The sequence below is a fragment of the Enterococcus sp. GC34 genome, assembly GCF_040886645.1.
GTDB classification, from domain to species: Bacteria; Bacillota; Bacilli; order Lactobacillales; family Enterococcaceae; genus Enterococcus; species Enterococcus faecalis.
The window spans coordinates 1-57,671 of the sequence record NZ_JBFOEF010000010.1 but is presented as its reverse complement, the minus strand read 5'-3'; the positions used below and the strand labels follow the sequence as shown (position 1 = coordinate 57,671).

The 57,671-nt window shown below is 37.5% G+C and carries 60 protein-coding genes and 1 other RNA gene (1 of these 61 running past the window's edge); 9 read left to right on the top strand and 52 right to left on the bottom strand.

The features are described from left to right. Positions 1 to 1,194, bottom strand: the 5' portion of a protein-coding gene (locus AB3I72_RS10970; RefSeq protein ID WP_061101006.1) for a sensor histidine kinase. Its footprint begins 357 nt before the window's first position; only the first 1,194 of its 1,551 coding nucleotides appear in the window; its start codon is at positions 1,192 to 1,194; the stop codon falls past the left edge of the window. Positions 1,195 to 1,341: 147 nt separating this feature from the next. Between AB3I72_RS10970 and AB3I72_RS10965 the strand changes: the two genes are divergently transcribed. Next, entirely contained in the window at positions 1,342 to 2,667 is a 1,326-nt protein-coding gene (locus AB3I72_RS10965) for a 2-hydroxycarboxylate transporter family protein (RefSeq protein ID WP_002357930.1), read from the top strand. A gap of 31 nt (positions 2,668 to 2,698) precedes the next feature. Then, positions 2,699 to 3,868 carry an NADP-dependent malic enzyme gene (locus AB3I72_RS10960; RefSeq protein ID WP_002361648.1) on the top strand — a complete coding sequence of 390 codons (1,170 nt, stop codon included), beginning with the start codon at positions 2,699 to 2,701 and terminating at the stop codon, positions 3,866 to 3,868. 72 nt (positions 3,869 to 3,940) lie between these two features. Here AB3I72_RS10960 and AB3I72_RS10955 read toward each other — a convergent pair whose 3' ends face one another. From AB3I72_RS10955 to ireB, 4 genes are all read right to left on the bottom strand, one after another. Continuing rightward, on the bottom strand, positions 3,941 to 4,789 hold the full coding sequence (locus AB3I72_RS10955; protein ID WP_002382173.1) for a helix-turn-helix domain-containing protein: 849 nt from the start codon (positions 4,787 to 4,789) through the stop codon (positions 3,941 to 3,943). A gap of 500 nt (positions 4,790 to 5,289) precedes the next feature. Continuing rightward, positions 5,290 to 5,595 carry a DUF1292 domain-containing protein gene (locus AB3I72_RS10950; protein WP_002357933.1) on the bottom strand — a complete coding sequence of 102 codons (306 nt, stop codon included), beginning with the start codon at positions 5,593 to 5,595 and terminating at the stop codon, positions 5,290 to 5,292. Positions 5,596 to 5,632: 37 nt separating this feature from the next. Next, the gene (gene ruvX / locus AB3I72_RS10945; RefSeq protein ID WP_002357936.1) at positions 5,633 to 6,055 is read right to left on the bottom strand and encodes a Holliday junction resolvase RuvX; all 423 of its coding nucleotides are present in this window, start codon (positions 6,053 to 6,055) and stop codon (positions 5,633 to 5,635) included. After that, positions 6,052 to 6,321 carry a regulatory phosphoprotein IreB gene (ireB, locus tag AB3I72_RS10940; protein ID WP_002357937.1) on the bottom strand — a complete coding sequence of 90 codons (270 nt, stop codon included), beginning with the start codon at positions 6,319 to 6,321 and terminating at the stop codon, positions 6,052 to 6,054. The genes ruvX and ireB overlap by 4 nt, the downstream gene beginning before the upstream one ends. Positions 6,322 to 6,756: 435 nt before the next feature. Here ireB and AB3I72_RS10935 point away from each other — a divergent pair, with 435 nt between their 5' ends. Continuing rightward, complete coding sequence (locus AB3I72_RS10935) at positions 6,757 to 7,509, top strand: threonine/serine exporter family protein (protein WP_002357938.1); 753 nt, start codon at positions 6,757 to 6,759, stop codon at positions 7,507 to 7,509. A 5-nt stretch (positions 7,510 to 7,514) separates the two neighbouring features. Further along, positions 7,515 to 8,015 carry a threonine/serine exporter family protein gene (locus AB3I72_RS10930; RefSeq protein ID WP_368023916.1) on the top strand — a complete coding sequence of 167 codons (501 nt, stop codon included), beginning with the start codon at positions 7,515 to 7,517 and terminating at the stop codon, positions 8,013 to 8,015. Between the two features lie 51 nt (positions 8,016 to 8,066). On the opposite strand, the gene AB3I72_RS10925 is transcribed toward AB3I72_RS10930, so the two are convergent. The 18 genes from AB3I72_RS10925 to AB3I72_RS10840 form a co-directional block, all read right to left on the bottom strand. Next, positions 8,067 to 8,933, bottom strand: a complete 867-nt coding sequence (locus AB3I72_RS10925) for a TIGR03943 family protein (RefSeq protein ID WP_002382171.1) — start codon at positions 8,931 to 8,933, stop codon at positions 8,067 to 8,069. Between the two features lie 18 nt (positions 8,934 to 8,951). After that, positions 8,952 to 9,866: a permease gene (locus tag AB3I72_RS10920; protein ID WP_002357942.1), complete on the bottom strand. Its 915-nt coding sequence runs from the start codon at positions 9,864 to 9,866 to the stop codon at positions 8,952 to 8,954. A gap of 32 nt (positions 9,867 to 9,898) precedes the next feature. Then, a complete protein-coding gene (locus AB3I72_RS10915; protein ID WP_104806579.1) occupies positions 9,899 to 10,120 on the bottom strand; it encodes a hypothetical protein in 222 nt (73 codons plus the stop codon). After that, positions 10,077 to 10,883, bottom strand: coding sequence for an MBL fold metallo-hydrolase (locus tag AB3I72_RS10910; protein WP_002357943.1), 807 nt, complete (start codon positions 10,881 to 10,883; stop codon positions 10,077 to 10,079). The genes AB3I72_RS10915 and AB3I72_RS10910 overlap by 44 nt, the downstream gene beginning before the upstream one ends. Before the next feature lie 56 nt (positions 10,884 to 10,939). Further along, positions 10,940 to 11,794, bottom strand: coding sequence for a two-component system regulatory protein YycI (locus AB3I72_RS10905; RefSeq protein ID WP_368023915.1), 855 nt, complete (start codon positions 11,792 to 11,794; stop codon positions 10,940 to 10,942). Continuing rightward, positions 11,794 to 13,104, bottom strand: coding sequence for a YycH family regulatory protein (locus AB3I72_RS10900; RefSeq protein WP_002415183.1), 1,311 nt, complete (start codon positions 13,102 to 13,104; stop codon positions 11,794 to 11,796). Before AB3I72_RS10900 ends, AB3I72_RS10905 begins: the two co-directional genes overlap by 1 nt. Continuing rightward, entirely contained in the window at positions 13,101 to 14,930 is a 1,830-nt protein-coding gene (walK, locus tag AB3I72_RS10895) for a cell wall metabolism sensor histidine kinase WalK (RefSeq protein ID WP_002357946.1), read from the bottom strand. Before walK ends, AB3I72_RS10900 begins: the two co-directional genes overlap by 4 nt. A gap of 6 nt (positions 14,931 to 14,936) precedes the next feature. Next, positions 14,937 to 15,641 (bottom strand): response regulator YycF, encoded by a 705-nt coding sequence (gene yycF / locus AB3I72_RS10890; RefSeq protein ID WP_002357947.1) that lies wholly within the window; start codon positions 15,639 to 15,641, stop codon positions 14,937 to 14,939. Positions 15,642 to 15,814: 173 nt separating this feature from the next. After that, a complete protein-coding gene (locus tag AB3I72_RS10885) occupies positions 15,815 to 16,516 on the bottom strand; it encodes an MIP/aquaporin family protein (protein ID WP_368023914.1) in 702 nt (233 codons plus the stop codon). Positions 16,517 to 16,633: 117 nt separating this feature from the next. Beyond that, positions 16,634 to 17,494 (bottom strand): DegV family protein, encoded by an 861-nt coding sequence (locus AB3I72_RS10880; protein ID WP_002357950.1) that lies wholly within the window; start codon positions 17,492 to 17,494, stop codon positions 16,634 to 16,636. Then, on the bottom strand, positions 17,487 to 18,056 hold the full coding sequence (locus AB3I72_RS10875) for a DUF1836 domain-containing protein (protein WP_002361647.1): 570 nt from the start codon (positions 18,054 to 18,056) through the stop codon (positions 17,487 to 17,489). The genes AB3I72_RS10880 and AB3I72_RS10875 overlap by 8 nt, the downstream gene beginning before the upstream one ends. Before the next feature lie 126 nt (positions 18,057 to 18,182). Further along, on the bottom strand, positions 18,183 to 18,836 hold the full coding sequence (locus AB3I72_RS10870; protein ID WP_025191113.1) for a TIGR01906 family membrane protein: 654 nt from the start codon (positions 18,834 to 18,836) through the stop codon (positions 18,183 to 18,185). After that, positions 18,824 to 19,594 carry a TIGR01457 family HAD-type hydrolase gene (locus AB3I72_RS10865; RefSeq protein WP_002357953.1) on the bottom strand — a complete coding sequence of 257 codons (771 nt, stop codon included), beginning with the start codon at positions 19,592 to 19,594 and terminating at the stop codon, positions 18,824 to 18,826. The genes AB3I72_RS10870 and AB3I72_RS10865 overlap by 13 nt, the downstream gene beginning before the upstream one ends. A gap of 5 nt (positions 19,595 to 19,599) precedes the next feature. Beyond that, positions 19,600 to 20,229 (bottom strand): YutD family protein, encoded by a 630-nt coding sequence (locus AB3I72_RS10860; protein ID WP_002357954.1) that lies wholly within the window; start codon positions 20,227 to 20,229, stop codon positions 19,600 to 19,602. Between the two features lie 34 nt (positions 20,230 to 20,263). Continuing rightward, on the bottom strand, positions 20,264 to 21,646 hold the full coding sequence (locus AB3I72_RS10855; RefSeq protein ID WP_368023913.1) for a bifunctional UDP-sugar hydrolase/5'-nucleotidase: 1,383 nt from the start codon (positions 21,644 to 21,646) through the stop codon (positions 20,264 to 20,266). Between the two features lie 124 nt (positions 21,647 to 21,770). After that, entirely contained in the window at positions 21,771 to 23,459 is a 1,689-nt protein-coding gene (locus AB3I72_RS10850) for a ribonuclease J (RefSeq protein WP_002357956.1), read from the bottom strand. Between the two features lie 30 nt (positions 23,460 to 23,489). Then, positions 23,490 to 24,362, bottom strand: a complete 873-nt coding sequence (gene dapA / locus AB3I72_RS10845; protein WP_002382163.1) for a 4-hydroxy-tetrahydrodipicolinate synthase — start codon at positions 24,360 to 24,362, stop codon at positions 23,490 to 23,492. 33 nt (positions 24,363 to 24,395) lie between these two features. Continuing rightward, positions 24,396 to 25,463, bottom strand: coding sequence for an aspartate-semialdehyde dehydrogenase (locus AB3I72_RS10840; RefSeq protein ID WP_002382160.1), 1,068 nt, complete (start codon positions 25,461 to 25,463; stop codon positions 24,396 to 24,398). 206 nt (positions 25,464 to 25,669) lie between these two features. On the opposite strand from AB3I72_RS10840, the gene AB3I72_RS10835 reads away from it, so the two are divergent. Both AB3I72_RS10835 and nfsA read left to right on the top strand, forming a co-directional pair. Continuing rightward, positions 25,670 to 26,128 carry an S-ribosylhomocysteine lyase gene (locus AB3I72_RS10835; RefSeq protein ID WP_002357960.1) on the top strand — a complete coding sequence of 153 codons (459 nt, stop codon included), beginning with the start codon at positions 25,670 to 25,672 and terminating at the stop codon, positions 26,126 to 26,128. An 83-nt stretch (positions 26,129 to 26,211) separates the two neighbouring features. Beyond that, positions 26,212 to 26,946: an oxygen-insensitive NADPH nitroreductase gene (gene nfsA, locus AB3I72_RS10830; protein ID WP_002360554.1), complete on the top strand. Its 735-nt coding sequence runs from the start codon at positions 26,212 to 26,214 to the stop codon at positions 26,944 to 26,946. Positions 26,947 to 27,003: 57 nt separating this feature from the next. Here the strand turns inward: nfsA and AB3I72_RS10825 are convergent, their stop codons facing one another. The 13 genes from AB3I72_RS10825 to AB3I72_RS10765 all read right to left on the bottom strand — a co-directional run bounded on the left by AB3I72_RS10825 (position 27,004) and on the right by AB3I72_RS10765 (position 38,230). After that, a complete protein-coding gene (locus tag AB3I72_RS10825; protein WP_002357962.1) occupies positions 27,004 to 27,252 on the bottom strand; it encodes a YtxH domain-containing protein in 249 nt (82 codons plus the stop codon). 90 nt (positions 27,253 to 27,342) lie between these two features. Beyond that, positions 27,343 to 28,221, bottom strand: coding sequence for a fructokinase ScrK (gene scrK / locus AB3I72_RS10820; protein WP_002361643.1), 879 nt, complete (start codon positions 28,219 to 28,221; stop codon positions 27,343 to 27,345). A 226-nt stretch (positions 28,222 to 28,447) separates the two neighbouring features. Continuing rightward, positions 28,448 to 28,660, bottom strand: a complete 213-nt coding sequence (locus AB3I72_RS10815; RefSeq protein WP_002357965.1) for a hypothetical protein — start codon at positions 28,658 to 28,660, stop codon at positions 28,448 to 28,450. Then, a complete protein-coding gene (locus tag AB3I72_RS10810) occupies positions 28,653 to 29,714 on the bottom strand; it encodes a DUF916 and DUF3324 domain-containing protein (protein ID WP_061101009.1) in 1,062 nt (353 codons plus the stop codon). Before AB3I72_RS10810 ends, AB3I72_RS10815 begins: the two co-directional genes overlap by 8 nt. 141 nt (positions 29,715 to 29,855) lie before the next feature. Beyond that, the gene (tagD, locus tag AB3I72_RS10805; protein WP_002382153.1) at positions 29,856 to 30,266 is read right to left on the bottom strand and encodes a glycerol-3-phosphate cytidylyltransferase; all 411 of its coding nucleotides are present in this window, start codon (positions 30,264 to 30,266) and stop codon (positions 29,856 to 29,858) included. Positions 30,267 to 30,324: 58 nt separating this feature from the next. Then, a complete protein-coding gene (locus AB3I72_RS10800) occupies positions 30,325 to 30,912 on the bottom strand; it encodes a hypothetical protein (protein ID WP_061101010.1) in 588 nt (195 codons plus the stop codon). Next, positions 30,913 to 31,659, bottom strand: coding sequence for a WecB/TagA/CpsF family glycosyltransferase (locus tag AB3I72_RS10795; protein ID WP_002382151.1), 747 nt, complete (start codon positions 31,657 to 31,659; stop codon positions 30,913 to 30,915). It abuts the gene before it with no gap. Then, complete coding sequence (gene tagB, locus AB3I72_RS10790) at positions 31,649 to 32,761, bottom strand: teichoic acid biosynthesis protein TagB (protein ID WP_368023912.1); 1,113 nt, start codon at positions 32,759 to 32,761, stop codon at positions 31,649 to 31,651. The genes AB3I72_RS10795 and tagB overlap by 11 nt, the downstream gene beginning before the upstream one ends. 316 nt (positions 32,762 to 33,077) lie before the next feature. After that, complete coding sequence (locus AB3I72_RS10785; protein WP_002357967.1) at positions 33,078 to 33,347, bottom strand: type B 50S ribosomal protein L31; 270 nt, start codon at positions 33,345 to 33,347, stop codon at positions 33,078 to 33,080. Positions 33,348 to 33,446: 99 nt separating this feature from the next. Further along, positions 33,447 to 34,739 carry a transcription termination factor Rho gene (gene rho, locus AB3I72_RS10780; RefSeq protein ID WP_002357968.1) on the bottom strand — a complete coding sequence of 431 codons (1,293 nt, stop codon included), beginning with the start codon at positions 34,737 to 34,739 and terminating at the stop codon, positions 33,447 to 33,449. Next, positions 34,736 to 36,028: a UDP-N-acetylglucosamine 1-carboxyvinyltransferase gene (locus AB3I72_RS10775; RefSeq protein ID WP_128437613.1), complete on the bottom strand. Its 1,293-nt coding sequence runs from the start codon at positions 36,026 to 36,028 to the stop codon at positions 34,736 to 34,738. Before AB3I72_RS10775 ends, rho begins: the two co-directional genes overlap by 4 nt. Before the next feature lie 173 nt (positions 36,029 to 36,201). Beyond that, on the bottom strand, positions 36,202 to 37,071 hold the full coding sequence (locus tag AB3I72_RS10770; RefSeq protein WP_002357972.1) for a class II fructose-bisphosphate aldolase: 870 nt from the start codon (positions 37,069 to 37,071) through the stop codon (positions 36,202 to 36,204). A 202-nt stretch (positions 37,072 to 37,273) separates the two neighbouring features. After that, on the bottom strand, positions 37,274 to 38,230 hold the full coding sequence (locus AB3I72_RS10765; protein WP_002381974.1) for a YitT family protein: 957 nt from the start codon (positions 38,228 to 38,230) through the stop codon (positions 37,274 to 37,276). 232 nt (positions 38,231 to 38,462) lie between these two features. Between AB3I72_RS10765 and AB3I72_RS10760 the strand changes: the two genes are divergently transcribed. Further along, the gene (locus AB3I72_RS10760; protein WP_002357974.1) at positions 38,463 to 38,957 is read left to right on the top strand and encodes a YajQ family cyclic di-GMP-binding protein; all 495 of its coding nucleotides are present in this window, start codon (positions 38,463 to 38,465) and stop codon (positions 38,955 to 38,957) included. A 16-nt stretch (positions 38,958 to 38,973) separates the two neighbouring features. Here the strand turns inward: AB3I72_RS10760 and AB3I72_RS10755 are convergent, their stop codons facing one another. The 16 genes from AB3I72_RS10755 to AB3I72_RS10680 form a co-directional block, all read right to left on the bottom strand. Continuing rightward, complete coding sequence (locus AB3I72_RS10755; RefSeq protein ID WP_016627391.1) at positions 38,974 to 39,657, bottom strand: HD domain-containing protein; 684 nt, start codon at positions 39,655 to 39,657, stop codon at positions 38,974 to 38,976. 21 nt (positions 39,658 to 39,678) lie between these two features. Beyond that, positions 39,679 to 40,644: an asparaginase gene (locus AB3I72_RS10750; protein ID WP_002357976.1), complete on the bottom strand. Its 966-nt coding sequence runs from the start codon at positions 40,642 to 40,644 to the stop codon at positions 39,679 to 39,681. Further along, a complete protein-coding gene (locus AB3I72_RS10745) occupies positions 40,641 to 43,103 on the bottom strand; it encodes an ATP-dependent DNA helicase (protein ID WP_368023911.1) in 2,463 nt (820 codons plus the stop codon). Before AB3I72_RS10745 ends, AB3I72_RS10750 begins: the two co-directional genes overlap by 4 nt. A gap of 36 nt (positions 43,104 to 43,139) precedes the next feature. Then, positions 43,140 to 43,658 (bottom strand): GrdB-related putative oxidoreductase, encoded by a 519-nt coding sequence (locus tag AB3I72_RS10740; protein ID WP_002361637.1) that lies wholly within the window; start codon positions 43,656 to 43,658, stop codon positions 43,140 to 43,142. Positions 43,659 to 43,675: 17 nt separating this feature from the next. Next, entirely contained in the window at positions 43,676 to 45,031 is a 1,356-nt protein-coding gene (gene celB / locus AB3I72_RS10735; RefSeq protein WP_002384702.1) for a PTS cellobiose transporter subunit IIC, read from the bottom strand. A gap of 18 nt (positions 45,032 to 45,049) precedes the next feature. Next, the gene (locus AB3I72_RS10730) at positions 45,050 to 45,379 is read right to left on the bottom strand and encodes a PTS sugar transporter subunit IIB (RefSeq protein ID WP_002357981.1); all 330 of its coding nucleotides are present in this window, start codon (positions 45,377 to 45,379) and stop codon (positions 45,050 to 45,052) included. Positions 45,380 to 45,398: 19 nt separating this feature from the next. Then, positions 45,399 to 46,352, bottom strand: a complete 954-nt coding sequence (locus AB3I72_RS10725) for a N(4)-(beta-N-acetylglucosaminyl)-L-asparaginase (RefSeq protein ID WP_181033832.1) — start codon at positions 46,350 to 46,352, stop codon at positions 45,399 to 45,401. Between the two features lie 169 nt (positions 46,353 to 46,521). Continuing rightward, a complete protein-coding gene (locus tag AB3I72_RS10720; RefSeq protein ID WP_368023910.1) occupies positions 46,522 to 47,820 on the bottom strand; it encodes a Sapep family Mn(2+)-dependent dipeptidase in 1,299 nt (432 codons plus the stop codon). Further along, a complete protein-coding gene (locus AB3I72_RS10715; RefSeq protein ID WP_002361633.1) occupies positions 47,817 to 48,581 on the bottom strand; it encodes a GntR family transcriptional regulator, LSA1692 subfamily in 765 nt (254 codons plus the stop codon). Before AB3I72_RS10715 ends, AB3I72_RS10720 begins: the two co-directional genes overlap by 4 nt. Before the next feature lie 171 nt (positions 48,582 to 48,752). After that, positions 48,753 to 49,400, bottom strand: a complete 648-nt coding sequence (gene nth, locus AB3I72_RS10710; RefSeq protein WP_002357985.1) for an endonuclease III — start codon at positions 49,398 to 49,400, stop codon at positions 48,753 to 48,755. 14 nt (positions 49,401 to 49,414) lie between these two features. Continuing rightward, complete coding sequence (locus AB3I72_RS10705) at positions 49,415 to 50,131, bottom strand: DnaD domain protein (RefSeq protein ID WP_002361632.1); 717 nt, start codon at positions 50,129 to 50,131, stop codon at positions 49,415 to 49,417. A gap of 32 nt (positions 50,132 to 50,163) precedes the next feature. Continuing rightward, positions 50,164 to 51,660, bottom strand: coding sequence for a carboxypeptidase M32 (locus tag AB3I72_RS10700; RefSeq protein WP_368023909.1), 1,497 nt, complete (start codon positions 51,658 to 51,660; stop codon positions 50,164 to 50,166). Between the two features lie 17 nt (positions 51,661 to 51,677). Then, entirely contained in the window at positions 51,678 to 52,841 is a 1,164-nt protein-coding gene (locus AB3I72_RS10695; RefSeq protein ID WP_002357989.1) for a class I SAM-dependent RNA methyltransferase, read from the bottom strand. A 237-nt stretch (positions 52,842 to 53,078) separates the two neighbouring features. Further along, an RNA gene (gene rnpB, locus AB3I72_RS10690) (RNase P RNA component class B) lies at positions 53,079 to 53,447 on the bottom strand. A 107-nt stretch (positions 53,448 to 53,554) separates the two neighbouring features. Then, entirely contained in the window at positions 53,555 to 53,965 is a 411-nt protein-coding gene (gene gpsB / locus AB3I72_RS10685; RefSeq protein WP_002357990.1) for a cell division regulator GpsB, read from the bottom strand. Positions 53,966 to 54,058: 93 nt separating this feature from the next. After that, positions 54,059 to 54,601, bottom strand: coding sequence for a DUF1273 domain-containing protein (locus AB3I72_RS10680; RefSeq protein ID WP_368023908.1), 543 nt, complete (start codon positions 54,599 to 54,601; stop codon positions 54,059 to 54,061). Positions 54,602 to 54,663: 62 nt separating this feature from the next. On the opposite strand from AB3I72_RS10680, the gene recU reads away from it, so the two are divergent. Further along, the gene (gene recU / locus AB3I72_RS10675; protein ID WP_002388848.1) at positions 54,664 to 55,281 is read left to right on the top strand and encodes a Holliday junction resolvase RecU; all 618 of its coding nucleotides are present in this window, start codon (positions 54,664 to 54,666) and stop codon (positions 55,279 to 55,281) included. Between the two features lie 41 nt (positions 55,282 to 55,322). After that, complete coding sequence (locus AB3I72_RS10670; protein WP_002360569.1) at positions 55,323 to 57,659, top strand: PBP1A family penicillin-binding protein; 2,337 nt, start codon at positions 55,323 to 55,325, stop codon at positions 57,657 to 57,659. The last annotated feature ends 12 nt before the right edge of the window (positions 57,660 to 57,671 follow it).

Here is a 57,671-nt window from a genome sequence, read left to right as displayed (position 1 = left end):
TGTTTTAATTTCTGCAAACTTGATTCTTTCCCCACTTAAAAAACCTGCTAAAATAGGATTCCTAACCAAAATAGCTAAGCGCTGTGCAAATTCCTTTTCTGGTTTCAATAAATCGGCCAGATAATGTTTTAGCGCCTCATAATCTTCTAAATCGACTAAGCCATAAATAACATGCATCTTATTCATAAATTCGTGTGATTGACTTTGTAATGCCGAAGCATATGTCGTTGTGCTGACAAGCTGTTCTGCGACAATAAACGTTTCCGTCGCATTTTTCAGAAAGATAACATGCCCAATTGTTTTTTTACGGACATTAATCGGGGCGATTGAGACGAAATAATCCTGGCCATTTTGACGATAGAATTGCTCTGTTTTTGAATGTACGATTAATTTTTCAGGAGATAAAACCAATGCTGAAAGTTTCTTTCCTAGTAAATTTTCTTCACTATTTGTTATATTATGATACATTTTAGTTGCTTCAATATTTGCTAATAAAATATTTTGATCGGTATCAATCACAAGGATTGCGTCTTTCGTTTCCTCAAGCATGGCGTTTCGCTCTTCTAATAGACGAGCAATTTCTCTTGGCTCTAAATCGTGAAGTTGTTTTTTTAAATAATAAGAAACTACGATGGCTAATATAAAGCCAAAACCAACACTTAAAAGGACACTCACTGTGTAATCATTTTTTGTTCGTTCAATCAATTGTGAAAGCGAGGTCATTTTAATGCCCATTGCCACAACCCCAATTTGTTTTCCTTGATCATAGACTGGGACAAAACCTCGTAATGATTCTCCTAAACTTCCTTGACTAACAGACAAATGTTCCTCCCCTTTTAATGCTCGCACTTCATCGCCACCTTCAAAATGCTTACCTATTTTTTGGCGATCAGGATGTGTTAAACGAATCCCCTGCATATTCATAATCACGATAAAATCCAACTGATGGATTTCACCTAAACGAACCGTATACGCTTCCAATTCATCTGAATAGTGATCATTCTTTAAGGCTTCAATAACATTCGGTTCAATAGCCAACTGTTCCCCGACGGCTAAAAGTGCTTGCTCTTGGTTTTTACGAACTTCTTTAATTGTTTGGACCGTCGTTACTCCGTAAAAGAAAGTAATCATAATAATTAATGTTGCAATAAAAATCACTGATAAGAAGCACCATAATTTCCCGCCACGCTTCATTCCATCCCTCTTTTCTCTTCAAATAAAGTATAGCATAGGAAGATTTGGTTAAAAAACTTTTCTTTAGTTAAATTAATTAAATAATCTACTCTACAGAAAACGTTTACATTATGATGAATATAGATTAAAGTTATAGGAGGAAATAGCATGGAAAAGAAATTGCACGCAACAGCTGCTAATGAAACAGATTGGCGCAACAAATTAACCAAAACGAGGATTGGTTCGGTTACGTTACCTGTTTATCTTGTAACAGCTAGCATTATTCTTGTTACGGCTCTATTAGAACAACTACCAGTCAATATGTTAGGTGGTTTTGCCGTAATTTTAACAATGGGTTGGTTACTTGGAACAATTGGTGGAAATATTCCTATTTTGAAACATTTTGGCGGTCCCGCAATTTTATCTTTATTAGTACCATCAATTATGGTCTTTTTCAATTTACTCAACCAAAATGTCTTAGACTCAACAGATATTTTAATGAAACAAGCAAACTTTCTCTACTTCTATATTGCATGTTTGGTCTGTGGAAGTATCCTTGGAATGAACCGCAAAATTTTAGTCCAAGGTTTAATGCGCATGATTGTCCCGATGGCATTAGGAATGATTTTAGCAATGGGTGTTGGGACCCTTGTTGGAACGCTGTTAGGTCTCGGTTGGAAACATAGCCTTTTCTATATCGTCACTCCTGTTTTAGCTGGTGGAATTGGTGAAGGTATTCTTCCTTTATCCCTTGGTTATAGTGCCATTACTGGATTGCCAAGTGAACAATTAGTGGGGCAATTAATTCCCGCAACCATTATTGGTAATTTTTTTGCTATTATGTGTTCTGGTTTACTTAGTCGTTTAGGAGAAAAACGCCCTGAACTTTCTGGACAAGGTCAGTTGATCAAAATTACTAATTCAGATGATTTAAGTGATGCTTTAGAAGAAGACAAAGCACCAATTGATGTAAAATTAATGGGCGCTGGTGTTTTAATTGCGTGTACCTTATTTATTACAGGCGGTTTATTGCAACACTTAACAGGCTTTCCTGGTCCTGTTTTGATGATTGTTGTCGCAGCCTTTTTAAAATACTTAAACGTAGTACCGAAAGAAACCCAACGCGGATCAAAACAGCTTTATAAATTTATCTCTGGCAATTTTACGTTCCCGTTAATGGTCGGCTTAGGTATGTTATATATTCCTTTAAAAGATGTCGTAGGAATGCTTAGCTGGCAATATTTTGTTGTGGTAATTAGTGTCGTTTTCACTGTTATTGCTACAGGCTTTTTCGTTTCACGCTTCATGAATATGAATCCCGTCGAGGCTGCCATTGTCTCCGCTTGTCAGAGTGGTATGGGTGGGACTGGCGATGTGGCTATTTTAAGTACAGCCAATCGAATGAACTTAATGCCGTTTGCACAAGTTGCGACACGTTTAGGCGGTGCCATTACAGTAATAACAATGACTGCTATTTTTAGAATGCTTTTTTAACCATAAGTGAATTATTTAGGAGGAAAATGATATGTCAACAAAAGATGTAAAAGAATTAGCGATTGAGCAAGCAAAAAAATTTGGGGGAAAATTAGAAGTCTGTCCTAAAGTTCCGATTGAAACAAAAGCAGATTTAGGAATTGCCTACACACCAGGTGTTGCAGCTGTTTCTTCTGCCATACATGAAAAAAAAGAACGCGCCTACGAATTAACAACAAAGAAAAACACCGTCGCCGTTATCAGTGATGGTTCAGCAGTTTTAGGTTTAGGTAACATTGGTCCTGAAGCAGCGATGCCTGTCATGGAAGGAAAAGCTGCATTGTTTAAACGCTTTGCTGGTGTGGATTCGATTCCCCTTGTTTTAGATACACAAGATACCGAAGAAATTATTCAAACGGTGAAATTTTTGGCTCCAACCTTTGGGGGGATTAACTTGGAAGATATCAGCGCTCCTCGTTGTTTTGAAATTGAACAGCGTTTAATCGATGAACTAGATATTCCCGTTTTCCATGATGATCAACACGGGACAGCGATTGTTGTTCTAGCCGCTTTGTACAACAGCTTAAAATTAATCAACAAGAAAATAGAGGACATTCATGTGGTAATCAACGGCGGTGGCTCCGCTGGTCTTTCGATCACAAGAAAATTTTTAGCTGCTGGTGTAAAACATATTATCATTGTTGACCGTACAGGGATTCTGAGCGAAACAGATACAGCTCTGCCACCACACCACGCAGAAATTGCGAAGCTAACCAATAGGGAACACCGTACCGGTGATTTAGCTACTGCTCTTGAAGGCGCTGATGTCTTTGTTGGTGTTTCGGCACCAGGTGTTTTAAAACCCGAGTGGATTCAACAGATGAATGAGCAGCCAGTTATTTTTGCAATGGCTAACCCAGTTCCTGAAATTTTTCCTGATGAAGCTTTAGCGGCAGGCGCTTATATTGTCGGAACTGGTCGTAGTGACTTTCCGAATCAAATTAATAATGTGTTGGCCTTCCCTGGTATCTTCCGCGGTGCCTTAGATGCTCGGGCGAAAAAGATTACGATTGAAATGCAAATTGCCGCTGCCAAAGGTATTGCAAAATTGATTCCCGATAATGAACTCACGCCGACCAATATTATTCCCGATCCATTCCAAGAAGGAGTCGCAAAAGTCGTCGCCGAAAGCGTCCGTAACGCTGTCAAAGAAACAAATTAAAAAGAGAAAAAAGGAACAACCTAACTCCTCTAGAGTTAGGTTGTTCTTTTTAAAATCTGAAACAATAATTTATTATTTAAAACTGATATTAAACTCTTGCATATCTTTTTCAATATAAGCAAGTAATTTTTTATTTTCAAAGAAACGTGTAAAGTAGTACGCAATACGATAATCTTCAACAGCATCTAGTCCTAGCATTTGTTTATTAAACGCTTTTTCGTATAATAAGCAATCTAAAGAGTAAATAGAACTGTGTGTCCGATTAATTTCGATTCCTTTATCACTTAATTCAATACTCTTTGCATAGTCTTTAATTAATGAATAGAATTTTGCGGTATTATAATAAATACGGCATTGCTCTAATGGATAATCTAATTTGAATTCGCTTAGCAATTGTAAAGATTTATCGTAATAAACTTTTGCTTTTTCAATATCATCTTCTAATTCATATAAAATACCAATCGCATTCATGCTCAAAATATTATAAATATTAATATCACGACTAATTTCAGAACCACGATGTAAATAGAATAATGCTTCGCTATTATTTTTCTTACCTAATAAACTCGTAATTCCTTTATAATAGAAAAATTTTGTTTCTAAAATTCTGTTTGAACTTTCGATATCATCTGGATAGTCTTTCAACAAATCATAGGCTTCATCGTGTTTAAAGTAAAAGCATAATTCTTCTACTTTATTTAATAAGCTTTCGAGTTTTTTCTCACTAGAACCTTCGATACATTCTTCCACTTGTAAGTCTAAACGTAGACATACAGATGAGAAAATGTCTAAACTGTCACACACATTTTTGTTTTCAATGTTACTAATTGTTGCTTGTGTACAAATTCCTTTTGCCAATTCAGCTTGCGATAATTTTTTCTTTTTACGCGCTGTTTTGATTTTTTCTCCCGCTACTCTCACAGTCAAAACTCCAATCTTTCTATTTTTTTTGTATTAAACATACCATCATTTTACAGATAATGTTATAATGAAGCTATCATAATAAAGGAGGTGAAATATATGTTTGATTTACTTGCTTTATTAACTGGAATTTCAGTCCGTGGCAATGCACCACACCAATAATTACGTGTTTGTTTAACTGAATTTCTGACGGCTCTACCTATGCCAGTAGGTGGAGCCATTTTTTTATTTAATATTATAAAATTAACAGTATTTCTAAAACCTCATACTTAGTATAACACAAATTATAAATTATGCTAGATAGTTACCAAATTAACGTCATTACAAGGATGTTACGTTTTTACAACATCTTGTAAAACTAGATGTTACTGTCCTTCTTTATCCACCACACTCAACTATAGCGATAGTATCTTATGATAGAAACAACATGTACATTATAACAATTATTATTAAGAAAGCTACTTCTCAATAGGAGAAGTAGCGCTTCTCTCGTTACAGTTTTACTCTTCTTCTTCAGCCATGAATGTATTGAAAACTTCTTCAATCATATCCCATTCAGCGTCTGTTTCAATTTGCTGTAAATCGCCTTCTGTACCTTCTGCGTTTTCCACATATGAGTAAGCTTGCAATTCAACATCTTCATCCTCAGGAATTCCTGCTGGATATAATAAAACATAATTTTTACCGAATTCTTCTTGACCGTCAACAGTTAGTAAGATCTCGTATAATGTTTCATTTCCTTGTTCGTCTACTAAAGTAATGTGTTCATGTCCTTCGTGATCATGATCGTGGTTGTGTTCTGTCATTCTTCTTCTCTCCCTTGATGTATTCAAAGCTCGATAATTATCGGCTATGTGCATCTAAATAATTTTGTAGAATCATTACTGCCGCTAGTTTATCAATGACTTTTTTTCTTTTGGCTCTTGAAGCATCTGCTTGCTCCACCAAGAAACGCTCTGCTTGGACAGTTGTTAATCGTTCATCTTGATAGTCAACAGGTAATTGAAATAATTCTTGAATCTTATCACCATATGCCATAGATGCTTCAGCTCTAGGACCGATGGAATTATTCATGTTTTTCGGTAAACCTACGACAAATTTCGTGACTTCGTATTCTTTCACCAATTCACCTAATCGCTCAAAGCCGAAGTTCTCTTCCTCTTCATTGATGCGAATAATTTCGATGCCTTGCGCTGTCCAACCTAATAAATCACTAACAGCCACACCGACTGTCCGTGAACCTACATCTAGCCCCATGATCCTCATTTGATATCGATTCCGTGGTTCGCTAAGTAATATTTGGTTAATTCTTCCATGATTTCATCACGTTCATGACGACGAATTAAGTTTCGAGCATCTTGATAACGAGGAATGTAAGCCGGGTCCCCAGAAAGTAAATACCCTACTATTTGGTTAATAGGATTGTATCCCTTTTCTTCTAATGCCCGATATACGGTTTCTAACGTTTCACTGATTGCTTTTTTTCGATTATCATCAAAATCAAAGCGTACTGTTTCGTCTGTAAAACCCATTTTACTACACCTCACTTCTACTTTTATACAATTTCATTTTACTAGAAAAGAACCGAAACTACAAACAAAATTTCTTCTCCTTCTCTCTTTTTTGTTATTTCTTAGTCTTTTATTAATAAAGACTCCGCAAAAAAATGACAGCCATCGATAATTTTAAAATTATAAAAACAAATACACAACTTTATAAAACAAGAATAAAGGTCTGCTAAATCGCCAGAATATCACCTTTCCCTTCAATCCATTTTGCGAAAAAATCGACGTTTTTCTTTTGAAAACTTTTAAATATCTATGATTAAATAATATCAGCCTTTTAATGTTACAATTCGCTAACAATCTGTTTACGATGTAAATTTTCAATTGTAGCTGTTATTTATTTCCTCTTTTTGGTTCGTTTGTAGTACACTAGAAGAAAATACATAAAGTGAGGCTTGCTCAATGACTCCTGCTCATTTGGATTTACTTTTAGAAACCTGTTTGTTAGCTGGTAAAATTATGATAGAAAGCGATGCAGAAATGTACCGTGTTGAAGATACAATGAGCCGGATTGCGCTTGCTTCTGGCAACTATCGAATGGTTAGCTATGTGACACAAACTGGGCTATTTGTTGGCATAGATGGAACCTCCACGATTCGTATGGTTCAAGTAATGAAACGTGGCATTGATTTAGAAAAAATCTCTCGTGTGAATCAGCTGTCTCGTGCTTATGTGGCTGGTGATTTTTCTTTAGAGGAATTACTGAATAAACTAAAAGTGATTGATAGTGAACACCGCCATTTTCCAATTAGCGCACGCATTGTTAGTGCGGCCGTTGTCAGCGCTACAATTATGATTCTTTTTGGTGGCGTATGGTCCGATTTATTCTTGACTTTTCTGATTGGTGGTTGCGGCTATAGTCTTTATTATTTTAGTTTAAAGTTTCTCAAGATTAAATTTTTATCTGAATTTTTAGCTTCGCTGTTCATTGGTGCAGCCGCTATTCTTTCAGTCAAATTGGGACTCGGACAATCACAAGATTTAATCATCATTGGTTGTGTCATGCCTTTAGTGCCTGGTGTGCAAATTACCAATGCTCTTCGCGATTTGCTAGCTGGACACTACTTATCGGGTGTTTCTCGTGGGACTGAAGCATTAATGACTTCAGGAATGATTGGTTTTGGCATTGCTTTTGTCTTTCAACTTTTCTATTAAAAGGAGTGACTTACTTGCTAGAAATCGTTTTGGTACAATTTATCTTTAGTTTTTTAGCTTCTGCGGCGTTTGCGATTATTATTAATGTTCCTCGACGATCACTGGTGGCTTGTGGTCTAACTGGTAGTGTGAGCTGGATGCTTTATTGGGTAATCGTTGAAGTTTTTAGTGGGAATGCGGCATTAGGTTCCCTCATCGGTGCTGTCGGTGTTGCGGCAGTAAGCTACCTATTCTCAAAAATATTGAAAATGCCTGTCACGATTTTTAATATTCCTGGTATTGTTCCATTGGTACCTGGTGGCTTAGCTTATCAAGCTGTTCGGAATATCGTAATTGGCAATTATGAAAAAGGCGCCTATTTTACCGTGCAAGCTGTAATGATTGCTGGGGCAATTGCGTTAGGCTTAGTCGCTTCAGAGGTTTTCAATCAGAATATCCGCAGCTTTCGAGAAAAAAGAGAATCTTTGGGTTTTATTCGTCGTAAGCGCAACAAAATTAAAAAATAGATAGCAAAAAAGTTGGTTGCTTCCATTTGATAAGGAAGCAACCAACTTTTTTTAAAAGGAACGATAGACATATTGATTTTTTGGTGCTTGATCTGCTTTGACTTTCTCCACTTGCACAGTTGGTATTTGTCGTTTAAACGGTGGATAATAGGACAACTCAACGGTTCCGGTAATCGTTACCCAATCATTGTTTTGAAATTGCGTATGTTCAGGAAAATGAACCAACAAGCCAAAAACGCCAGAATCAGCGACACAATGAATAATCCCAAAACGGAAGACAAATTGGTCAACACTTTCTTCTCGTTTTGAATTATAGACAAAGCCTTTATAAGAAATCCTTTTCCCTGCAAATTGACTTGGATAATTATAGATTAATTCCATAATTTCCAAATAGTTTTCATCCGTAATTGAAATCACAGATTGTCCATCATATTGTTTCATGGCTTTTGCCATCTGCTTGTCATAATCCGTCTTATTGAAATACATACTTGTATCAGGTTTCAAATATTGCGTTTGCATATCAGGATCCCCTACTGATTCTTTACTTACCGGAAAGTTAAAGCCTTTTGCTTCAACAATTGTTGTATCTAAACTAACTGTCGGAAATAATAAGCCAACAATCAACGGTAAAGAAAGTAGTAAATAGGCAAGCCCTCTTTGGCTGGGTTTTTCCAAATTATGCTGATGGCCATGATGTTCATGTCCCCCATGATGGTGCATGTCTTCATGTTTTTTTTGCATTGATGGATCTGCTTGGTTCCACAAAATCAATTGAACAATCGCCATAATAAAAGCTAAAACCATTGATAAAACAGCTAAGTAATTATAATGAATATTGATATATTGGTTCAGCTCACCTGAAATTTGAAGATACATCATCAACCCCATATATCCAATTAAAATAATAAATCGTATCATCGATTGTAGGCCTCCTTTCTAAACTACTGCCGCATAAATAGTTACGACAAGCGCCACTATCAAAACAAATTGTACAATGAATGACATTTTAAAATAACGTTTCATCATCAATAAATTTTTAATATCTACCATTGGACCAAAAACTAAGAAGGCGACAATTGGTCCTGTGCCAAACAAACTCAAAAGAGAAGAACCAATAAATGCATCTGCTTCTGAACAAAGTGATAAAGTAGCAGCGATGACTAGCATGACTAGAATCGCTAAAATCTTTGAATGGCCCAGTTGCATAAGTGCACCAGTTGGAATATAGGTTTGCATGATTGCTGCCAACAAGGAACCAAAAATTAAATAACGACCCGTATCAAAAAATTCATCAATACTATGGGTTAACGCTGACCAGCCGTTTTTCCAAAATGAACGAGCTTCATCAACGTGTTCATGCGTATGAGCAACCTGCTCTTCTTTAATCTGCGCCAACTCTTTTTCTGTTAAAATTGATTCTTTTCGAAAATAAGCTAACCAAATGCCGATAACCCACGCGACAATCATACTGCCTAAAACTCGCCAAATCACAAATTTTGTTGCGCCACTAAAGGCTACGTATGTTGAGAATAGCACAATTGGATTAATGATTGGTGCCGTTAACATAAAAGCAAAAGCGGTATGTGTTGGTACATCTTTTTTAACAAATTGATGCACAATGGGTACGATCCCGCATTCACAAGAAGGGAAGAAAAAACCTAGGAAACTCCCTACACAAATTGATAAAAATTTATTTTTAGGTAACACTTTTTTTACTCGTTCTGGTGTTAAAAAAACATGTAAAGCGCCTGAAATCAAGCAACCTAACATGACAAAAGGCAATGCTTCGATAATAATCGAAAGAAAAATAGTGCTCATCTGTAAAACAGAGTTTGGTAAAAATTGAAACATCATAGACCTCCCACTAGTAAAAATCTAGTTAACTATACTCCTAACACCAGACAAACACAAGTACTTGTCAAAAAATTAACTAAGAGTTTAAAAGTATTATCACCGATGTCTCTGTCAAACCAGCTGGATAAAAGAACAAAAAATGAGCATGGGACAAAAATCACTTTGGATTTTTGCTCCACACTCAAAAACTGATAGACCACCATTATTCTAAATTTGAAATAACTCTGAGGCTGAATCGGGGTCTGTATCATATACCTTAAATGCTTCACCGACACCTAAATCCTTTTGCTTCAAAGTAGACTCCATGGCCATTCGCGCATGAAGTTTCGTATTATTTTCTTTGCTAAGATGACCTAAATAAATGCGTTTTGTTTTATCACCTAATACATCCGCCATCACAAGAGCACCATCATCATTGGATAAATGGCCTTTATCTCCTAAAATCCGTTGTTTAAGACTCCATGGATAAGGTCCTGCTCGCAAAATTTCAATTTCATGATTGCTTTCGACTAAATAAGCATCTGCATTTTCAATCGTACCACGAATATGATCGCTACAATAACCTGTATCCGTTAGAACAACAAAGGAACGATTATTGCGATGAAAACGATAAAATTGAGGCGCAATCGCATCATGTGAGACACCAAAACTTTCAATGTCCATATCTCCCAAGGTCAAAACTTTGCCCATTTCAAAAATATGTTTTTGAGCGACATCGACTTTGCCAATCATGGGATCCATCGCTTGCCACGTTTTTTCATTAGCATAGACATCTAACTTATATTTTCGCGCTAACACGCCAACGCCGTGAATGTGATCCCGATGTTCATGTGTAACTAAAATCGCATCTAAATCTTCTGGTTTGCGATTGACTTCTGCTAACAGTGAAGTGATTTTTTTGCCACTTAAACCCGCATCTACTAATACTTTCTTTTGGTTGGTTTCAATAAAAAGGGAATTGCCTGTACTGCCACTGGCAAGAACACTGATATTAAAAGCAAACTCTGAATCCATTTAAAACTCTTCCCTTCTACATTACAACATTAACGTGTTTCATTATACAACGGACCTTAATGTTTTTCCACCTTTGGCACAGTATTATTTGTGATGATGGTATTACTTACGGCATTCACCTGTTCAATTTCAACTGAATCTTCACCAGTAGAAATTCCTACAAACCAGACTGGAACGTATACATTTTTCTCACGAATTTTATAAATTCTTGAATAGGCCAATTTAATGAATGTTATTTTGGAATTACTAGGAATCCGGTTATTCATATAGAGCGTGTCTATCGCATCACGATTGGAATATAAATCCGTTTTGTCTCGTAACTCTTCAATATTTTCAATGTGCGTTTGCGAATATTTACTAATTTTCCATAATTCACCTGACGTATCTGCTAAAATACTTAATTTTGCCGTGTCGTCTCTAAAAGGAATTCCTTTATACGATTGTGCAGCCACAATTTCTGCCGTCGGCTCTTTTAAATGAGAAAATTCTGGTAAGTATTGATATTCGTCTCCGAATAATAAAGCATTTTTTTCATTTAAAAAAGTACTTAAATCTTTATCAATTTTCTTAGGATCAATAAAATAGTTTTTACTAGGCACACTCGTTAAAGTATTATCCGCAATTTGCAGCCCATTTCTCAAAAAGTTTTTATTCTTTTCACGTTGGATTTTTAAAGCAGCAGAAAAATTGGTTTGTTCGCCACTTAAATAATAGCCTTCCAATCGTTCTGAAGAAAGTGTCCCTTTATACGAGATGTTATCTTTTTCCAACCGACTTTCAATCGATTCTGTTTGGCTGGAAGAAGAGACGTTGCTCTCCTCTTGTTGACCTTCCCGATAAATTCCAAATAAAAAGATATTTAATCCTAAAAATGATAAGAAGAAAATCCACTCAATTCGTTTAAAATCCATTAGCCCACCTCCAAGCTTGGTAATTGTTTTACCAAGTCCGTTGCAGTGTACCAATTGTTGTTATAAAGGACATACCATTCCGGACTTAAATCAACGACTTGTTTGACTTCTTCAATTGTCTGCCACGTATAACCGATAACAGCCGATTGGATTTTTTCCTTTTTAGCACCAGCCGTTTCTAAACGCTTAATCAATTTTTCCGTGCTTTCCAGTGTCACTTCTTCTTCTGAAGGAATCGGTACTTGGATTGTATTCACACTTGTGTTAATGGTTACGCTTGGCGCAGCACCATCGTTGTTCGTGATGCGAATATCCACTTGGCCTTTTAAATCATTACTGAACACTGGGAAACCTTCCACAAAAGTCCGATAATTGACACTATCTTTCGTTCGATCAAAGTAACGTAAATTCCCCATATTGGTTCCTAAACGTTTTACATAAGAAAAGCTTTGATTATAGATTGAATCCCGTTTATTCTCTTCTGGCAAGGTCCCTTTAAAATCAATTTTTCCCAGTTTTTCTTCTGCAAACAATCGTTCTTCTTTACTCGTATAGGTTAAGTCTTGACTGTCTTCATTGGTTTGGATATCTTCCGTTTCATTGAAAAAAGCATTCCTAAAACGAGTAACTGGTTGCGAAGCTAAGATATAACTGTACTTTTTCAACTTCATATCATTGGTTAAATAACATTGCCCTTGTTTGGTTAGCGTATTTTCGGAAACATCTTGATATTGCAATCCCTCTTTATTGATAATTCCCATTAAGCGCGCCTTATTGACAGTCATGGGCGCTTCATAGACGTTGGCTTGGTCATAATCTAAAAAACGTATCTTATTTTCGTTAAAATCCAATTGAATTTTCGTAAAATACTGGTCCGTCAACTCATTAAAGTTAGTAAAATTAATGGATAGATTATAAATCGAAGCATAGTCCGAGATTAAAAAGGGACCTTGATAAAGAAGTTCAATACCTTGGTCCATTTGATTGTAGCGCTTAAGTTGCTCTGCATTTTTTGTCACAACTTGTGTCAATTTACCAAACGTAGCCATTTTAATATCATTTTGAACATTACTAATTAATGTTTCACGATTACTTTGCATCGCTTTTCCATCAGTTATTCGAATCAATTGCAAAGGTAAATAGACATCGCCAATGGCTTTTTCATTGACAGCTGTTGTGACTTGGCTTCCCGACTTCATTTCTGGTATTTTTTTGGCAGAATTCAGCCAGATATTGACTGAAAAATATATACTTAAAATGACCATTAAAATCAAGCCAATTCTTGTAATCCATTCTGATAATTTCATCATTCCCACCAATCCTCTTCATAAGGTTCATATGGTAGTGAAATATAGAAAGTCGATCCTTCACCTTCTGTACTTTCCACCCAAATACTCCCGTTATGGGCCCGAATTACTTCTTTAGAAATTGCTAAACCTAAACCAGTCCCACCTTGTGCTCGCGCACGGGCTTTATCCACACGATAAAAACGCTCGAAGACTTTCCCGAGATCTTTTTTAGGGATGCCCAAACCTTGGTCCGAGATACTAAAGACGACATTATTATGTGTTTCAACTAGTCGGCAGGTAATGACGCCGCCATCTGGCGAATACTTAATCGCATTGTTCAAAATGTTGTCTAAAACCTGAATTACTTTGTCTGTATCTAACTCTACCCATAAATCGCGTTTAGTAAATTCACGGCGAATTTTGTAATTTTTTTGCTCATTTTCAATCATCATATCAAAGCGATCCAAGACAAAATTAATCAATTCGTTAAAATTCACATACTCTAATTGAAGATGTGTATTCCCAGAGTCCATCCGAGATAAATTTAACAAATCATTAATCATACGAATCATCCGGTCGGTTTCTTCTAACGTGACTTTTAAGAAATTCGGCGCAATCTCAGGGTTTTCCCAAGCTCCTTCACTCAAAGCCTCTATATAACTACGCATACTTGTCAAAGGCGTTCGCAACTCATGAGAAACATTGGAAACAAATTCCCGTCTTTCCCGTTCGTTTTTTTCCTGTTCTGTGACGTCATGAAGTACGCAAACTAAGCCAGTAATAAATCCTGATTCCCGACGAATCATCGTAAAGTCTACCCGGATAATCATTTGGTCTTCTTCACGATCAGACGTTGAGCGATCAATCAGCAGTTCATCTGGCTCTTCTAACAGCTTCCGCAATGTGTAGTCTTCTTCAATATCTAACAACTCTAATAACGAGGTCCCAATCACATTTTCATTTTTTACATTTAATAATGAAAGGGCCATTTCATTAATCGTAATCACCTTTCCGCGGCGATCCGTCGCAATGACGCCATCTGTCATATGCGTTAGGACACTATCTAAACGATTTCTTTCTGCTTCCATTGTTTCTTGTGCTTCTTCAATCCGTTCTGATAATTGATTAAATGTTTCTGCTAATTGGCCTAATTCATCTTTTCCATGGACTTCTACTTTTCCAGCGTAATCACCACGAGCGATTCGAATGGCTTGCTCGCGCATTTCACCAATCGGCTTCGTGATTGATCGTGCAATCAGTAAGGTCACAATAATCGAAATTGCTGCGGCAATAATAGAAGCAGTGAAAAAGATACTTGCTGTGTTGGTAATTTCTTGGTATTTATTTTCTAAATTACTTTTCACATAAAGGACACCAATCACTGTTTCTCCAGTAGGCGATTGAATCGGCTGAACATTCACATACACGCGTTTATCATTATCTAAAGCTTGATATTTTTTACTCGTAAAGTCATTTAAATCACGATAATCATTCTTTTTCCCAATAATATTTTGTTGATTTAAATCATTGGTTGCCCGAATAATCCCTTTATCATCGACAATTCTCGCTTCAGAAATATCTGCATTTGAAAAATCAGATAACGCTTTTTTTAAATTGGCATCAACGTCACTACGTTCGAGATCTTTGTTGCTCATCTGCGTACTTAACGTGTTTGACAATTGGACAACTTGGGAATCCATATTTTTTTTAAAATCGGAAATTGTAGTGGCTTCCAATTCACGAATGAAATAGCCACCAATGATTTGAATCGCAATCAGTAACAGCAGAATAAATGATAACGCAATCTTAAAATTAACAGATTGAAAAAAGTGAACTTTTTTCTTCATACCTGATTACTCCTGTTCAGGATTTCTTAGATAATAACCAACCCCACGACGAGTAACTAAATACGTTGGATGACTTGGACTATCTTCAATTTTTTCTCTTAAACGACGTACGGTTACGTCCACTGTCCGCACATCCCCAAAATAATCATAACCCCAAACGGTTTGTAATAAATGTTCACGAGTCATCACTTGTCCGATATGTTTTGCTAAGTAATAAAGTAACTCAAATTCACGGTGGGTTAATTCAATTTTTTCACCCCGTTTTGAGACCATGTATGCATCAGGATGAATGGTTAAATCACCAATCGTTAATTCAGATTGTGTTGTCACCTCAGCTTCTTTCGCATTGGTTGCACCTCGCCGTAAATTGGCTTTTACACGAGCAACTAATTCACGATTTGAAAATGGTTTCGTTACATAGTCATCGGCTCCTAATTCCAATCCTAAAACCTTATCAATTTCAGAATCTTTGGCAGTCACCATAATGATTGGCATATCATGTGTTTTGCGCACTTCTCGCGCGACTTCTAAGCCATCCATTTTAGGGAGCATTAAGTCTAAAATAATTAAGTCTGGTTCCACTTCTTCCACTTTTTCAAGTGCTTCTTCTCCATCGTAAGCAGTAAATACTTCATATCCTTCTTTAACCAAATTATATTTAACGATCTCTGAAATTGGCTTCTCGTCATCAACTACTAAAATTTTCTTCACAAAGAGACACCTCTTTTTCCTTCTAATCTTATTTGATACTTTCCTATTATACCTTATTTTGATGATGTTTTCATCTTTGGTTAAAAATGCGCCTCCAGGTTCTCCTAGTATAACAAAAAAAGAATCTCTGACAACAATTGACGCTTGTTATCAAAGATTCTTCTTTCGCTAATCTATTCTTCCGTACCTAAGACGAATTTTGCTACAAGAGCGGCTAATAATCCACCAATTAATGGCGCAACGATAAAAATCCACAACTCAGATAACGCTGAACCACCCGCAAAAACGGCTGGCGCGATGCTACGAGCTGGGTTGACAGAAGTTCCTGTCAAAGGAATGCCGACTAAGTGAATCATTGTTAGTGTTAACCCAATTACGATTCCTGCTAATGAAGCATTGCCTTTCTTAGCACTTGTAACTGTCATGACAACTAAAACAAAAATAAATGTTAAAATAATTTCGACTGTCAATGCACCAGCAACACTTAATTCCCCTACGCCATTTTGACCTAAGTTCTCAATACTTTTACCAGCACCTTTTAGAATGCTTAATAATGCAAATGAGGCAATCAAGCCGCCAACAATTTGTCCCACTACATAGTAGATTAATTCCATTGTTGTTATTCGTTTATTAAGCCACATTCCTAGAGAAACAGCTGGATTTAGATGTGCACCTGAAATTGTGCCAATACTATAGGCAGCAGCAACGATTGTTAACCCAAATGCTAAGGCAATCCCCGTTGTTCCAATCCCTTCCATACCATTTCCTAGAACGGCTGTTCCTGTCCCAAAAAAGACAAGAATAAATGTTCCTAAACATTCTGCTATTGCTTTTTTCACAAAAAATTCCCCCTTTGTAGACAAATTGTAACACATTCGTGAAATTTTCAATATAATTTTCGTTGTTTTTTCAGCAAAATGATATTTCTATGAAAAAGAGAAATCTTAAATGAAAAATCCCCTCAAAAAAATTTGAGGGGATTTTTCATTTAATTAATCATTTAATAACTGTATACCAACACCTAAAAGTCCTGGTCCTGTATGAACAACTAATGCCGGACTAATCGTTCCAAAGTAAATTTCTTCTGCTTGTGGAAAAGCTGCTTTCAAGCGTTCCATCATTGCTTTTGCTTCTTCCTCTGCCGCACCGTGAGCGACTGCCAAACGGAAACGGGGTGCCTCACCTATAAAGTTCGTCACCAACTCAAACGTTTTATCAAGACTTTTTTTACGGCCGCGAGACTTAGCCACCGTATAGTAAATGCCTTCTTCATTACAAGAAATAATGGGGTTTAATTTTAGCGCATTCCCTAAAATAGAAGTGACTAAACCAATTCGTCCACCTTTTTGTAGATATTCTAAAGTGGCTACATTAAAAAATACTTTTGCGTTGGCTACTTCTTCTGTTAATTTTTGTTGTAATTCTTGCCATCCTAATCCTGTTTCAATTAATTCTGCTGCTCGTATCGCCTGAATGCCAGCCCCGATACCAATGTTCTTTGTATCTAAAACAAATACATCTAGTCCTTCGGTTTGTTCTCCAAGCAAGCGAACTACATTATACGTTCCACTTAAACCACTAGAAATGGTCACCGCTAAGACTTTTTCGTAACCCGCTTCTTTAATTTTGTCAAAAATAGCTTGGATTGTTGCACCATCAGGTAATGAAGTACTAGGGATTTCTTTCTCTAAACGTTGATACACTTCTTCTGGTGTAATATCTACCTTATCTGTATAGGTTTTTTCAGGATAAATAATCTGTAAGGGCAAGACATACATGCCGTATTGTTTGACTAATGCCTCTGGAACATCTGTCCCAGAATCAACCAGTAGTGCGATCTTTTCTTTATTCATGTGTCATCTCATCCATTTCTTTTAAGTATTCTTGTTCCAATTCAATCACTTTTTCACTAAACATTTTAGTAGCAAAAGACATTGTCGCTGCTTTTACAGCCAAATATTCAATCCCCATAGGTTCTTGTGATTTGGCCTGAACTTCTTTTTCTTGCGCTTGAGCAGCAATCACATAAATCGCTCGTTCCTGTTCTTGACAAAATAAATTGTACGCTTCACGAATACCAACCGTGGCTCCTTGGAATAAAATGCCTTGCTTAATTTCTGGCAATGTTAACACTTGTTTCAACAACGTAATCGCAATTAAAAACGCTAAATGCTTTTGATTGTAGCGCTTTTTCACTGGGGCCGGGATTAACCCGTGTTTGACATAATTATTAACCATTGAGGACGTTAACAAAGTATGTTTTTCCAGTGTAATCAATGGGGATAAGTATTTTTCTATCAGAGTAATCACTTGATCCATATATAATTCAATATCTGGTAACTCATGCCATCTTGGCAAATGAACGTTTTCCAATTGTTGGCCCCAATCTTGTAGTGATTTTTCTATCTCGTCCATAAAAACCCTCCTAACCATTTCTAAAAAAGAATATCATACTTTTGACAATTATTCAATCTAGTTTTTAAAACTAGATTGAATAAAAAAGAAAAGCGAGCAATTTTGGAATTGTTCACTTTTCTCTCTTTATTTTTTTAAAGAACGTTTTCCGATTAAAACACCTATCAAAAACAGGCCTTCTAATAAAACAAAAAACAAGATAAAACAATGCATAAAGTAGGATTCAGGTAAGGCATTGATAATCGGATCAGTCAGCGGATTAAATAACCAAGCATCGTTGTTAAAAAATAATCCATGAAACGCAATAAAAAATTGATCAAAGCCAATCAGCATGAAAAAGCCAAAAAGCACAGGCAAAAACATGCCCCACTGAAATGGCCGTATCAATGTCCATAACCGCTGATTTTTTACCAAATATTTTAAATAAAGGACACTAGGCATCAACGTAACTAGTAATACGCCATAGCACAATAAAAACAATTTTTTCACTTCATAAAAATGAAAAGCCGCGCTATCAGACATTGGGAAATCAGGAAATACTAATGTTTTTTCAAAAGGATTGTTTAAGTACATCATTAAATGATCGTAATTTTTAATCAAGGTCACACGATCAACCTCTACGTCTTTTAAAATATTTAAGTGTTGGATATCAAAAAGATACAATGGACGAAAATTAATCGTGATCGTGATACTTAAAGCCACAATCGTTAAAAACAAACAAATGAGTCCAAGTGTTTCCCTTAAACGCAATTTCGACCTCATCATACTCAAAAAGTCCATTCATCTAAGGAATCAACAACATAGGTTGGTGGCGTTGGCAAAGTTGGAACAGCTGACTTAGGGGTAAAACCTGATGTAACTAACAAGCTATCAATACCATTTTGAATCCCTGATTGAATATCGGTTTCATAATTATCTCCAACCATAATTACTTGCTCTTTTTCCACGCCTAAATGCGCAATCGCTCGTTCCATGATAATCGCTTTTGGTTTGCCAATATAAACTGGTTTTGTTTGAGTAGCTGTCTCCACAAACGTCACAACTGAACCTGCACCAGGTAATAAGCCTCTTTCTGTCGGAATGTTCTTATCTGGATTGGTCCCAATAAACAACGCCCCTTTTTGAATGGCTAAGGTAGCTAAAACCACTTTTTCGTAAGATAATTCTGTATCAAGTCCCACGACAACATAATCAGGATTTGTTTCATCCCATTCAAAACCTGCTTCTAAAATTAAGTCAATTAAACCAGCCTCGCCGATGACAAAGACTTTCTTGCCTCGATTGGTTTCTTTCATGTAATCAATCGTCGCTAAAGTCGCTGTATAAACAAGGGATGCTGGGACATGAATATCAAATTCATTTGCTAAACGTTGTGCCACTGTTTCAGGAGATTTAGTGGTATTATTCGTTACAAATAAAAAAGGCAAATCTTTTTCCTGTAACTGCTCGACAAAACGTTTTCCGGCTGGAATTGGTTCTTTTCCTAAATAAATCGTTCCATCTAAATCAATTAAATATCCTTGATAGTCTTTTTTCACTCTGTTTACTCCTCACGTTGACGAATCGTAAAGCCTTTGCCAGATTTTTTGGGACTAGGCTGTTTGGGTGTAGTCGTTTTTTTATTTTCTTCTTTTCGCGTACGAATCACTGGCTTGCTATTTTTATTAGCGGGCGCACTCTTTTCCTCGACAAACGCGTTAGAACGATTATTCTTTTTATGGCGACGACGACGATGCGTTGTTTTTTCTTTACGTTCCCCTGTTCGTTCAATTACAAAATAGGCACAGCCAAAATTACAATATTCATACAAATAGTCTTCTAGTGTATCAATGCGTTGATCCGGCGCTGCCCGACGATTAGAAGTATCAAAAAAGCCACGCAAGCGTAACTGTTCATAGCCCCAGTCTCCTACGATATAATCATAACGCGCTAATACTTCACTAAACCGTTCACCTAAGCGTTCAGGATCAAAGGCATCACGATGATTTTTAACAATTCGGTACTCTCTTTCACCAATTTGAATATCTGTTTCATTCACAATGGTGACAATTTCCCCTTTTTTCTTTTCTTTTACAGGTTCTTCTTTTATTTCTTCAAGAACTGCTGTTAGTTCTTCTGTAAAGGTTGCAGCAGTTTCTGTTTCTTTTTTTTCGGTTGTCTTTTTGTCTGTCATTTTTTCACCACCTAGTTTTTATTATACCTTGTTTTTATTTGATTGGATAGTGGGCATGCAGATAGTTCGCCACGACAGTTCTTAAAACGTCTGGAAATAAAAATTCGACTTCTCCAACTAACTCAATCGTTGGGAAAAACGGAACAAATTGAAAGTGATCCACTGTTGTCAGCGTATATTTCTGCTCTGGCTGAATAGGTTTCCCTTGCCAAAAAACGGTCTGGCTATTTCGCTCAAAACGAATCCCATCATAACATAATTCGCCAAAAATTTTCCCGCGGAAGCCCATCCCGCGAATCGGAAATTTCCGCAGAAATTGACGACTTTTTTCCATTTCACGAATCAAACGGCGCATGTCTGACCCTTTCAAGGTAACCTTGATTAAATGCATTGGATGAGGCAAGGCCTCATGTAATTGGTCTGCATTGATTATTCCTTCTGGTAAATCTGCTAAAAATAACCCGTTGTTCAACACAGCCGCTTCGGTCTGCCCCGCTTCTTTTAACGCCTTCAAGGCAACAGTTATAAAGGCATGCGGTTGCCGTAAGTCCGTTGACAAGGTTTCAGGGATTTGTGCAATTTGCTGCGCTTGCAATAGTCGATGACCTTCCGTTAAGTAACCCGCAATTTCCTTGGCATCCGTTGCTTGTTCTTCTAAACTTGCTGTTTCAATCGTTTTTGCATAACTTGTGACTTGCTTCGTGTCGGCATCCACAAACAGATGCACTTCACCAATATACTGTCCATATTTGCCAGCAGCTGCTAGTTGTACATGATTAATTTTTTCACCATCTTTAAATAAATGATGTGTATGGGAACCTAAGATTACTTGAATTTCAGGATAATTCGCCGCAATCATAAAATCAGTATCTATCCCCAAGTGACTAAGCAAAATGAGAACATCACATTGAGGCGCAACTTCTGTAATCAGTTGAGGAAGGACTGCTTCCACTTGTTTGATTGTCCAGCCATTAGGATTATACGTTAAAGGAAATGGTGCGGTTAAGCCAATAAACCCTAACTTTGTGCCTTCTTTAGTTGTCATAATTTTATATGCTTGACAAAAATCTGGTAACGTTTGGGTTTTTGGGTCTTCTAAATTAGCTAAGACCACTTCAAATGTTGCCTGATCATATAAATGCTCTAATTGTTTCTTTGAATTGCCGATTCCTTCATTATTTCCAATTGTAACTAGGTCATACGCTAATGTATTCATTATAGCTACATTTGCTCGACCATCTGTTGCTTCGGTCAAAGGATGACACCGATCTGAAAAGTCACCTAAATCAATGGTTACGACTGTTTTGCCCTCTTTTTGGTACAGCGAACGTTTGGCTTTAACCAGACGCCGTATTTTGGGCCAATTTTCAAAGTGAGAATGAAGATCATTGGTATGGAACAACACAATCTCTTCCACTAAAATCGCCTCCTTTATTCAGCGCTCTGATTAATAGTACCATATTTATAGAAGAAAGTTACAAAAAAGAACAGATGACTTTAGAAGAATTTCTCCTAAAATCACCTGCTTTTATCAGGACGAACTATGCGTTATTTTTGGGACGCTTGCGTTGCGTCGCTTCCATGATAACTGGTAAGATCACAGGACGACGTTTGGTTTGTTCAAATAAATAACGGCTTAAATTTTCGCGGATTTCTTGTTTCAGTTTGCTCCATTCGAAATCGTCACTTTCTAAATGCTTTTCAACAATTTCTGTAACAATATTGCTACTTTCTTTCATTAGGTCTTTACTTGTTTTAACGTAAACAAAACCTCTAGAAGTAATTTTAGCTGGGGAAACAATTCGTTTTTCTCGGCGATTAATTGTCACGACAGCCACAAAAATACCATCTTCGGAAAGAATACGACGATCCCGTAAAACGATATTACCAATATCGCCGACACCAATCCCGTCAATCATAATATTTTCGGCCGTTGTGCTGCCAGCTACCGACATTCTACCTTTTGTATACTCTAGAATGTCCCCACGACCTGTAATAAAGATATCTTTATAAGGCATGCCAATTTCGTGTGCTAAGTCCGCATGCGCAGCTAACTGGCGGTATTCACCTTGGACAGGAATGAAATATTTGGGTTTCATTAAGTTCAACATCAATTGCAAGTCATTCGGATTAGCGTGACCAGACACACGTAAATTGTCGGAAATTTGCTTCACCGTAGCACCGGCCCGATAGACAATATCCTCTGTTTTAGCAACCGTTGTTTCCATGGCCGTTGTCGGCGTTGTCGTAATATAAACTAAATCGCCTTCTTCAATTCGAACGACACCATGTGTATTATTAGCCATTTTTTGAAGTGACTTAATCGGTTCTCCCATTCGGCCTGTTTCTAAAATTAATAACTGTTCGGGTGCATATTTTTTCATTTCTTTTGGTTTCACTAATAGATCTTCGCTTGGCAATTGTAATTTTTCCAATTTCATCGCCGTCCGAATAATCCGTTCAAAATCTTGGCCTGTCAAAACGACTTTACGACCAGAACGATCCGCTGCATTCAATACTTGTTGGACCCGTTGCAAATTACTTGCCACACATGCCACGATGATTCGTCCTTCCCAATAGCGAATCGTGTCGAACACTTCATCAGCGATTTGGGCTTCGGATGCAACTTGGGCTGGGTTTTCAGCATTTGATGAATCACTAAGTAGCGCCAAGACGCCTTCTTTCCCAATTTCAGCTAAGCGGCCGTAATCGGTTTGATACATCTCAATCGCACTTTGATCAAATTTAAAATCACCAGTATAAACAATGTTGCCTTCTTTTGTTTTGATACTAACGCCAATCGAATCTGGAATGGTGTGCGTTGTTTTAAAGAAGCTCACCGTTGCTTGACCAAAATCAATTTCTGTATGCGGGTCAATCACATGGAAATCTTTAAATTTCTTCGTTTCCGCATGACTGTTGACACTTAGTTTTGCTAGTTCAATCGTTAATTCTGTCCCAAAAACAGGCACTTGAATTTTTGAAAGCAAATACGGTAAGGCTCCAATTGCATCTGCATGGCCATGTGTTAAAAAGACCCCTGCAATTCGTTCACTATTTTCTTCTAAATACGTAAAATCCGGAATGACGACGTCAATTCCTAAAAGTTCGTTCTCTGGATATTGTAATCCACAATCCAGTACAAAAATTTCATCTTCCACTTCAGCAACGTACATATTTTTTCCATTTTCACGAACGCCGCCTAATGGAACGATTTTTATTGTACTCACTCTTTTCACCTCTCTATGATTACACGTTCTTTAAATCTCTAACGTGCGAATAATTCTTTGCTCTTCTTCTGGTGTACAAGCAACTAGAGGTAACCGTAAATTTCCAACAGGAATACCTAAATGATTTAAGGCCGCTTTCACGGGTGCCGGCGAAGGCACTGAAAACAACGCGTTCATTTTTGGTAATAACTGTCGTTGAATTTTAGCCGCTTCCGGCAAGTTCCCCTGATCCAGCGCTTGATACATCTCATACATTGACGAACCGAAGACATGACTGGCTACCGAAATAACCCCTTGTCCGCCAAGTGCCTTGGTGGCAAAAGCCAACCCGTCTTCTCCAGTATACACTAGAAAGTCTTTTGGCGCTCTTTCAATCAACTCAGTAATTGCATCTAACCCTGCACATTCTTTAATCGCCACAATTTTTTCCAATTGTGCTAAGCGCAAAGTAGTTTCCACTTCTAGACATGCAGCCGTTCTACCAGGAACATTATACAAAATAATTGGCAGTTCACTTGCTTCTGCGATGGTTTTAAAATGTTGATACATACCTTCTTGATTTGGTTTATTATAATAAGGAACAACCGCCAAAACAGCATCGATACCAGCGATTGTCGCTAACTCTTTCACAAAAGCGACAGAGTCACGTGTATCATTCGTACCTACACCACAAATAATCGGAATACGTCCATCGATCAGTTCAATAATTCGCTGGAATAATTGTAATTCTTCTTCATGAGTCAACGTGGGTGATTCACCAGTTGTTCCTGCTAAAATAACGCCTTCTGTATGATTGGCCAATAAATAGTCTACCAATTGCGGTAGTTTATCAAAATCTATTTCTCCCGATTCTTGAAACGGCGTAACCATTGCCGTAATAATTGTTGCATTCGTTAAATCCATCCTATTCCCTCCCGAGTATACAATACAAACCTTCTAGTCGTTTTCAGGTACACGAAGCAAATTCATTTCGTGTAGCGTTTCAGCAATTTGGACCGAGTTCCAAGCAGCTCCTTTTAATAGGTTGTCTGACACAATCCATAAATGGAAACCGTTCTTCACGTCAACGTCTTGACGAATACGGCCGACAAATGTTTCTTTCTGGTTGACGCTATTTAGCGCTTGTGGATATAGTTGTTCACTTGGCTCATCTTGCAAAATTACACCTGGAGCTTGCGCCATTAATTCTTGGATGGCTGAAACCGATGCATCTGCTTGTTTCACTTCTATATAAACAGATTCAGAATGTCCTGAAATTACCGGAATACGGACACAGGTGGCAACGACTTTTAGCTTGTTGTCTCCCATGATTTTTTTTGTTTCATTCATCATTTTCCATTCTTCGTAGGTATACCCTGCTTCTGAAAAAACATCGATTTGAGGTAACGCATTAAAAGCAATTGGATAATGTTTTTTGTCACTGCTAGCTGGCAAAATTTCAGCTGACCATTCGCTGACAGGTTTTCCCTCTAAAAAATCTTCGGCTTGTTCTTTTAGCTCATTAATTGCACGGATACCTGCGCCACTCACAGCTTGATACGTTGAAACGATGATTCGTTCTAAGCCAAACGCTTGCCGAATCGGTTCCAAGGCCACCATCATTTGAATCGTAGAACAATTGGGATTTGCGATAATTCCCTGATGATTTTTCAAGGCTTCCGGATTCACTTCTGGAACAACTAAAGGAACATCTTTTGCCATTCTAAAATGGCTAGTGTTGTCAACAACGACAGCTCCGCGCTTAACTGCTTCTGGTGCAAACTTTTCGGAAATACCCCCACCAGCACTAAATAATGCTAAATCGATTCCTTCAAATGATTCCGGGACTAATTCTTCCACGATAAGAGGTTGTCCTTTAAACTGAATCTCTTGTCCAGCAGAACGCTTAGACGCCAATAACCTCACACTGGCAATTGGCAAACTTGTTTCTGCTAACAATTCAATCATTCTTGTCCCGACAGCACCTGTTGCTCCTACCACGGCAACATGATATTCTTTTCCCATATTTTCATACTCCCCTCTTACCTTCTTGTAAAAGCTACTTGTCCTATTTTACCATAGTATTGAAAAAACCTACATAGTCAAAAAAATGATTTTTTTATTTTCCCATGATATTTTAAAACTATTACCCATCAAAGGACTATCCATTGACTTTTGACTTAAATTTGTTATAGTTAAAACGAATTTAATTATAAAGGGAGCGAAATTTCATGGCACGCGTAGAAAGTTTTGAATTAGATCACAACACAGTAAAAGCACCATATGTTCGCCTTGCTGGCACAGAACAAAATGGTGATGCGTTAGTCGAAAAATATGACTTACGTTTCTTACAACCAAACAAAGATGCCCTACCAACAGGCGCATTACACACGTTGGAACATTTATTAGCAGTTAACATGCGCGATGAATTAAAAGGAATCATTGACATTTCGCCAATGGGTTGCCGCACTGGTTTTTATATGATTATGTGGGATCAACATTCACCACAAGAAATCCGTGATGCATTAGTCAACGTTTTAAACAAAGTAATCAATACAGAAGTTGTTCCAGCAGTCTCTGCAAAAGAGTGTGGAAACTACAAAGATCATTCTTTATTTGCAGCGAAAGAATACGCAAAAATCGTCTTAGACCAAGGAATTAGTTTAGATCCATTTGAACGTATTCTGTAATCTTTAGCAATTAACGACAGAGAAACCCACTATTAAGCTGTGGGTTTTTCTGTTCTCTTTCTTAATTTAAACGGAGGTTTTTTATGAATCAAACAATCGAACAATTACTAAGTCACCGTTCCGTTCGTCATTTTAAAAAGCAAGCGTTAACGGACAAGCAGAAACAACAGTTAATTACTGCAGCTCAAGCAGGATCAAGCTCCAATTTTTTACAAGCTTATACAATTATAGAAATCAAAGATCCTGAGCTACGCAGAGAATTGGGACGTTTAGCGAATTGCGAAGACTATGTCGTTAACACTGGTGTGTTCTATGTTTTTGTTGCTGATTTGTATCGTCATGCAACGATTTTGTCAAAAGAGGGGCAATCATTAGAACCCTTAAAGACACCAGAATCATTATTAGTAGCTGCCGTTGATACAACGATTGCTGCGCAAAACATGGCCATTGCGGCTGAATCTATGGATTTAGGGATTTGTTATATTGGCGGCATTCGAAATGACTTAGACACAGTAGCCAAACGCTTATCTTTGCCTGAATTAACTGTACCACTTTTCGGATTAACAATCGGTGTACCAGAAACGTTAAATGGTGTAAAACCACGGATGCCTTTTGAAAATATTTTAAGCGAAAATCACTACCAATCAGACAAATTGACAGATATGCACACATATGATGAATTATTAAAAGATTATTATGCCAGCCGCTCAAGTAACGCCCAAACAGCGGATTGGTCACAGAAGTCTTTGTCCTATTTTTCTTATAATCGTCGCCCAGAAGTAAAAATTTTCTTGCAAAAACAAGGATTTGATGTCTAAACAAAAGAGCGTGGGCCTACGTTGAAATAACGTAAGCCCACGCTCTTTTGTTAATTTTTATTTATCTTTACTAAATTTGTCTTTTAAGTCTTCAAAGCCTTCTTTAACTTTATCAGTTAATTTTTCAGCGCCTTCTTTAAGGTCGTCGCCGGCATCACGTGCTTTGTCTTTTACGTCAGCAAAGGTTGATTGAGCTTTTCCTTCAAGTTCTTTGCCTTTATCATCCGTAACTTTGCCTTGCGCTTCTTTTGCAGTACCTTCTACTTTATCTTTTGCATCGTCAAAACGTCCTTTTAAATCTGCCATGCTAATCCCTCCTAAATAATTAATTACATAATAAGAGTATCATTCTTAGCCATTTCCTTCAAATATAATGCATGAACTACGAATAAATGGTTATTTTTGAGCCATTAAAGCTTTTTTTGCCAAGGCAAAGCAACCAATTGTTCCTGGATTATCTTCTAAAAGAGGCGTCACCAAGTATTTTTCTAAAGGCGGTGTTTCCACATATCCATTGACTAATTCAGCAAATTTTTCACGAACTTTCGGCATCAAATGACGTTGTTTCATGACGCCGCCGCCTAAAATGATCACTTCTGGCGCTAATAATAAAGTCGTATTGTAAGCTGCTTGCGCTAAATAATAAGCTTCTAGTTCCCAAGTTTTATGATCCTCTTCCAATAAATGTCCTTTTTTACCAGAACGACCTTCAACTGCTGGTCCTGCTGCAATCCCTTCTAAACAATCTCCATGATAAGGACAATTTCCTGCATACGTATCTTCAGGATGACGACGGACTAACGCATGCCCCATTTCTGGGTGGCTAAAGCCTTCAATAAACTCACCGTTTTGAATCGCTCCAGCGCCAACACCAGTTCCAATTGTATAATATACACAACTAGATGTATGTTGCCCATTTCCAGCAACATACTCACCATATGCCGCAGCATTCACATCCGTTGTCCAAGCCATTGGCACATCAAAATGTTGTTTCATAGTCCCTAACAAGTCAAAGTTACGCCAAGCTAATTTTGGTGTAGAAGTGATATAACCATACGTAGGAGAATCAACGTGAATATCAATCGGACCAAACGAACCAATCCCAATCGCTTTTAAAGGATATTGTTGGAAAAATTCTATTACTTTTTTCATTGTTTCTTCTGGGGTTGTTGTGGGAAAACTGACACGTTCCACAATGGTCAAATCATCTGTCCCAACGCCACATACAAATTTTGTGCCACCGGCTTCGATACTTCCTAAAAGTTTTTCTGTCATTGCAATATGCTCCTTCGTTTCCATTTTATAAGTAAGCGGATACATTACTTTTGATTAAATAACTAACATACACGTTTAGTTTACCACTTTTTTGTCGTTTCGACAGAACAATTTAACAATTTCAGTCAGGTTGCCCAATGAAATCTGGCAAGTTGCTAAAGAGCATTTTTCTAAAACAAAAAAACGAGCATTCACGGTTATCTAACAATGAATGCTCGTTTTTTGTTTATTGATTCTTTAGCGAAAAATATAACAATAGTCCGATTGTAATCCACCCACCACTAAGTAAAAGCATTAACCAACTTAAAAGCGTTTCTTTTAGAATACTTCTGGGTTCTTTTGCATGCTGAATAAAACTCATACTAGTCAGCAAAGAAAAGAGGAAAAACATAAAACAAATGACCGCTAAACCGCCAGACAACCAAAACCAACTAGCCATTATTCTCACTCTCCTTTTCGCTTGTTTTTTGGTAATTGTTGCGCCAAATGACACTACAAATTGCCCCGATTGTGATTACTAACAATGTGTAGAAAGTCGGTAACCACCATGTGGGTAGGACCCATTTGATCGTAGCTTCTTGATTCAATTTTTTTGCTTCACGAGTGTTAATCGTAAATTCTTGTTGAAAAGGCCAAGACTGTTGTTCATCTTGTTGTAAAATAGCACGTCCTGTAAATATATAAGTCCCAGCATCTAGCGGTTGTTTACCCAAATCAAGATGAAAATTCATGGAACTATTTGGGGCAAAGCGAACATTTTTTAGTGTCCGTTGTGCAATTTTTTTAGAGGATCCTTTTTTTATCACTTGACCTTCTAAACGAACTTCTGGAAAAATAGCAGCATACGGATTTTGAATGACCGCCTTTAGCGATTTGGCTCCTAAAGCAATTGTAGGTGTTACTTTCGCTAATTTCAGTTGGTTCACCTCTGTTAAAGGAACATTCTCAGCACTCCTCATGGCAATCGCAACATTAAACCCGTAGCGACTAGTTAAGCCCGTTGTTTGGGTCTCTTCCTCTTTTTCATCTTTGAGATGCGCGTAAACCCCGCCTAAAACAACTCCTTTGATAGGCTGATCAAGTCCCTTCACCTTCATCTTTGCTGATACTGTTTGATGAGGCGGCACACTCACTTCCTCATTTTCTAAAGTAACTAAGTCTGTCAGCGGAACTTTTAACGATGAATCAAGTGGTTTATCAAAATCATTGTACACAATCAACCCATTATCATTTGTTGATGCATTTGCTAGAGTCAATACGATGGACAATTTTTCGTCTGTCTTATTTTTTATGTCTAAGACAATAGTGGAAGATTGCTTTGGTGCCAGAATTAAATCATAATAACTAGATGTTCCTGACACTTGATTTTCTGGTAAAACAGGCGTTACTGTAAATTTAGTCTTCATTTCTTCTGTAGCTTCTACTTTTGGAACAATAATAAAAAATGTAAAAAACAGAAATAGACAGAAAACACCGACTTTTTTTCTACTCATTTCTTCAATATCTCCTTTATAAAGCTGAATGTACTTACTAGTCTAACAAATCAGCGAAACAATGATGATCAATCTTTGACCTTTGGGAAGGATAATCTTGAAAAAAAAGTCTCCTTGAAAAATACCAAGGAGACTTTTTTATCATTCATTATAATATAATTCTTTTTTTATCTGTGTGGTTGATACTTCTGGCGTTCGTGGCAAATAAAGAACCTTTGCAGTTGTTTCAACTTCTAGAAAATCAAAAGCCCCTTGCCAATCGTCGCCCATGACTAACGTATCAATTTTAAATTCAGCAATATCGGAAACTTTTTGCTTCCAACTAGTTTCAGGAATAACTAAATCAACATAACGAATTGCCTCTAATAATTGTTTACGTTTTTCATATGAAAAATAACTTTGTTTCTTTTTTTCTAAATTAAAAGCATCTGTTGAAAGTCCAACAATCAGGTAATCCCCTTGTTGTTTCGCTTTTTTCAACAAATTAATATGACCATAGTGCAGGAGGTCAAATGTGCCGTAAGTAAGTATTTTTTTCATAAAAACCTCCATTTGTACTTTGATATTTCTTCGTTAATTATCAATTTTTGTGAATAGAAAAATGCTACTTTTAATTGACTTTGATGGTTTTTCGATCAAATTTTTTATTTTCTGTAGCAGTATAGATTAGTAATAACTTACTCAGAGATTTTATAGAAAAAGACGTTGTTGTAGCTTTTTTTAATTGTTTTAACTGCTTTTGCAATTTCAACGGATTTTTATCTTTTAATAATTTAATTTTCGTTAAACGAAAAATGTGTTCCTGATGCTCAAATGAACGTTCAGCATCTGAATGACTAAAACGAAGATATTCTGAAAGCACCTCTTGATTTACAGCAACTTTTCCTTTTGGTAAAAACCATTCTTTGCCATTTTGATCTATTAGATGCCGCTCGCTTTGATTTGAAATAACAATTTCTTTATCGTCTTCAAAAAGATACGAAAAAAGCATTGCTTTTTTTATAATTATGTACTCAGTTACTTCGTATGAAGACAATCTTCTTAATTCTTCTATCAAACTATTCCATTGATTATTTTGAACAAATTCACTTAGTTTGTGAATAGGTGGTACTCGTAAAATGAACTTCTCATCTTTCCCTATTTTTACGATATAAAAAGTTGTGTCTACGTCATTTTCCCAAATAAACAAAATAATCATTTACTGCCCCCTAGACTTGTTGTTCCGATACTTAATAGTCAAATAAATATATTTAGGAATTTGCATTAACCGATCGTATCTCTTCATTGTCAAACAACGATATAACCATTCCAAATTGTGATTTATATAAAATTCTGGCGCTCTTTTTACTGATCCAGCTAATACGTCAAAAGTACCGCCTACGTCTAAAAATACATTAGCTGTCAGGTGATCAATTGTTTGTTCCAAAAAAATCTCTTGTTTCGGTGAACCTAATGCTACAAAGACAAACCTTGGTTCAGCTTTGTTAATTTGTTCCACAATTTCTTGCTGTTTTTTCTTTGTATAGCCATGTAAAATACCGCTAATAACAATCCCTGGATATTGTTGTTGAATATTTTTAGCTGCTGCTTCAACTACTTCTTGCTTTGCACCATACAAGAAGATTCGTTCCTTATGTTGATTTGCATACTCTAAAAAATTATCCATGACATCAATTCCTGTAACTCTTTCACGAATAGACCCACCCGTTAGCTTCGATGCCTTGACCACACCTATCCCATCTGCAATCCGATGAGTTGCTCTTTTCAAATATAACTTAACTTCTGGATATTCAAATGCTAACAATGAAATCTGCGGATTAACGCTAGTTACAATCATTTTCTCTTTAGCTTTGAGATAACTTTCTAAGTCATCCATAATTTCTTGATGTGTTAATACGTCAACTGGTAATCCCCCAATATATTCAGTGCGTACCTTACTTTTCACAAAATCCCCCCAAGATTCTCTCTACCAACTCTACTATTTTATTAATGCTCTCTTTTGACTGATATTGATTCCATTCTTCGTTAATTCTAGCAATATTATCTTTATAACTATTTATTGAAAAATTTGACAATGCCACAATCAACTGTTTTTCATTTTCAACTAACGGTCCTGGTAAATATTCAAAAAAATCAGGCTCAATTCCAGGATTTAATGCATATTTTTCTAAATCTGGACAAAAAAATAAAATATTCGGTTGCTCTTTAACATGCATGTATTCAAAGACCACACTCGAATAATCAGTAATCAAGTAGCCTATTTCACTAAAGCTTTCAAAAATATGCTTTTCCCAAATAGAAACATTTCTCGGTAGTTCAATGGCATCTAACTGGATTGATGGATGTAATTTCATATAAAAATGAAACTTTGGCATAGCAGAAAAAGCCTTTATTGCTTGATTTATCACAAGCATCATTTCATTCATTCCCTCTCGGTAAGTTGGTGCATATAAAACTTTATTATTCTGATTTGTTTCTCCTACCTCTAATTTTTCAAGATAAGCAAGACGCGGCGAACCAAAATGACAAAATTGAGCATTCTCGAGACGATAATTGTTTCTAAAAATTGCTTCCATTTTTAGTGAATTAACGATAAAATAATTCATTTTATCGTAAACTTTTTGAAACCTGATTTGATCCTTGCTACTTCTATGTTTCGTGTGATAAGCACCCCAGCCAAACTGTTTTAAAGCCCCATTAGCATGCCATAATTGGATAACTACTTGCTTTTTTTTTAAAATTGCCAATTCTGGAAAATAATTATCTACAAAAATTAGCGGCGCTGACTTCAAGTATGATATCGCCGTTGTAATCAACAAAGTCTTCTTATCAAAAAGTATCGTCTTTATACCTTTTTGATTTAAGGATGCTGCATATGATTGACAATTTTTTGTATAAAGTACTATTATCATTCCGTGATAGTGTTGTTCTAATTGTTCAATTAAATGTCCATCATTTCTTGGGAAACTCATTATGTACACAATTTTTACTTTTTTATGTTTGTATGGTCTCCGTCTTAATACTGTTAAGTACAATTGTTTTAGCACTTTTATATCCTTTCACAACCAATAGTTTTCTTATAAAAAAGATATGATCAAAGTCTTTAAAAAGAAAAAGCTTACATATAAACTCATTAAAACAAATTATACCTTAAAGATTCTAAAAAGACAATTGCACTTTACAATATGTATACTATCCAAATAATTTAAATTATACGGTCTACAGACTAGCTATACTTTCAGTTAAATAAAATAATATTTAAATAATTTCTCTGAATTTAAAACTGCCTATCCAACAAAAATAGAGGTTTCCCACCACAGTGGAAAACCTCTATAAACCTTGTCATAACAATGTTTTGAAAGACTATGCGTCTGGATTTGCGTTTTCGTCTTTGAGACCGTATTTTTTGTTGAAACGGTCCACACGTCCGTCGGCTTGTGTGAATTTTTGACGACCAGTGTAGAATGGGTGTGAGTCTGAAGTAACCTCAACACGTAATAATGGATAAGTGTTGCCATCTTCCCATTCAACAGTTTCTGAAGATCCTTTAGTTGAACCTGAAAGGAATTTGAAACCTGTTGTTGAATCCATGAATACTACTGGTTGGTAATTTGGATGGATATCTTGTTTCATACGTTTTTTCGCTCCTTTGCCCTGATCCATTTGCTGTATCAGAGTTATTTTGTCGGTATACAACAATGCTATCTTACCATGTTTTCAGTTGGTATGCAATTATCTTTTTGGATTTCTTTTAATTTGTTTGCCAAACGAAACATCATGGAAAACTTCAAATAATTGTTGATTATTTTGGGTCCGTTTTAACATTTTTATGAATTGATCCGTATATTCCAGCGAGTCTCCTGACATATTATTTCTCAATTTCCACGTTTCTTCTAGTTGTTCTGGTGTCATTAGCAATTCTTCTTTTCGCGTACTTGATTTTTTAATATCAATTGCTGGGAAAATACGGCGCTCTGCTAATTCACGAGATAAATGGAGCTCCATGTTGCCTGTGCCTTTGAATTCTTCATAGATGACATCATCCATTCGGCTACCTGTATCCACCAATGCCGTGGCTAAAATAGTCAGACTGCCCCCTTCTTCGATATTTCTGGCAGCACCAAAAAATCGTTTAGGTTTGAAAAAAGCAGCTGGATCTATTCCGCCACTTAAGGTTCGACCACTAGGCGGGACCACTAAATTATAGGCCCTTGCTAAACGAGTGATGCTGTCCATTAAAATAACTACGTCCCGTTTATCTTCAACTAAGCGCATTGCTCGATCCAGAACCAATTCAGCAACTCGCGTATGATTTTGTGGTTGTTGATCAAAAGTTGAAGAAACCACATCGCCTTTAACGCTTCGCTCTAAATCAGTCACTTCTTCAGGACGCTCGTCAATTAACAACAGAATCAATTCCACATCAGGATGATTTTCTGTAATCCCATTAGCAATTTCCTTTAAAACACTTGTTTTTCCCGCTTTTGGCGGCGCTACAATTAAACCACGTTGCCCAAAACCAATTGGGGCAAATACATCAATCATTCGTGTTGATAATCTGCCAGCCGTGGTTTCTAACGTTAATTGTTTTTCAGGATACAACGGTGTTAGCGCTGGAAAATGTGGCCGCTCTTTCGCTTCTTCAGGATCTTTCCCATTGACACTTTCAACATGCATGAGTCCATAGTAACGTTCTGATTCCTTTGGCGGACGCGCCTTGCCAGCTACTTTGTCCCCATTTCTCAATCCGAAACGACGAATTTGAGAAGAAGAAATATAAATGTCTTCTGCACTTGGTCCATAATTAATTGGCCGCAAAAAGCCATAACCATCCTGAGAAACAATATCTAAAATTCCTTCCATGAAGAAAAACCCTTGCTTCTCAGCTTGTGCACGAATCACAGCTAAAGACAATTCTTTTTTGTTCATTTGGCTATAATAAGGAATTTTAAACTCTTTCGCGTACGCATAAATATCTTTTAACGTACTATTTTCCAATTCAGCCATTGTTAAATAGTCGCTCATTGATCCACCTCAAACGGACCTTCTTGTTCTTCGGTTTCTAGCATTTGAATATCAGCGCCCAAAGCAGTTAACTTTTCGATAATGTGGTCGTACCCACGTAAAATATATTCTACATTATAAATTGTGGTCGTACCTTCAGCCATCAAGCCGGCAGTGACTAAGCAAGCGCCTGCCCGTAAATCAGAGGCGACTACTTCTGCACCGTGCAATTGATTTGGACCATTTAAAATAATCATATTGCCTTCAACCGAAGCATCAGCCCCCATCCGCACTAACTCAGGGATATGCTTATTTCGTTGAGCATAAATCGTATCAATAATTTCACCAGTTCCTTGCGCTTTTAAAAGTAATGGCGTTAACGGTTGTTGCAAGTCTGTGGCAAAACCAGGATATGGATAGGTTTTCACCATTGTCATTTTCAGATCATGTGACGGATGAACTTCAATCATGTCTTCTTCAATTGTCATCTTAACGCCCATTTCTTGCAATTTCGCAATGAAGCTTTCTAAATGCTCATAAATAACATTTCGAACTTTGATTCCTTCACCCATAGCTGCTGCCATAGCTAAATAAGTCCCAGCTTCAATTCGATCTGGAATAATCGAGTGACGACAACCATGTAATTCTTCGACACCTTCAATCCGAATAACGTCCGTTCCAGCTCCTCGGACTTTTGCACCCATGTTATTTAATAATGTAGCAATATCAATAATTTCTGGCTCACGCGCAGCATTTTCAATAATCGTTTTGCCTTTGGCTTTAACTGCGGCTAACATGACATTGATTGTAGCGCCAATAGATACCATATCCATAAAAATTCGTGTTCCTTGTAAGCCAGCTTCGTCTGTTCTCAAGTACATCGCCCCATGTTCGTTGGTTACATGAGCGCCTAATGCTTCAAATCCTTTGATATGTAAATCAATTGGACGAGGTCCTAAGTAACAACCGCCAGGTAAGCCGACAACGCCTTCCCCAAATCGACCAAGAAGTGAGCCCATAAAATAATAGGACGCACGTAAGCTATTGATTTTTCCTTTTGGCATTGGCACAGAAACAACTTCTGTTGGGTCAATAATTAATGTATTATTTTCAAAAGTAATTTTAGCACCCATAATTTCTAAAATTTCAATTAATGAGTGAACATCCTGAATGTCAGGAACGCCATCTAAAGTCACGGGCGAATCTGCTAAAATAGCAGCTGGAATTAAAGCGACCACACTATTTTTGGCGCCGCTAATGGTTACTTCGCCCTTTAATGGACGATTCCCATTGATTACGATTTTTTTCATTTATATTCTCACCTATCTGTAATATACGTTTTCTAAATAAACTACCCAATCATTCTATCATAATCAAGCTTAAGAAAAAAGAAAACTTCTCAGGTATTTTAATAGAATGAAAAAATAACAAAAAATAAAAAAGACAGCCACGTGCTGTGGCTGTCTTTAACGTAACTAGTTGATTAAGCTTTGTTAGCTGAACCGAACCAATCAATGTGTTCTTCTGCATCTTTGATGATTGCAGCTTTACCTGGTGCTAATAATTTACGAGGGTCAAATCCTTTACCTTCTAAATCTTTACCAGCTTCAATATATTCGCGCGTTGCTTTAGCGAATGATAATTGGAATTCTGTATTTACGTTAACTTTTGAGATACCCATTGAAATTGCTTTTTCAATTTGTTCTTGAGGAATACCAGAACCTCCGTGTAATACTAGAGGTACATCAGAACCGACAGCTTCAGCAATTGCTTGTAAGTGATCAAATGCTAAACCTTTCCAGTTTTCTGGATATTGACCATGGATGTTACCGATACCACATGCTAAGTAGTCAATACCTGTAGCAACCATTTGTTTACATTCTTCGATATCAGCTAATTCGCCAGTACCGATGATTCCGTCTTCTTCACCACCGATTGAACCAACTTCACATTCGACAGAAATACCTTTAGCGTGAGCTTTTTCAACTACATCTTTCGCTAATTTTAAGTTTTCTTCGAATGGTAAGTGAGAACCATCAAACATGATTGAAGTATAGCCAACTTCGATACATTCTAAAGCAGCTTCGTAGTCACCGTGGTCTAAGTGAATTGCTACTGGAACTGTGATATTCATTGAGTCTACTAAATTAGTAATCATGTCTTTAGCTACTTTGTAGCCGCCCATGTATTTAGCAGCGCCCATTGATGTTTGGATTAGAACTGGTGCTTTTTTAGCTTCTGCTGCTTCTAAAATCGCTTGTGTCCATTCTAAGTTATTTGTGTTATAGCCACCTACTGCATAGCCGCCTTTACGTGCTGCTTTTAAGAATTCTGCTCCTGATACTACTGGCATAAAAAATTCCTCCTAAGTTTTTAAAAACTTTATTTGTTAGGTGTTCCCTAACCAACGGTTCTATTTTAGCAGAATTCCTGACACTTTTCTAGTAAAATTCCCTTTTTCAGAAAATTTTTGTCTATTCTTTCACATAACCTTCATTTTTATAAAAAAACCTCCAGTTTTCCCGTTATCACTTTGGGATCTGAAGGCCGACTTGCTATTTTAATTTTTTCTTTGGCGGATAACGTTTCACCTTGTAGGATTGAAGCTCAGGAAATGTTCCTGTACTATGAAAAATCCGTTGTTCATCTTCATTAGCAAAACGCCCTAAAACCGATTGTGTTGGTAAAATATTTACAAAGGCATTCTCATCGATACTGTAAACTGCCTGTTCTAAATCATAGAGTTCATAGCGAGTAATGACCATCATAATCATTCGACCTTCTGCACCTGAATAGCCGCCGATTGAAGGCAACAAGGTCATGCCACGAGCGATTTGTTGAGAAACTTCTAAGGCAACGGCTTCTGGTCTCGTAGTGACAATCATAGCTGTGACTTTTTGGTGACTGGTATGAATCATGTCGACCACCTGACTCAAACAGTAAATAGAAATAATAGTATACAACGCACTTTCCCAGTTAAATACAAAACCAGCCAACAGCACAATAATACCATTTAATAAGAACATAAAATTACCAACTGTTTTCCCTGTTGTTTTTGAAAGAATCAGTGAAATAATGTCCATGCCGCCAGTGTTAAAGCCCATTTTCAATGAAAGCCCTGCGCCAACGCCGACTAAGACACCACCCATAATTGCGTTCATCAAAGGATTCGTAGTGACTGTTACGATTGGCACAAACATAGTCACAACGGAAATGCCAATAACATTGATGAAACTAAGAATCGTTGATTGTTTCCCTAATTTTACAAACCCTAGAATGAAGACGGGAATGTTTAAAAATAAAATGAAGATCCCTGTATTAATATGAATTCCTAAATTTGTATATAATAATGTAGCAATGATTTGCGCAATTCCGTTCATCCCTGCCGAAAAAACTTTTGCCGGAATCAAAAAGAAATTCAAACCGACCGCAGAAGTCAAAGCGGTTATCGCCATCACTGCTATTTTTTTTATCGATTCATTTCTTTGGTAAGTACTAACCAATCGACTCATTTTTCTTCGCTCCTTCGCTATTCTTCTGACTTAGAATAACAGGTTCTATCCTAAAAGAAAAGGGGCTAAAAGCGAACATTGAAAATTTTTTTTGCAACGTTTACATGAAAGAATGCGGGAAGATATCCCTAAAAATTGATCTTCTTATTTCTCTATTCAAAATGATTCTAACCTAACCTTTTTTACTATTTCATGATATGATGAAGCAAAGAATATTTTAGGAGGTTTTTACATGGCTGCAAAAGAAGCAAGTTTTGATGTAGTTTCAGAGGTCAATATGGAGGAAGTCAAAAACGCAATTCAAATTGCCTTGAAAGAATTGAAAAATCGTTTTGACTTTAAAGGGTCAATTGCTGATATTAAATTGGAAAACGATAAACTAGTAGTCGTAGCTGAAGATGATTATAAAGTCGAGCAAGTGAAGGATATTTTATTTGGAAAATTAGTCAAACGCAATGTTCCGATTAAAAATATTCATTTTTCAGAAAGTGAAAAAGCCTTAGGCGGTACCGCTCGCCAATATGGTGATTTAATCAGTGGTATTGATAAAGAAAATGCAAAAAAAATCAACACAGCTATCAAAAACTCTGGTATTAAAGTTAAGTCACAAATCCAAGAAGACAAAATTCGGGTAACTGGAAAAAGTCGGGATGATTTACAAAAAGTCATGGCTCTTTTACGAGAATTAGATTTACCCATGGCTCTTGAGTTTAATAATTATCGCTAAAAAAATCCTTCAACTGTTAATGAACAGTTGAAGGATTTTTTTGTTTTGGTACCGGCCATTCTTGATTATTCAATAAAACGATTGGTCGGCGTTGGATTTTTCCTGAAAAAGCGGCAATTGCTTTGAAAACCTTTGGCATAAAATAAAACGCATTTAATTCTTCTAAATCCAGTTCTTCTTCTGCCGTAAACGAGACACAAACCTCTTGTTCTGAAAGCATAATTTCAATTTTCTTTAAAAATTGAAGTTGCCGCATTCCCGGCACGAAATAACCAGCCTTTGCAACACGAGAGGTTGTAATATCTAATTTATCACTAATGATTAGCGCTAGCGTCATTAGCTCTTCCGAATCAAAGCCGTTACTATGATTTTCTATAGAAGATAAAATTTCTTCTTGATAAGGCAAACAAATCTTTTGCTTACGAAAATATGCTTCTGCAAATTGTTTCCCACGAAGTGCATGTCCTGCTTTTCCTTGTAGCGCACCCACATCATGGAGCAGTGCCGCAATTTTTGCCGCCTCTAAATACTCCTCTGAAACAGCAAGTTGTTTCAAAATCATTTCCGTCATGGCTACGACATTGTTTACATGAAACCAATTATGGTATGCCCACCCAGCTTCTTCATCTTCCATTTGACCAATTGCATCATAAATTTGTCGAATTTCAGTATCTTGATGAATGCGTTCAAACAGCTTCATTTATTTTCTCCTTAAAATTAGTTACTGTTCCAAAAATTCTTTTAACTCTGCAGGATTTTTTTCGCTGTTTAAACCAACAATTAAACGAATCCGCGCTTTCGGTCCGTTTAAACCACGGGCAAAAACGACCCCCATTTTTTTCAAGCCAACGCCACCACCAGCATAATCATAGATATCTTCAGCAATGCCATTGGAACAACGAGAAACTAAAACGACTGGAATCCCGTTATCTAGCATTTTTTGTAATGCTGGGAGCGTTTCTGGCGGTAAATTACCCGCGCCTAGCGCTTCAATTACTAACCCATCCGTTTCTGGGGTGTTTAATAATTCAAACATCCGTTCACCCATCCCCGCATAGGCCTTCACTACGTGAACATTTCCTTTCACAGAAGAAACATCGCAAACTTCTTGCGGTAAGACCTCTTTCGCAAAAAAAGCACGTTCTTTCGCAATGGTTCCTATTGGTCCAAAAGTTGGCGTCCGAAACGTCGCTACGTTCGTTGTATGTGTTTTAGTCACATAACGCGCCGTATGAATTTCATCATTCATCACGACTAAAACACCTTTATCGTACGATTCGTCTGAACAAGCAGTCCAAATAGCACTGATGAAATTATACAAGCCATCACTACCGATTTCGTTACTTGACCGCATTGCTCCTGTTAAAACAATGGGGATTTTTTTCTCTAAGGTTATATCTAAAAAATAAGCAGTTTCTTCTAATGTATCTGTTCCATGCGTAATAACCACGCCATCAATTGGTTCAGAATAAGCTTTTTGAATCCGTTCTTTTAATTGAAACATCCGTTCTAAGGTCATGTGTGGTGAGGGAATATTAAAAATATCTTCAACAACTAAATGAACCTTGCCAGAAAATAATGCTTCTTGTTCCATCAACGGATTTTTTTCATTCGGGGCAACACTTCCTCCTGCTACTTTCGACATGGAAATGGTCCCACCTGTATGAAGGACTAAAATGGTCTTCATTTGTTTCCTCCTTTGTTTTCTTTATTTTTTAACCAAAATTGTTTCACTTGTTGAATAAGTTGTTCATTGGTGTTTGCCTTTCGATGCGCCAACCAATGCGGCGGAAAGAAACGCTGGACACTTGGTAATTCAAATCGTTCGTCTAATAACAACACAAAGCCTTTATCTCGCGCATCTCGAATGACACGTCCAGCCGCTTGCAAGACTTTATTCATACCAGGAATTTGATACGCAAATTGAAACCCTTGCCCTCGCTCTTCTTGATAAAACGTGCGAATCAGTTCTTGCTCCGGATTCATTTGTGGTAGCCCGACACTAACAATTATCGTACCAATCAATCGGGTACCTTTCAAGTCAATTCCTTCTGAAAATATACCACCTAAAACACAAAAACCGATGAAAGTTTCTTGAGGATTCTCTTTAAATTCAGCTAAAAATGCTTCTCGCTCTTTTTCGTTTAAGTCCGTTCCCTGAATTTGAGTTTTTACTTGCGGGTAGCGTTGGCTAAATACTTGATAGACATCATCCATATAGGCATAAGAAGGGAAGAAAATTAAATAATTACCTGTTTTTGTTTCACTTAACTTCCCTAAAAGTTCACTAATCTGTGGATAACTTTTTTCACGGTTTTTATAGGTTGTTTGAAGATGACTACCAATCATCAACAATTGATTTTCTTCTGGAAAAGGATACGGAATCCGATAACGTAGGCTTTCTTCACCTCCACCAAGCACTTCTTGATAATAATTCAGAGGTGTTAAACTTGCCGAAAATAAGATACTCGCTTTCCCTTTATCTAATCGTTGTGACAATAAATAAGCAGGATCGACACAAAATTGTTTCACAACGCAGTCATAGTTTCGCAAAGAAATAGACGTATAAAAGCCGTTGTCGTAATACTCGCTGATTCGAAGATAACTTAAACAATCAAAATAAAAACTGAGAATCGACGCCAATTCCTCAATGTGTTGATTTTCTGGCAACCATTCTGCAATTACTTCTGTTAATCGATGTATCTGTTTAACTAATGAATCAATTGGCGCGCGTTGGGCAAAAAAATCCGTGTCTTTTTCTTCGCAGATTGCTTCAATATCATCAAACGTAGTTAAGACTTTTTGACAAGCTCTTTTTAATTGAACAGATTCTTTTTGCAATCTTTTTTGAATTTGCAAAACCGCATTCCTAGAAATAGCGGCCGAATACATCTCCCGTGAACGATTAACCAAATTATGGGTTTCATCCACTAAAAAAATATTCTCTTCTGCACTTTGGGGTTCTTCAAAGAAGCGCCGCAAATAAACCGTTGGGTCAAATAGATAATTGTAATCGCCAATAATTAAATCACACCAAAGACTTGCATCTAACGACAACTCGAATGGACACAATTGGTGCTTTTGTGCATACCGTTCAATAACCTCTCTCGTTAAATGATTTTCATGTTGCAATAAATCCCACAGTCCCTCATTTAAACGATCATAATAGCCGTCAGCAAACGGGCAATGTTCTGGTGTACAATTTCGTTCAGTTAAAAAACAAATTTTATCTTTTGCTGTCAACGTAATACTCTTAGTTTGCGCTTGTTTTTCGGACAGCGCTTTGACGGCATCTTCAGCCACTTGCCGCGTGATGGTCTTAGCTGTTAAATAAAAAATCCGTTCACCTTCTTCTTCACCAATTGCTTTCATCGCTGGAAAAAGAGTGGACATTGTCTTGCCTGTTCCAGTTGGTGCTTCCACGAAGAGCCGCTGTTTACTAAGAATTGTTTTATAGACGGCTACCGCCAATTCTCGTTGCCCTTTGCGATACTCCCCGTAAGGAAAACTAAGATTTTTTAATGATTTATTTCTCAAAATACGCCACTCTTCTTTAAAAATTACCCACTGTTCATAGCGCTTCATCAAATCAGTAAAAAACTCCGCTAATGCAGCTTCTGTAAAATAGCGTTCTTGTCGTGTGATTTGTTTTGTGGTGGTCTGATAATAAGTGAGTTGAAGCGTTATTTCAGAAAGTTGTTCTTGTTGGCAATACATGTGACCATAACACATCACTTGATACCAAAACAATTCGACCTTTTCTGGCGGCAATTCTTCAAACGCTGGTTCGGATGTTTTAATTTCATCAATGACCACTTGCCCAGTTTCTTTCACAAAAATGCCGTCTGCACGACCTTCTACACAATAATTATGGCCATTTAAAGGCACCTCAATTTTTAAAGATACTTCCTTTTGATAAAGGCTCCCCGCTTCCTTTTGCAACATTCGATGAAGGTGACTACCTTCTTGTGGTGTATGTTCACTCACATGGCGAGAATCGATACTTCCCCGCCTTAAAATAAATTCGACCACTTGACGAACCGCAATTTTTCTCGTTGATTTCACGTAATCCCACCTATCTGCCTCCCTATTATAGAACATACATTCGCTAAACAAAAGCAAAAAATCCAAAACGAACACAATCATGCATTCATTCTGGATTTCTCTTTAGATTATCAACAATTAAAAACAACTTGTTTCTTCTAACTGTTTGGTTTCTTTTCCATTTGCTTTTGCCACGACCAATTGCGCCATTTGTTTAAACGAATTATTTAAACCAATGCCACCCTTTTTGGGCATCTTCACAATTGGCACTTGCTGATAATAGTGACTGACTGCTGGATTTTCTTCTGCCATCGCTGCAATTGCAGGAATGCCCGCAGCATTAAACTTACAAGCTAGACGAGCAGCCATTTCTCCAAAATTAGGATAATGCATGGCAGGTCCGCAAAGAACCGCATCGGCATGAAACTTTTTTGCAAAGCCAATAAATTTCTTTGCTACCTCTTCCTCGTTTTCCAAATAATATTGGTCACCACAATAAAGTGTCGCAACAATTTCCGCTCCTTGCTTCTGTAAAAATGGTAGCAATGTTACCCCTGGACCTAAGGGAGCTTTTTTACCACTTGGTTTCAGCTGAGCTTGTTCATCACTGCCAAATCCTGCTAAACTGTGGTTTAAGACTAAAAGGATTTTTTTCACGCCTATTTCCTCCTTATTTATAAATCATCGAAGTCAAAGGAATCAAAATCTATTTCTTCACTCTCTTCTTCTTGTGCTTTCCATTCTTCACGTAAATATTGGTCATCCATAACTCGAATAAAAGGATAATAAATGAACATTCCTAGTACCAATAAGAGAGCTTGCAGAATTGATCCTTGCCAACCGCTGACTAAAAATCCTGAGATAATTGGTGGGGTCGTCCACGGCAATTGAATACCGTTCGTCAATGGAACTAAGCCCCAATCCATAGCAAAATAGGCAATAATAATATTAATTGCGGGTACTAAGACAAATGGAATTAAAAGGATTGGATTTAAAACAATTGGCAACCCAAAAATGATTGGTTCGTTAATCCCAAAAACACCAGGAATTAGTGAAAGTTGCGAAAGCTTTTTAATTCGTTGACTTTTACAGAATAAGACCATCACAATGATTAATGAGAGTGTGGAACCGGCGCCACCAAATGTTGCAAACATATCTTGAAATTGTCCAGTGATGATGTTGGGAATTTCATGACCGTCTTTAAATGCTTGTAAATTTTCAACAGACAATGCCCGCAAAACAGGATTAAAGACTGCGCCAACCACACTACCTCCGTTAATGCCAAAGAACCAAAAGAAGTGTAAAAATAAATAAGCAATGCTCATTGCACCTAAGGTATTACCAAGACTCAATAAGGGCGTTTGTAGAAATTCAAAAATAACATCTTGTAAATTACCATAAGGAGTTAAAGCAGCCAGCCAATTGACTAAAAACATGAGAGTAACAACTAAAAAACTCGGAATCAGGGCCTCAAAAGACTTAACCACTGTTGGTGGCACTCCTTCTGGCATTTTTATTGTCCATCCTTTACGAACAATGGCCACAAATAAACGAGTTGCAATTAATGCGACAATCATTCCTAAAAACAAGCCACTGGAACCCATCCATTTTAAAGGTAAACTAGTAACTTCATAAACCTTTGAACTATTTTCCGGTGTAAATAATGTTTGATAAGGCGTTACAATAAAAAATGAAACCAATGCGATAATTCCTGCTTGCATTGCATCCACATTGAATTGTTTCCCTAAACTATAGGCAATACCGACAACGGCCAGAATGGTCATTACATCAAAACTAGCACTAGCTGGAACAGACATCATTGTCGCCCAGTCTTTACCAAGCAAATGAGACATCCAAGTATCCCATTGTGGCAAAGGAAAATTAGCAATTAATAAGAAGACCGAACCAACAATCAACAAGGGCGTTGATAAAAGGAAGCCATCACGAATCGCTACTAAATACTTATTTTCTCCTATCACTTTTGCCAAAGGGGTCAATACGCGCTCTAACCAATCCAAAAATTTTTGCACGGTCGTCACTCCTATCTATTATTTTTTATTTTGCTTAATTAACCGCAGCGCTTCTTTCAATGCTTTTTCGCCATCCATCATGCCATAAATTTCTGGCGCAATTGCAGCGACAGGAATCCCTTGAGGAGCAAATTGTTCTTTTGTTTTTTCTAATAAAAAACGGACTTGTGGTCCTAATAAAATAGCAACAGGCTTCTCTGCTTCAACCACTTCCTGTGCTCTTGCAATAGGAAAAGCAGTAATCATTAAAGGCATTTGATGTTTTTCAACCACTTCCATCATTTTATTCACCATAATACTTGTAGACATTCCTGCATCACAAAAAAGATAAATTTGTTTTTTACTCATGTTCCTTCACTCTCCTCATTTATTCAATTGGTGCTTTGATTCTTTTTTCATAGGCCGCTAACCATTCTTGTGAAATCGGCTGAATCTCTGTGGTATGATTCTTGCCTGGATTTGCAATATAAATTTCTGGTTGCTGCATATCAGTACCAACCGTAAAAGTAAATTCCACATTCGTAGCTACGCCCCAGTCTCCCTGTTTGTTCATGGCCACCAGTGAAAAAGCTCCTGCTTTCCCATAACGTTGGGTCAATTTTTCGTGAAAAGCATAGACCGCTTGATCACATGCTTGTTGTGGCGAGCGCCCTTCCCCCATTAAACGGACGATTTCATAAGAAAGACAGCCTTTCATTAAATCTTCACCTAATCCTGTAGCCGCAGCACCACCAATTTCGCTATCAACATAAAAACCAGAACCTGACAGTGGTGAATCACCAACACGTCCTGCTTTTTTCATGAAGAGTCCCGAACTGGAAGTGCCAGCTGCCATTGATCCTGTTTGGTCTAACGTAATAGCGCCGACGGTATCATGCCCATCATAGGGGTTCAACTGATTTTCCTGAATTTCTTTTAAACGCTTTTGCCACCATTGATTAGCGCGTTCTGTCAACATATTCTTTCTTTCAAAACCGTGCAACATTGAATATTTCGTTGCACCTACGCCAACACGAAAACTATTAAACTTCTCTTTACTTAATGCTTTAGCCACTGAAATCGGATTTTTAACATCTGTAATTCCTGCCACAGCACCAATTGCAAATGTGTCTCCATCCATATAGGCAGCATCCATTTCTAAAATCCCTTCCTCATTAGGTAAACCGCCGTAGCCCACTGACTTATAAAAAGGATAGTCTTCTACTTCTTTAATTAATTGTTCCACGGCCGTGCCTGCAGCACCTCCTTGTTGTAATTCTTCTGTAGCTTTTAGTAACCCATCATGTGCCATCCGCCATGTCGCAATTGCACCCCAAGTCATTTTCCATCCGCCCTTTCGTTAACGCTTACATTTCTCCACCATTATAAACTAGTATATACTGTTTTGTATATACTGAAAACGAAATTTTATACAGAAAAATAAAAGATACACGTATGCGACCTCTACGAAACACATTGGCTCCTTCTCATACGTGTATCTTCTATTGGTTTTACGCTTCTGTTAATGCAATCATCGCTTGCATATAGATTTCCATATTAAGCAGTAAATCTTTTTCATCCATATATTCATCTTGGTTATGCGCAATGCCTTTTTGACCAGGAAATGATGGACCAAAAGCAACGATATTCGGCATAAAACGAGCATACGTAGCACCGGTAGTTGTGACTGGCGTCCCATCTAAGCCAGTAATTTGTTCATAAACCTTGGTTAATTTTTGAACATTGCGCTCATCTTTTGGAAACAGCGTACTAGGGAGGCGGCGGATGACGGTCACTTCACTTTCTGGAAATAGTGCCTTCGTTAGCTGCGTGGTTACTTCGTTTTCTGTAATAGAAACAGGATAACGCACGGCCAATGATAACACCAATTGCTGTCCTCGTTTTTCCAACGCATAGGGCGTTAAAATCAATTGCCCGCTATCCTGATCCTTAAAGTCCAGAGCTACTCCTTCGCCATAGTGCTTTTCATGAAAACTAGCCGTTAACCAGTCGAAATACTGTAATAAATTTCCTTTGACTAACTGTTCCTCGCTAATTTTCTGTGCCAATAAAGTAATCGCGTTCTTGCCTAGTTCTGGCGCATTGGAAGGAGCACGTTTTCCCGTGATTGCTGTTGTTTTTCCTGCAATCACCACACTTAATTGATCAGGCACATGGTCTTTTGCTTGATCACCCATAATATGACCAATTTGTTCACTTGAATCATCTGGGATGGTCGTTGTGATTTCATAATTAACAATCCCTCGCTCCCCATAAACTACTGGATATTTACAATCTGGAGTAAATCCAAAAACGGGTGCGTTTTCCTTCTCTAAATATAAGGGGATATCTCCACTCCCACTTTCTTCATCCGTGCCAAACATTAAGCGAATGGTTTTCTTTGGTTGGTAACCAAGTTCTTTCAGTAATTTCATTCCATACAGGCAAGCCAAGATAGGACCTTTATTATCTAGAATTCCTCTACCATACAAACGTTGATTTTTTTTCGTTAATTGAAAGGGCGGCACTGACCAACCAGAACCTTCTGGTACTACGTCTAAATGACCAATAATTCCCAGATATTCTTCCGCTGTTCCCCATTGCGCATAGCCAACTGCGTCATTGACAATCCCAGTTTGAAAACCATAACGCTCTGCCAGTTTCAGCGTTTCTTCCAAGGCTCTTTTCGGTCCTTCGCCAAAAGGCGCCTCTTTTTTAGGCGACCCTTTCACACTTCGAATCGCCATAATTTTGTTTAAGTCTTCATAAAATAAATCTTTTTGAGCGGCTATTTCTTCTTTGATCTTCATTCGTTCCAAGAACCTCCTAGCTCCACTTGGTTGTTTTCAGACGGGCTATAGCGGGTCAGTGTGTTTTTAAACGTGTACCGATCTGCTCGATATAAAGAGACATCATATAAAATGGGGGTTGCATCAAGCGCATAGGTGATAGAGTGGACTTGTAAAAGTGGTTGGCCCACAGGAACATTCAATAATTCTGAAATTTCCGCTTCAACTAAAATTGCTTCAATTTCTTGATGCGAATAAGCAATCTCGACGTTTTTCTCGATTAAGCAGAAAAGAGAGCCCTCGAAGTCTTGCTTCGTATGGCCTTGTACGTATGCCTGTGGCAAATAAATTTTTTCAACTGTCATTGGCTCGCCATCTAACATTCGGCGGCGAATCAGTTCATAAATTGCCTCATTTTTGCCCACTTGGAGCGCCTCCCGAATTTTCTCATCGGGATGTACTACTTCTTCAAAGGAAATGACTTCTGTCTGGCTTTTTTTCCCGTAAGCTTTGGCTGCCTCAGTAAAACCTTGTAAGCCAGCGCGACCACTTTGAATTTTCGCTTGTGACATCACATAACTACCTTTACCATGTCGTTTTACCAAAATATTTTTGCGAATCAAATCATCAATCGCTTTACGAATGGTCAAGCGACTGCAGTTGTATTCTTTAGCTAAATCATACTCTGAAGGTAATTTTTGTGCACTTACATACAGACCATCTCGAATTTTCTTTTCAATTTCTGCAGAAATTTGCTTAAATTTAGGTGCATTTTCTGTCATTTCATCGCCTAACTTTCTTCAAAAAATAAATTCCCTAGTATATACCACACTGTCTATACTAAATCAATTTTTAAGAAACCGCAATCATTTGTTGTGTTTCTTAAAAATCAAAAAAGAAAGCGAGCCACAAGTCGGTTGGACTTGTGGCTCGCTTTCTTAGGAAAAAATATGCTATTTCCCTTTCATCCGTTCTTTGCCTTCTTGACACATATAGAGTAGCGGACAGGCTTCACATTTAGGCGCTCTTGCTAGGCAGTGATAACGCCCAAAGAAAATCATGGTATGGTGCGTTTTCACCCAGAGTTCTTTCGGAACTTTACGCATTAAGGTCTGCTCAACTTCAGTAACATTCGCATTTAGCTTACAAATTCTAAGGCGCTTGGACACTCGTTCCACATGTGTATCTACTGCAAAAGCCGGTTCGCCGAAAGCATCTCCCATTACTACATTGGCTGTTTTTCTCCCCACGCCAGGTAAACTGACCAGTTCATCTCTGGTTTGCGGAACTTCTCCATTGAAACGTTCTAAAAGTTGTTGTGCGCACGCTTTAATATTTTTTGCTTTATTGCGATATAAGCCAATGGTTTTTATTTTAGCAATAATCTCCTCCACCGGTGCAGCTGCTAAAGCTTCTGGTGTTGGAAAAGCTGCGAATAAACCAGGAGTCGCTTTATTTACCGATACATCGGTTGCTTGCGCACTTAAAATCACAGCAATTAATAATTCAAAAGGATTCTTATGTTTTAATTCACATTCTGCATTTGGAAACATCTCATACATAATTTCAATAGCTTCCATCGTTTTCTCTTTTGATAGCATGGCCCACCTCCTTTTTATTCACTGTCTTCTGGATTTAACCAATTGTGTAATGTAACCTTTGGTAACGCTTCTTGTGTCTGACCTTGTTGTTCAATCTCATTTTGAATCATAGAATCTTTTCGTTTTTTCTGATCAGCAGCCACTTGTTCTTTGGTGGTAATATTTTTACGCTCCCACGCAAGTAAAATACGATCAATATATTTCAAACTATACGCCTGATTTAAAACGGCTTCTCGCAACGCTAACCGGATTAATTCAGGGGAATAATGGTCTGTGTTCAACCACTGACCAATCATTTCTAATTCAATTGGTGAAAGTGGACGTCCGAATTCTTTTTCAAAGCCTTGGTAAAGCTGTTTAATTTCATCTTCGTGGTTTGCGACAACTTGTTTTTCTTTGCTCGTTTGTAAAAATAATTGAATCTTTTGAAAAACAGGCAGTAAATCATACGTATCCATCATTTGACCTTTTTGGTTTTGTTGTGTTTCAATTCGAATAAAACCGCGAGAAACCAATTGATTTAATAACTTATAAATCGTATCTGGCGTTTTACCCATCGTCTCTGCAATCGCCATTAAGTCTGGAAATAAATCGCCTGCATTTTGCGAACGAAAAAGTTGCAGTAAAAAGAGAAATTCATCATCTTTCAAACCAATTTTTTGGTAATGATCAAATAGTAAGTTTGAGATTGTTGTTTCACCAGCTTCTAAATATTCACGAATTGATAACATTGTTGTTGTCCACTTCCCCTTGCTTGTTTCACTTATTGCACTTGATAAACATCAAAATAAATAGCTTTCATATAATCAATTAAATAACTAGGATTCAATTCTTCTCCCGTTGCATCAAAAATTAATTGATTTGGTTTACGTGAAGCGCCGTACTGATGAATATGTTGTGTTAACCATTTACGGATATCAGAATAATCCTCCGAAGCTAAAATTTCATCAACAGATAATTCTTGTTTCATTGCGTGAAATAGTTGCGCGGCGTACATATAACCCAAGGCATAAGATGGGAAATAACCAAAGCTACCTCCAGACCAATGAACATCTTGAAGGACGCCTTCTAAATCATTTTCAGGTGATACGCCTAAGTACTCTTGGTATTTTTCGTTCCACACTTTTGGCAAATCAGCGACTTCCAAAGAACCATTAAATAACATTTTTTCAATTTCATAACGAATAATGATATGCAAAGGATAGGTGAGACTATCGGAATCAATCCGAATCAAACTTGCTTTCGTTTCTTTTAAAGAAGCATAAAAATCTTCAAAAGTAATATCATCAAAAGTGCCTTCTGCGCATTCTTGGAAAAACGGGTATTGTTTTTGCCAAAAAGCTCGGTTGCTACCAATGATAATTTCATTAAAGAGCGATTGTGATTCGTGAATCCCCATAGAGGCGCCTTCGCTTAGTGGCGTAAAGTCAAATTTAGGATCAAAATTTTGTTCGTACATCCCATGACCCGCTTCATGAATCACACCAAATGTTGCCATTGAGAAATTATTTTCTTCCCAGCGCGTAGTAATCCGCGCATCATTTCGATTTAGAGCTGTCATAAATGGATGAACTGTATCATCTAATCGGCCTTTTGAAAAATCATAGCCTAATTGTTCAACCACACCAATCACAAAACGGCGTTGTTGTTCTTTGGTCATTTTTCTAGATAAAAAGTCAGTTCTAGGCGGCGTACCTTTTTCCGCTAAAACGGTCCGAATTTCTTGAATCCCTTGTTTTACTTGGTCGAATACTTGGTCTAGCTTCTCAACCGTCATCCCCGGTTCAAATTGATTTAATAACACATCGTACGGTGTTTTTTCTTCTTTTTGCCAATAAGGAATGAACTCCTTTTGGAACGCAACGACCTTCGTTAAGGTTTCTTCTAACAAGCCGAAATCTTGTGCAGCGCGTGCTTTTAGCCAATCTGTATGTGCTTGGTTTAATACTTTAACATATTCTTGCATACGTTCAGCTGGAACATTTTTATTCAAAGCATATTCTTCTTTTACTTTTTCAAAAACCAGTTTCCCTAATTCAGATAATTCTTCAGGGCGTGTCTCAAAATAGGCCAATGCTTCTTGAATAACTGGGCCAATACTTCGTTCAAAATATAATCCGGTTAAATACCCTTCTACTTCTCCTCGAAAAGGACTACTTTTTTCTGGCATCCCAGTTGATGAATCCCAGTCTAATAATGTCAAGGCATTTTTTAGTAATTGAATTTCTTTCACTTCTTGTAAAAATACAGCTTCCTTCATTTTTTACACCAGCTTTCTTAGTCTTCCCGTGGTTTTCTTGGTGGACGTGTTCCCCAGTATTGGAATAAATCTGTTCGTAAGGCTCCGTTGTAAAGCTTCCGTTTTTTAGTAGCTTTGGCACCATAATATTCTTCAAAAGCAAGATCACTCGTCAGTATATACTTGCTCCAAGTAGTTAACGGACGGAAAACATGGCCCATTTCTTTATACAAACGACGAACACTTTCCTCTTCTCCTAAACGCTCACCATAAGGCGGGTTAGCTACCATTACACCATATTCCTTCTCGGTTGTAAAATCTTTTAAGGCCAATTGTTTAAAGGTAATTGAATCACCTAAACCAACTTCCTCAGCATTCGCTCGTGCGACTTCAATCATTCGCCCATCAACATCTGAACCACAGATATCTAATTCAACATCGTAGTCTGCCTTTGCCTCGGCTTCGTTACGTACTTTTTCAAAAATTGCTGGATCAACCCAATCCCATGTTTCACAAGTAAAACTACGATTAAAGCCAGGGGCAATGTTATGGCCAATTAATGCTGCTTCAATACAAATCGTTCCAGAACCACAAACTGGATCATAAAAAGGACGATCTTTGCGCCAATTGGTCAACATCACTAAAGCAGCTGCCATGTTTTCCTTAAGAGGTGCGCCCCCCTTTTCAATGCGATAGCCCCGTTTAAATAAACTTGGCCCAGTCGTGTCCAACGTCAACGTCACTTTATCTTTTAGAAGAGCCACTTCTAATTTAAACAAAGCTCCTGTTTCGGTTAAGGGCACCGTCGCTGGACGATGGTAAACTTCTCTTAAACGGTTAACAATGGCTTTTTTGGTGATGGCTTGGCAATCAGGAACACTATACAACTTTGATTTAATTGATTTACCTGCAACTGGAAATTCTGCATCTAAAGGCAAATAATCTTCCCAAGGAAGTGCTTTAACTTTTTCAAATAATTCATCAAAACTATAGGCGTTAAATTCGCCAACGACGATTTTAATCCGATCTGCTGTTCGTAGCCATAAATTGGCAGTAGCAATTGTTTCAACAGTGCCTTCAAAGACGGCCCGGCCATTTTCTACTTCACAGGGAATCCCTAAATCACGCAATTCTTTTCCAACTAATGCTTCTAAGCCACTAGCAGCTGTTGCAACAAGTTTGAATGTTTTTTCTTTCGTCATAAAAACTCCTTCTTGACTCTTTTTTATTGTCTGAAGCTAACAGTCCTGCCGACTACTGCTCCGCTTGTTTTTTGTAATTGTCCGCTTTCTCTGAACTAAACGGTCCTGTCCCGGCCTCTTTAGAACAGACAGCTTACTACTTTTATCTCAGTTTCTTTATTTTAACATTTTTTTATTCTTTTCGTAAAAAAAGCCTTCACAACTACGTTGGAAGGTCTTCCTGAATTACTTGTAATTTTCTATAAGCCATGTTCTGTATCACCAATTCTTCAGGAAAAATTGGTGACGGTCATCATCTATCTGCAGAGTAAACTCTGCCTCTTCTACTCGTTCATTTCCTTTAGAAGAGCGCCCCTACCATTGTTTGGGTTGCTCGCTCGAGGGGTTTACCGCGTTCCACCGATGGAGTTTCCCACATCGCTTCGTCACTGTGGCACTTTCAAGGATACTTTGACATAGTCGAAACCTTAGTCATTTTTCCTGCCGTTACTCTAAAAGAGTACCTTAGCTTATGATTTCGCTAAGCACGAACACTACAAGCATCTCAGCTTGTGCGAGCATGGACTTTCCTCAGCTTGCAAAAGCAAACCGCGATCACCCGAAAATTACAAATCTGTTTAGACGAACAGCAAAAATTTACACACTACAACAAGTGTCCGCTATTCTAACAAATGCTTTCTGTTCCTCGTGAAAACTTGACTTAAATTGTCTTGTTAAAATTGACGTGTTTGTGCATTATCAACATCATGATTCGCTGGTTCTGCAGTCATTGACGGTGCAGAAGGCGTTACAGGTGTTGAAGGTGTTTCATCTAACTTTTTACCAAAAACTTCACGCTCTAAGTTTGATAAACGTTTTAAAATATCAAAGTTGGTCACTGCTGCACTTTTTGGTACTTCTTGAGCAACACGAGGCGTTGGTTGGGCTTTTGATAATTGGTCTAATTTTGCCATTAAGCGGCTGTTTTCTTCTTGCAAGCTTAATAATTCTTTATTATAAGCTTCGTAGTCTTTAATGACATTGTCTAAAAATTCGTCTACTTCAATTGGGTCATACCCGTTCATCATTTTCGTTTTAAATTCTTTTTGTAAAATGTCTTTAGGACTATATACTAAATTTGCCATGTTTACACCTCATTTGTTTATTTACGATAGAAAATTTCATAGTTCCACAAATACTATTGTAACGAAAAATAGCTAGAAAATCAAACAGATTCTCTAATCAATCACCGAGTTTTGTAAATCATCCATTGTAATTAAGCGAATATCATAGGGTTCTCGTTCCGAAAAATGTTGTGCGTCCTTTAAAAAATACTCCGTTTTGCCAGGGTACTCTTTGTCATAAATAAGTAAGCTGCCCCCAGAATGTTCCAAAAGAAATTTTGTATGCATTTTTAATTGTGCTGGCGATTGATAGGGCTGGTGACTTACTGAGTTGATATAATCAGCCAAACTTTCCGCTTTCGTTAACAGTTCTCGATTTTGTTCATTCCAATTATTGCCAAAGTCTTTAAACGGATAAAGTAAACCTAGCTGAACTTCTGGATATTCCGTTTTTAATTCCCCAACTACTTCAGCTGCCCAAAGTTCAACACCTAAATTGCCAGAAATCAAAATCCATTCTACTCCCGTTTCAATATAACTGGCTAACTCTTTTTTTAAGACATTTTTAATAACTGTGATTTTCGGGTCTTTTCCTTGAAATATCCCCAATTCAAAGCTGCGATAACCGGTGACATAGAGGGTTTTTATCATTTCCATAAGTCATCCCTTTTCTTTCAGGTCTTTTTTTTGGTATAATACAGGCTAGGAGTGTGATAAACGTGACGTTCCATTATCCTAACGGAATACCTTATAATCATCATGAAGCACAATCACCAAAAAAACAAGTAAAAAAGAAACGCCCCGTTGAATTTGGTAATCGCGGGATGGATTTCGAAGAAGCGATCAATCAAAGCAATCAATATTATCTATTGAATAAGCAAGCAGTCGTTCATAAGAAACCCACTCCTGTTCAAATTGTTAAAGTAGATTATCCCAAACGAAGTGCGGCTGTTATTAAGGAGGCCTACTTTAGACAAGCTTCAACGACTGATTATAACGGTGTATATCAAGGCCGTTACATAGATTTTGAAGCGAAAGAAACGAAAAATACCACGTCCTTTCCCTTTAAAAATTTTCATCAACATCAAATTGATCATATGGAACAATGTATAGCACAACAAGGGATTTGTTTTGTGCTATTATGGTTTTCAAGCTTAAAACGCTGCTTCTTTTTTAGTGGTGAAAATCTAATAACGCATTGGAAAAACCAAGCAGTTACTGGAAAAAAATCTATGCCGCTTGCACTCATCGAGAAAGAAGGAATTGAATTATCTTTTGGAATCGCACCGCGAATCCCTTATCTCGACGCAGTGGAACAATATATTCAGACACACTAGATTCATAAAGTTTTGAAAGTATAACAAAGGAGTTGCTATTTATGCCAACCGCAAATTCAGGCTCGCGAGCTGCTAGACATGCATCCAACACCTCATCGAAGTCGAGTTACAAGAAAAAGACACAACCGCCGAAAAAGAAAAAACGGCTTGTTTTAAAAATCTTTCTTGGCTTACTTATCGCTGGGATGGTCGCTTTTTTAGCAGGCGTTGGTCTTTTTTGGTTCTATGCACGACAAGCCCCAAAATTAGAAGATGACAAACTGAATGCGACAGTTTCATCGAAGCTTTACGATATTAATAATGAAATTTTTGAGGATTTAGGCGCAGAAAAGCGTGAATTAATTCAACCAAATGATGTGCCTCAATTATTAAAAGATGCCATTGTTTCTGTCGAGGACCGTCGTTTCTATAAACACATTGGTGTGGATCCGATTCGGATTATCGGTTCTGCCCTTTCAAATGTCAAAAATGGTGGATTACAAGGCGGAAGTACCTTAACCCAACAATTAATTAAATTGTCCTACTTCTCTACAAAAGAATCTGACCAAACCTTGAAACGGAAAGCACAAGAAGCATGGATGGCTGTTCGTTTAGAACGTGAAAAATCAAAAGAAGAAATTTTAACTTACTACATTAACAAAGTCTACATGGCGAATGGTTTCTATGGAATGGAAACAGCGGCTGAAAATTATTATGGTAAACATTTATCTGAACTTGATTTACCACAAACGGCCCTACTGGCAGGAATGCCACAAGCGCCAAACTCATATGATCCCTATACAAAACCAGATACTGCTAAAGAACGCCGGGATGTCGTACTCTACACAATGTACGACAATAAAAAAATCTCGAAAGCAGAGTACGAAAAAGCCAAAGCTACCCCAATCGATGAAGGCTTAGTTCCATTAAAAGCCAGTGATGACAATCGAAAAGTCGTAGATAATTACGTCAAAGAAGTAATCAATGAAGTGAAAGCAAAAACTGGTAAAAATGTTTACACAGACGGACTAGATATCTACACAAACTTAGATATGAATGCCCAAAAACAACTTTACGATATTGTCAACAGTGATCAATACGTTGCGTTTCCAGATGATAAAATGCAAGTGGCTTCAACCGTTATTGATGTTGCCTCTGGACAAGTCCGAGCACAGATTGGTGGTCGTCACATTCCTGATGATGTACAATTAGGAAACAATTTAGCTGTTAACACCCAACGTGATGTTGGTTCAACCGTGAAACCAATCATGGATTATGGTCCCGCAATTGAGAATTTAAATTATTCGACAGGTCGCCTCATGGTGGATAAGCCAACGAAATATCCTGGTACCGACATTGATGTCTTCAACTCTGATTTAACATATCAAGGCGTCATTACTATGCGCCGTGCGATTATGGGTTCTCGTAACACGACCGCGGTCCAGACGTTTGATGAAGTTGGTAAAGAAAACATCATGCCTTTCATTAAAGGACTAGGAATTGACTATAAAAACTTAGAAGCGTCGAATGCCATTTCAAGTAACACAAGCGACGTAGATGGCGATAAATACGGGATTTCCTCATTGAAATTAGCAGCAGCATATGCGGCTTTCGCCAATAACGGGATTTACAACAAACCGTATTACGTAAACAAAGTCGTTTTCAATGATGGAACTAGCGTTGATTATCAACCTGATGGCAAACGTGCGATGAAAGACTCTACCGCCTATATGATGACGGATATGTTAAAAGATGTTTTAAACGGTGGAACAGGATTTAACGGTGCCATTCCAGGCTTAATCCAAGCGGCCAAAACAGGGACTTCTAACTATACTGATGAAGATTTAGCGCGAATGGGCACAACAGAAAAAGGAATTGCCCCGGATAGTACCTTTGTTGGTTATACAACACACTATGCCGTTTCTGTTTGGACTGGATACAATGATCGAAATACACCAATCTATCAAGAATACTATGGAATTGCCTCGGATGTTTATCGTGAAATAATGAGTTACTTGTCTCAAAATGTTTCAAACGATGACTGGGTGCAGCCAGACAGTGTTGTGCGGGTAGGTAATGAATTATACGTGAAAGATGCCTATGAGGTACCAAATGTACAAGTTTTACCAAGTACTACCTCTTCAGCACCACAGCCGGAATCTAGCAGTACGGTGGAATCCTCTTCCACAAAAGAAGCGGAAAGTTCATCAAGTTCTAGTTCAGAAAGTGCGCCTTCTTCCTCTGAAGCGCCACCATCAACCGAACAACCGGCAAGCTCTTCCTCAGCAGAGCAACCGGCAACATCGGAACAACCACCTGAACCATCAAGTTCTAGTTCACAAGAACCACCGCAACCACCTGAAAGTAGTTCTAAACCAGACGAAAATAAAGCAGCATAAAAAGTACGGGGC

Coding starts and splice junctions, on each gene's coding strand:
- AB3I72_RS10965 (WP_002357930.1), top strand. CDS start 1,342: ATGGAAAAGAAATTGCACGCAACAGCTGCTAATGAAACAGATTGGCGC.
- AB3I72_RS10960 (WP_002361648.1), top strand. CDS start 2,699: ATGTCAACAAAAGATGTAAAAGAATTAGCGATTGAGCAAGCAAAAAAA.
- AB3I72_RS10950 (WP_002357933.1), bottom strand. CDS start 5,595: ATGACAGAACACAACCACGATCATGATCACGAAGGACATGAACACATT.
- ruvX (WP_002357936.1), bottom strand. CDS start 6,055: ATGAGGATCATGGGGCTAGATGTAGGTTCACGGACAGTCGGTGTGGCT.
- ireB (WP_002357937.1), bottom strand. CDS start 6,321: ATGGGTTTTACAGACGAAACAGTACGCTTTGATTTTGATGATAATCGA.
- AB3I72_RS10935 (WP_002357938.1), top strand. CDS start 6,757: ATGACTCCTGCTCATTTGGATTTACTTTTAGAAACCTGTTTGTTAGCT.
- AB3I72_RS10925 (WP_002382171.1), bottom strand. CDS start 8,933: ATGATACGATTTATTATTTTAATTGGATATATGGGGTTGATGATGTAT.
- AB3I72_RS10920 (WP_002357942.1), bottom strand. CDS start 9,866: ATGTTTCAATTTTTACCAAACTCTGTTTTACAGATGAGCACTATTTTT.
- AB3I72_RS10915 (WP_104806579.1), bottom strand. CDS start 10,120: ATGATACAGACCCCGATTCAGCCTCAGAGTTATTTCAAATTTAGAATA.
- AB3I72_RS10910 (WP_002357943.1), bottom strand. CDS start 10,883: ATGGATTCAGAGTTTGCTTTTAATATCAGTGTTCTTGCCAGTGGCAGT.
- AB3I72_RS10905 (WP_368023915.1), bottom strand. CDS start 11,794: ATGGATTTTAAACGAATTGAGTGGATTTTCTTCTTATCATTTTTAGGA.
- AB3I72_RS10900 (WP_002415183.1), bottom strand. CDS start 13,104: ATGATGAAATTATCAGAATGGATTACAAGAATTGGCTTGATTTTAATG.
- walK (WP_002357946.1), bottom strand. CDS start 14,930: ATGAAGAAAAAAGTTCACTTTTTTCAATCTGTTAATTTTAAGATTGCG.
- AB3I72_RS10885 (WP_368023914.1), bottom strand. CDS start 16,516: ATGTGTTACAATTTGTCTACAAAGGGGGAATTTTTTGTGAAAAAAGCA.
- AB3I72_RS10880 (WP_002357950.1), bottom strand. CDS start 17,494: ATGAATAAAGAAAAGATCGCACTACTGGTTGATTCTGGGACAGATGTT.
- AB3I72_RS10875 (WP_002361647.1), bottom strand. CDS start 18,056: ATGGACGAGATAGAAAAATCACTACAAGATTGGGGCCAACAATTGGAA.
- AB3I72_RS10870 (WP_025191113.1), bottom strand. CDS start 18,836: ATGGACTTTTTGAGTATGATGAGGTCGAAATTGCGTTTAAGGGAAACA.
- AB3I72_RS10860 (WP_002357954.1), bottom strand. CDS start 20,229: ATGACAGACAAAAAGACAACCGAAAAAAAAGAAACAGAAACTGCTGCA.
- dapA (WP_002382163.1), bottom strand. CDS start 24,362: ATGGATTTAACGAATGCAACAATTATTACGGCAATGGTTACGCCGTTT.
- AB3I72_RS10840 (WP_002382160.1), bottom strand. CDS start 25,463: ATGGGAAAAGAATATCATGTTGCCGTGGTAGGAGCAACAGGTGCTGTC.
- AB3I72_RS10835 (WP_002357960.1), top strand. CDS start 25,670: ATGGCACGCGTAGAAAGTTTTGAATTAGATCACAACACAGTAAAAGCA.
- nfsA (WP_002360554.1), top strand. CDS start 26,212: ATGAATCAAACAATCGAACAATTACTAAGTCACCGTTCCGTTCGTCAT.
- AB3I72_RS10825 (WP_002357962.1), bottom strand. CDS start 27,252: ATGGCAGATTTAAAAGGACGTTTTGACGATGCAAAAGATAAAGTAGAA.
- scrK (WP_002361643.1), bottom strand. CDS start 28,221: ATGACAGAAAAACTTTTAGGAAGTATCGAAGCCGGTGGCACAAAATTT.
- AB3I72_RS10815 (WP_002357965.1), bottom strand. CDS start 28,660: ATGGCTAGTTGGTTTTGGTTGTCTGGCGGTTTAGCGGTCATTTGTTTT.
- AB3I72_RS10810 (WP_061101009.1), bottom strand. CDS start 29,714: ATGAGTAGAAAAAAAGTCGGTGTTTTCTGTCTATTTCTGTTTTTTACA.
- tagD (WP_002382153.1), bottom strand. CDS start 30,266: ATGGAGGTTTTTATGAAAAAAATACTTACTTACGGCACATTTGACCTC.
- AB3I72_RS10800 (WP_061101010.1), bottom strand. CDS start 30,912: ATGATTATTTTGTTTATTTGGGAAAATGACGTAGACACAACTTTTTAT.
- AB3I72_RS10785 (WP_002357967.1), bottom strand. CDS start 33,347: ATGAAACAAGATATCCATCCAAATTACCAACCAGTAGTATTCATGGAT.
- rho (WP_002357968.1), bottom strand. CDS start 34,739: ATGAGCGACTATTTAACAATGGCTGAATTGGAAAATAGTACGTTAAAA.
- AB3I72_RS10775 (WP_128437613.1), bottom strand. CDS start 36,028: ATGAAAAAAATCGTAATCAATGGGAATCGTCCATTAAAGGGCGAAGTA.
- AB3I72_RS10770 (WP_002357972.1), bottom strand. CDS start 37,071: ATGCCAGTAGTATCAGGAGCAGAATTCTTAAAAGCAGCACGTAAAGGC.
- AB3I72_RS10765 (WP_002381974.1), bottom strand. CDS start 38,230: ATGAGTCGATTGGTTAGTACTTACCAAAGAAATGAATCGATAAAAAAA.
- AB3I72_RS10760 (WP_002357974.1), top strand. CDS start 38,463: ATGGCTGCAAAAGAAGCAAGTTTTGATGTAGTTTCAGAGGTCAATATG.
- AB3I72_RS10755 (WP_016627391.1), bottom strand. CDS start 39,657: ATGAAGCTGTTTGAACGCATTCATCAAGATACTGAAATTCGACAAATT.
- AB3I72_RS10750 (WP_002357976.1), bottom strand. CDS start 40,644: ATGAAGACCATTTTAGTCCTTCATACAGGTGGGACCATTTCCATGTCG.
- AB3I72_RS10745 (WP_368023911.1), bottom strand. CDS start 43,103: ATGATTGTGTTCGTTTTGGATTTTTTGCTTTTGTTTAGCGAATGTATG.
- AB3I72_RS10730 (WP_002357981.1), bottom strand. CDS start 45,379: ATGAGTAAAAAACAAATTTATCTTTTTTGTGATGCAGGAATGTCTACA.
- AB3I72_RS10725 (WP_181033832.1), bottom strand. CDS start 46,352: ATGACTTGGGGTGCAATTGCGACATGGCGGATGGCACATGATGGGTTA.
- AB3I72_RS10720 (WP_368023910.1), bottom strand. CDS start 47,820: ATGAAGATCAAAGAAGAAATAGCCGCTCAAAAAGATTTATTTTATGAA.
- AB3I72_RS10715 (WP_002361633.1), bottom strand. CDS start 48,581: ATGACAGAAAATGCACCTAAATTTAAGCAAATTTCTGCAGAAATTGAA.
- nth (WP_002357985.1), bottom strand. CDS start 49,400: ATGCTATCAAAAGAGAAAACGATGGAAGCTATTGAAATTATGTATGAG.
- AB3I72_RS10705 (WP_002361632.1), bottom strand. CDS start 50,131: ATGTTATCAATTCGTGAATATTTAGAAGCTGGTGAAACAACAATCTCA.
- AB3I72_RS10700 (WP_368023909.1), bottom strand. CDS start 51,660: ATGAAGGAAGCTGTATTTTTACAAGAAGTGAAAGAAATTCAATTACTA.
- AB3I72_RS10695 (WP_002357989.1), bottom strand. CDS start 52,841: ATGACGAAAGAAAAAACATTCAAACTTGTTGCAACAGCTGCTAGTGGC.
- gpsB (WP_002357990.1), bottom strand. CDS start 53,965: ATGGCAAATTTAGTATATAGTCCTAAAGACATTTTACAAAAAGAATTT.
- AB3I72_RS10680 (WP_368023908.1), bottom strand. CDS start 54,601: ATGGAAATGATAAAAACCCTCTATGTCACCGGTTATCGCAGCTTTGAA.
- AB3I72_RS10670 (WP_002360569.1), top strand. CDS start 55,323: ATGCCAACCGCAAATTCAGGCTCGCGAGCTGCTAGACATGCATCCAAC.